54 protein-coding genes, 1 tRNA gene and 1 riboswitch (1 of these 56 running past the window's edge) are annotated in these 57,671 nt (G+C 69.9%); of the genes, 16 read left to right on the top strand and 39 right to left on the bottom strand.

The genetic code is table 11. The annotated features are described in order from the left end of the window. A protein-coding gene (locus RM1_RS01760) for an ABC transporter ATP-binding protein (RefSeq protein ID WP_072749735.1) crosses the window boundary here: on the top strand, positions 1 to 179 show its final stretch. 694 nt of this gene lie to the left of the window's left edge; 179 of the gene's 873 nt are visible here — the last part of the coding sequence; its start codon lies beyond the left edge, outside the window; it ends in the stop codon at positions 177 to 179. Positions 180 to 332: 153 nt separating this feature from the next. On the opposite strand, the gene RM1_RS01755 is transcribed toward RM1_RS01760, so the two are convergent. Continuing rightward, complete coding sequence (locus RM1_RS01755) at positions 333 to 2,927, bottom strand: bifunctional lysylphosphatidylglycerol flippase/synthetase MprF (RefSeq protein ID WP_083576482.1); 2,595 nt, start codon at positions 2,925 to 2,927, stop codon at positions 333 to 335. Further along, the gene (locus tag RM1_RS01750; protein ID WP_072749734.1) at positions 2,894 to 4,204 is read right to left on the bottom strand and encodes an alpha/beta hydrolase; all 1,311 of its coding nucleotides are present in this window, start codon (positions 4,202 to 4,204) and stop codon (positions 2,894 to 2,896) included. The genes RM1_RS01755 and RM1_RS01750 overlap by 34 nt, the downstream gene beginning before the upstream one ends. A 153-nt stretch (positions 4,205 to 4,357) precedes the next feature. On the opposite strand from RM1_RS01750, the gene RM1_RS01745 reads away from it, so the two are divergent. Together RM1_RS01745 and RM1_RS01740 are read left to right on the top strand one after the other, a co-directional pair. Further along, positions 4,358 to 4,780: a BlaI/MecI/CopY family transcriptional regulator gene (locus tag RM1_RS01745; protein ID WP_072749733.1), complete on the top strand. Its 423-nt coding sequence runs from the start codon at positions 4,358 to 4,360 to the stop codon at positions 4,778 to 4,780. A 27-nt stretch (positions 4,781 to 4,807) separates the two neighbouring features. Next, positions 4,808 to 5,752 (top strand): M56 family metallopeptidase, encoded by a 945-nt coding sequence (locus tag RM1_RS01740; RefSeq protein ID WP_072749732.1) that lies wholly within the window; start codon positions 4,808 to 4,810, stop codon positions 5,750 to 5,752. 27 nt (positions 5,753 to 5,779) lie between these two features. On the opposite strand, the gene RM1_RS01735 is transcribed toward RM1_RS01740, so the two are convergent. Then, positions 5,780 to 6,319, bottom strand: coding sequence for an OsmC family protein (locus RM1_RS01735; RefSeq protein ID WP_072749731.1), 540 nt, complete (start codon positions 6,317 to 6,319; stop codon positions 5,780 to 5,782). A 477-nt stretch (positions 6,320 to 6,796) separates the two neighbouring features. Between RM1_RS01735 and RM1_RS01730 the strand changes: the two genes are divergently transcribed. Both RM1_RS01730 and gnd read left to right on the top strand, forming a co-directional pair. Continuing rightward, positions 6,797 to 8,776 carry a DEAD/DEAH box helicase gene (locus RM1_RS01730; RefSeq protein ID WP_072749730.1) on the top strand — a complete coding sequence of 660 codons (1,980 nt, stop codon included), beginning with the start codon at positions 6,797 to 6,799 and terminating at the stop codon, positions 8,774 to 8,776. Between the two features lie 168 nt (positions 8,777 to 8,944). After that, complete coding sequence (gnd, locus tag RM1_RS01725) at positions 8,945 to 10,402, top strand: NADP-dependent phosphogluconate dehydrogenase (RefSeq protein ID WP_072749893.1); 1,458 nt, start codon at positions 8,945 to 8,947, stop codon at positions 10,400 to 10,402. Positions 10,403 to 10,495: 93 nt separating this feature from the next. On the opposite strand, the gene RM1_RS01720 is transcribed toward gnd, so the two are convergent. Then, entirely contained in the window at positions 10,496 to 11,068 is a 573-nt protein-coding gene (locus RM1_RS01720; RefSeq protein WP_072749729.1) for a TetR/AcrR family transcriptional regulator, read from the bottom strand. 69 nt (positions 11,069 to 11,137) lie between these two features. Then, positions 11,138 to 12,262, bottom strand: a complete 1,125-nt coding sequence (locus tag RM1_RS01715; protein ID WP_072749728.1) for an agmatine deiminase family protein — start codon at positions 12,260 to 12,262, stop codon at positions 11,138 to 11,140. 231 nt (positions 12,263 to 12,493) lie between these two features. Between RM1_RS01715 and RM1_RS01710 the strand changes: the two genes are divergently transcribed. The 6 genes from RM1_RS01710 (at position 12,494) to RM1_RS01685 (ending at position 19,801) form a co-directional block, all read left to right on the top strand. Next, positions 12,494 to 13,846, top strand: coding sequence for a DEAD/DEAH box helicase (locus RM1_RS01710; RefSeq protein WP_072749727.1), 1,353 nt, complete (start codon positions 12,494 to 12,496; stop codon positions 13,844 to 13,846). Between the two features lie 3 nt (positions 13,847 to 13,849). Next, the gene (locus RM1_RS01705) at positions 13,850 to 14,731 is read left to right on the top strand and encodes a DMT family transporter (RefSeq protein ID WP_072749726.1); all 882 of its coding nucleotides are present in this window, start codon (positions 13,850 to 13,852) and stop codon (positions 14,729 to 14,731) included. Positions 14,732 to 14,734: 3 nt separating this feature from the next. Further along, positions 14,735 to 16,171 carry a GMP reductase gene (gene guaB1, locus RM1_RS01700; RefSeq protein ID WP_072749725.1) on the top strand — a complete coding sequence of 479 codons (1,437 nt, stop codon included), beginning with the start codon at positions 14,735 to 14,737 and terminating at the stop codon, positions 16,169 to 16,171. Between the two features lie 288 nt (positions 16,172 to 16,459). Next, on the top strand, positions 16,460 to 17,833 hold the full coding sequence (locus tag RM1_RS01695; RefSeq protein ID WP_072749724.1) for a hemolysin family protein: 1,374 nt from the start codon (positions 16,460 to 16,462) through the stop codon (positions 17,831 to 17,833). Then, positions 17,826 to 18,914 (top strand): hemolysin family protein, encoded by a 1,089-nt coding sequence (locus RM1_RS01690; RefSeq protein ID WP_072749723.1) that lies wholly within the window; start codon positions 17,826 to 17,828, stop codon positions 18,912 to 18,914. Before RM1_RS01695 ends, RM1_RS01690 begins: the two co-directional genes overlap by 8 nt. Beyond that, positions 18,911 to 19,801, top strand: a complete 891-nt coding sequence (locus RM1_RS01685; protein WP_072749722.1) for a 3-methyladenine DNA glycosylase — start codon at positions 18,911 to 18,913, stop codon at positions 19,799 to 19,801. The genes RM1_RS01690 and RM1_RS01685 overlap by 4 nt, the downstream gene beginning before the upstream one ends. A 12-nt stretch (positions 19,802 to 19,813) precedes the next feature. Here the strand turns inward: RM1_RS01685 and RM1_RS01680 are convergent, their stop codons facing one another. Further along, the gene (locus RM1_RS01680) at positions 19,814 to 20,182 is read right to left on the bottom strand and encodes a SpoIIAA family protein (protein WP_072749721.1); all 369 of its coding nucleotides are present in this window, start codon (positions 20,180 to 20,182) and stop codon (positions 19,814 to 19,816) included. A gap of 103 nt (positions 20,183 to 20,285) precedes the next feature. Here RM1_RS01680 and RM1_RS01675 point away from each other — a divergent pair, with 103 nt between their 5' ends. From RM1_RS01675 to RM1_RS01660, 5 genes are all read left to right on the top strand, one after another. Continuing rightward, the gene (locus tag RM1_RS01675) at positions 20,286 to 20,900 is read left to right on the top strand and encodes a PaaI family thioesterase (protein WP_072749892.1); all 615 of its coding nucleotides are present in this window, start codon (positions 20,286 to 20,288) and stop codon (positions 20,898 to 20,900) included. A gap of 113 nt (positions 20,901 to 21,013) precedes the next feature. Then, complete coding sequence (locus tag RM1_RS01670; RefSeq protein WP_072749720.1) at positions 21,014 to 22,834, top strand: multicopper oxidase family protein; 1,821 nt, start codon at positions 21,014 to 21,016, stop codon at positions 22,832 to 22,834. Positions 22,835 to 22,901: 67 nt separating this feature from the next. Beyond that, positions 22,902 to 23,111 (top strand): DUF8730 family Cys-rich protein, encoded by a 210-nt coding sequence (locus RM1_RS27265; protein WP_501193742.1) that lies wholly within the window; start codon positions 22,902 to 22,904, stop codon positions 23,109 to 23,111. A gap of 221 nt (positions 23,112 to 23,332) precedes the next feature. Then, positions 23,333 to 25,516, top strand: coding sequence for a malate synthase G (locus RM1_RS01665; RefSeq protein WP_072749719.1), 2,184 nt, complete (start codon positions 23,333 to 23,335; stop codon positions 25,514 to 25,516). A 183-nt stretch (positions 25,517 to 25,699) separates the two neighbouring features. After that, the gene (locus tag RM1_RS01660; protein ID WP_072749718.1) at positions 25,700 to 27,451 is read left to right on the top strand and encodes a substrate-binding domain-containing protein; all 1,752 of its coding nucleotides are present in this window, start codon (positions 25,700 to 25,702) and stop codon (positions 27,449 to 27,451) included. Positions 27,452 to 27,487: 36 nt separating this feature from the next. On the opposite strand, the gene RM1_RS26300 is transcribed toward RM1_RS01660, so the two are convergent. The 33 genes from RM1_RS26300 to RM1_RS01500 form a co-directional block, all read right to left on the bottom strand. After that, positions 27,488 to 27,658: a hypothetical protein gene (locus RM1_RS26300; RefSeq protein ID WP_169922270.1), complete on the bottom strand. Its 171-nt coding sequence runs from the start codon at positions 27,656 to 27,658 to the stop codon at positions 27,488 to 27,490. A gap of 138 nt (positions 27,659 to 27,796) precedes the next feature. Continuing rightward, positions 27,797 to 30,649, bottom strand: a complete 2,853-nt coding sequence (gene gcvP / locus RM1_RS01655; protein ID WP_072749717.1) for an aminomethyl-transferring glycine dehydrogenase — start codon at positions 30,647 to 30,649, stop codon at positions 27,797 to 27,799. A gap of 183 nt (positions 30,650 to 30,832) precedes the next feature. Then, positions 30,833 to 30,928: riboswitch (glycine riboswitch) on the bottom strand. 102 nt (positions 30,929 to 31,030) lie between these two features. After that, positions 31,031 to 31,627, bottom strand: a complete 597-nt coding sequence (locus RM1_RS01650) for a MerR family transcriptional regulator (RefSeq protein ID WP_027503118.1) — start codon at positions 31,625 to 31,627, stop codon at positions 31,031 to 31,033. Between the two features lie 215 nt (positions 31,628 to 31,842). Continuing rightward, the gene (locus tag RM1_RS01645) at positions 31,843 to 32,316 is read right to left on the bottom strand and encodes a bifunctional nuclease family protein (RefSeq protein ID WP_072749716.1); all 474 of its coding nucleotides are present in this window, start codon (positions 32,314 to 32,316) and stop codon (positions 31,843 to 31,845) included. A gap of 147 nt (positions 32,317 to 32,463) precedes the next feature. Further along, entirely contained in the window at positions 32,464 to 33,201 is a 738-nt protein-coding gene (gene ftsR / locus RM1_RS01640; RefSeq protein WP_027503120.1) for a transcriptional regulator FtsR, read from the bottom strand. Beyond that, positions 33,201 to 33,680 (bottom strand): glycogen accumulation regulator GarA, encoded by a 480-nt coding sequence (gene garA / locus RM1_RS01635; protein WP_072749715.1) that lies wholly within the window; start codon positions 33,678 to 33,680, stop codon positions 33,201 to 33,203. The genes ftsR and garA overlap by 1 nt, the downstream gene beginning before the upstream one ends. Positions 33,681 to 33,848: 168 nt before the next feature. Beyond that, positions 33,849 to 34,253: a glycine cleavage system protein GcvH gene (gcvH, locus tag RM1_RS01630; RefSeq protein ID WP_072749714.1), complete on the bottom strand. Its 405-nt coding sequence runs from the start codon at positions 34,251 to 34,253 to the stop codon at positions 33,849 to 33,851. A 55-nt stretch (positions 34,254 to 34,308) separates the two neighbouring features. Further along, positions 34,309 to 35,058: a DUF881 domain-containing protein gene (locus tag RM1_RS01625; RefSeq protein ID WP_072749713.1), complete on the bottom strand. Its 750-nt coding sequence runs from the start codon at positions 35,056 to 35,058 to the stop codon at positions 34,309 to 34,311. A 6-nt stretch (positions 35,059 to 35,064) separates the two neighbouring features. Next, positions 35,065 to 35,433: a small basic family protein gene (locus tag RM1_RS01620; protein ID WP_072749712.1), complete on the bottom strand. Its 369-nt coding sequence runs from the start codon at positions 35,431 to 35,433 to the stop codon at positions 35,065 to 35,067. Beyond that, positions 35,430 to 36,236, bottom strand: a complete 807-nt coding sequence (locus RM1_RS01615; protein ID WP_072749891.1) for a DUF881 domain-containing protein — start codon at positions 36,234 to 36,236, stop codon at positions 35,430 to 35,432. The genes RM1_RS01620 and RM1_RS01615 overlap by 4 nt, the downstream gene beginning before the upstream one ends. 50 nt (positions 36,237 to 36,286) lie before the next feature. Continuing rightward, the gene (gene clsA, locus RM1_RS01610; protein WP_072749711.1) at positions 36,287 to 36,919 is read right to left on the bottom strand and encodes a cardiolipin synthase ClsA; all 633 of its coding nucleotides are present in this window, start codon (positions 36,917 to 36,919) and stop codon (positions 36,287 to 36,289) included. A gap of 43 nt (positions 36,920 to 36,962) precedes the next feature. After that, on the bottom strand, positions 36,963 to 38,006 hold the full coding sequence (locus RM1_RS01605; protein WP_072749710.1) for an SMP-30/gluconolactonase/LRE family protein: 1,044 nt from the start codon (positions 38,004 to 38,006) through the stop codon (positions 36,963 to 36,965). A gap of 69 nt (positions 38,007 to 38,075) precedes the next feature. Then, positions 38,076 to 38,696, bottom strand: coding sequence for an NUDIX hydrolase (locus tag RM1_RS01600; protein WP_072749709.1), 621 nt, complete (start codon positions 38,694 to 38,696; stop codon positions 38,076 to 38,078). Between the two features lie 69 nt (positions 38,697 to 38,765). Beyond that, positions 38,766 to 38,839, bottom strand: a tRNA-Pro gene (locus RM1_RS01595). A 160-nt stretch (positions 38,840 to 38,999) separates the two neighbouring features. Beyond that, positions 39,000 to 40,433, bottom strand: coding sequence for a ribosome biogenesis GTPase Der (gene der / locus RM1_RS01590; RefSeq protein WP_072749708.1), 1,434 nt, complete (start codon positions 40,431 to 40,433; stop codon positions 39,000 to 39,002). After that, positions 40,430 to 41,092, bottom strand: coding sequence for a (d)CMP kinase (gene cmk / locus RM1_RS01585; protein WP_174562898.1), 663 nt, complete (start codon positions 41,090 to 41,092; stop codon positions 40,430 to 40,432). Before cmk ends, der begins: the two co-directional genes overlap by 4 nt. Before the next feature lie 26 nt (positions 41,093 to 41,118). Further along, complete coding sequence (locus RM1_RS01580; RefSeq protein ID WP_072749706.1) at positions 41,119 to 42,342, bottom strand: pseudouridine synthase; 1,224 nt, start codon at positions 42,340 to 42,342, stop codon at positions 41,119 to 41,121. A 12-nt stretch (positions 42,343 to 42,354) separates the two neighbouring features. After that, positions 42,355 to 43,053, bottom strand: a complete 699-nt coding sequence (scpB, locus tag RM1_RS01575) for an SMC-Scp complex subunit ScpB (RefSeq protein ID WP_027503132.1) — start codon at positions 43,051 to 43,053, stop codon at positions 42,355 to 42,357. After that, positions 43,050 to 43,892 (bottom strand): segregation and condensation protein A, encoded by an 843-nt coding sequence (locus RM1_RS01570; RefSeq protein WP_072749890.1) that lies wholly within the window; start codon positions 43,890 to 43,892, stop codon positions 43,050 to 43,052. The genes scpB and RM1_RS01570 overlap by 4 nt, the downstream gene beginning before the upstream one ends. Positions 43,893 to 43,958: 66 nt before the next feature. Then, a complete protein-coding gene (locus tag RM1_RS01565; RefSeq protein WP_072749705.1) occupies positions 43,959 to 44,927 on the bottom strand; it encodes a ParA family protein in 969 nt (322 codons plus the stop codon). Positions 44,928 to 45,078: 151 nt separating this feature from the next. Continuing rightward, positions 45,079 to 45,534: an SRPBCC family protein gene (locus tag RM1_RS01560; RefSeq protein WP_072749704.1), complete on the bottom strand. Its 456-nt coding sequence runs from the start codon at positions 45,532 to 45,534 to the stop codon at positions 45,079 to 45,081. Next, complete coding sequence (locus RM1_RS01555) at positions 45,534 to 45,956, bottom strand: DUF1622 domain-containing protein (RefSeq protein ID WP_072749703.1); 423 nt, start codon at positions 45,954 to 45,956, stop codon at positions 45,534 to 45,536. Before RM1_RS01555 ends, RM1_RS01560 begins: the two co-directional genes overlap by 1 nt. A 13-nt stretch (positions 45,957 to 45,969) precedes the next feature. Then, positions 45,970 to 46,893: a site-specific tyrosine recombinase XerD gene (locus tag RM1_RS01550; protein WP_072749702.1), complete on the bottom strand. Its 924-nt coding sequence runs from the start codon at positions 46,891 to 46,893 to the stop codon at positions 45,970 to 45,972. A gap of 2 nt (positions 46,894 to 46,895) precedes the next feature. Then, the gene (locus RM1_RS01545) at positions 46,896 to 47,609 is read right to left on the bottom strand and encodes an NUDIX domain-containing protein (RefSeq protein WP_083576452.1); all 714 of its coding nucleotides are present in this window, start codon (positions 47,607 to 47,609) and stop codon (positions 46,896 to 46,898) included. 14 nt (positions 47,610 to 47,623) lie between these two features. Further along, entirely contained in the window at positions 47,624 to 49,372 is a 1,749-nt protein-coding gene (pyrG, locus tag RM1_RS01540; protein WP_072749701.1) for a CTP synthase, read from the bottom strand. Positions 49,373 to 49,529: 157 nt separating this feature from the next. Further along, positions 49,530 to 50,483, bottom strand: a complete 954-nt coding sequence (locus tag RM1_RS01535) for a copper transporter (RefSeq protein WP_143069416.1) — start codon at positions 50,481 to 50,483, stop codon at positions 49,530 to 49,532. After that, on the bottom strand, positions 50,480 to 51,664 hold the full coding sequence (gene steA / locus RM1_RS01530; protein ID WP_072749699.1) for a putative cytokinetic ring protein SteA: 1,185 nt from the start codon (positions 51,662 to 51,664) through the stop codon (positions 50,480 to 50,482). Before steA ends, RM1_RS01535 begins: the two co-directional genes overlap by 4 nt. A 113-nt stretch (positions 51,665 to 51,777) precedes the next feature. Continuing rightward, positions 51,778 to 53,553, bottom strand: a complete 1,776-nt coding sequence (gene recN / locus RM1_RS01525) for a DNA repair protein RecN (RefSeq protein ID WP_072749698.1) — start codon at positions 53,551 to 53,553, stop codon at positions 51,778 to 51,780. Next, entirely contained in the window at positions 53,543 to 54,526 is a 984-nt protein-coding gene (locus RM1_RS01520) for an NAD kinase (RefSeq protein ID WP_072749697.1), read from the bottom strand. The genes recN and RM1_RS01520 overlap by 11 nt, the downstream gene beginning before the upstream one ends. Next, positions 54,523 to 55,338 carry a TlyA family RNA methyltransferase gene (locus tag RM1_RS01515; RefSeq protein ID WP_072749696.1) on the bottom strand — a complete coding sequence of 272 codons (816 nt, stop codon included), beginning with the start codon at positions 55,336 to 55,338 and terminating at the stop codon, positions 54,523 to 54,525. The genes RM1_RS01520 and RM1_RS01515 overlap by 4 nt, the downstream gene beginning before the upstream one ends. Position 55,339: 1 nt before the next feature. Beyond that, positions 55,340 to 55,567 (bottom strand): hypothetical protein, encoded by a 228-nt coding sequence (locus tag RM1_RS01510; protein WP_072749695.1) that lies wholly within the window; start codon positions 55,565 to 55,567, stop codon positions 55,340 to 55,342. 82 nt (positions 55,568 to 55,649) lie between these two features. Continuing rightward, a complete protein-coding gene (locus tag RM1_RS01505) occupies positions 55,650 to 56,654 on the bottom strand; it encodes an HAD-IIA family hydrolase (RefSeq protein WP_083576451.1) in 1,005 nt (334 codons plus the stop codon). Further along, positions 56,651 to 57,589 carry a tetratricopeptide repeat protein gene (locus tag RM1_RS01500; protein ID WP_245815931.1) on the bottom strand — a complete coding sequence of 313 codons (939 nt, stop codon included), beginning with the start codon at positions 57,587 to 57,589 and terminating at the stop codon, positions 56,651 to 56,653. Before RM1_RS01500 ends, RM1_RS01505 begins: the two co-directional genes overlap by 4 nt. Positions 57,590 to 57,671 lie beyond the last annotated feature (82 nt).

Raw genomic sequence — 57,671 nt, 5'->3', positions numbered from 1 at the left:
CCCCGAGCGAGGTCATCTCGGAGGAGCTGCTGCTGAAGGTGTTCGGGCTCGAGGCCCGCGTCATCGAGGACCCCGTCTCGGACCGACCGCTGATCGTGCCCATCGGGACCAGGCACGTGTACGGGTCGATCGGTGGACCGACTCCCGCGTCCGATGCGGTGGGCGTCGGCTCGGCCTGAGTCAGGTTCGGTCACTTTCGAGCGACCTGCAAGCAGTCGCTAGCGGCAGGCACTTTCGAGCGACCTGCAAGCAGTCGCTAGCGGCAGGCACTTTCGAGCGACCTGCAAGCAGTCGCTAGCGGCAGGCACTTTCGAGCGACCTGCAAGCAGTCGCTAGCGGTCCCCACCGATCATGGTGCGCACCAGGCGAACTCCCTGGCCGATCGAGACCTCCGGCAGGTAGGCCCTGCCGATGGCGTTGCCGATGCTCGGCAGCGCCGCCGGATCGGCGAATGTCATGTGCATCGGGACGTACTCGGGCTGGAACTTCGACTTGAAGGCCAGCAGGGACCGGAACCCGTAGACCGGTTCCAGCGTCTTGCCGAGCACGTCGAGGAGACGGTCGAGCACCGTCGACAGGGTGGACCGCTCGAGGTCCTCCTCGGTGTCGGCAGCGGCCTCCGGCGAGGAGACCTTCGCCAGCGGCGCGCCGGACAGGCTGACGAACTCGGCGCCCTCCTCCTTGAGGAGCATCGCCGCGGACGCGATCAGGAACTCCATCGCGGGCCGGAAGCCCTCGGAGCGTCGACGCATGAAGTCGAGGGTCCAGCCGACCACCCGGCCGTCCCGGTAGACGGGCATCCACGAGGTGACCCCGTGCACGGTGCGCTCGGCATCCACGGCGACCAGGCACCGTACCTGCGGATCGTCGATCTCCTCGAGGCCGCCGAGCGTGAAACCCATCTCCGGCATGCCCTTGTCCGCCACCCACTCCTCCGAGATGGCGGTGATCTGATCGGTGATCGCCAGCGGGGCGTCGGGGAACGAGATCCACTCGGCGCCGATCCCGTCCTTCTTGGCCCGGTTCACCGCGGTGCGCACGTCCTGGAACTTCTTGCCGGTGAACGCGAGGTCGTCGAGCCGGAGCACCGTCTCCTCCGCGACCTGGATGCCCGACCACCCCATCGAGTCGGTCACCTCCCGCAGCCCGCCGGTCACCGAGTAGAAGCACGGCACCCACCCGCTGCCGGACGCGTATTCCGCGAAGTCGGTCACGGTGTCCCGCAACCGGTCCGGCGGACCGACCGGATCCCCCGTGGTCAGCGCGACGCCCCCGATCACCCGGTAGGCGACGTAGCTCGTCCCGTCCGGGCTGAACCAGTACTTGTTGCCGCGCCATGTCGTCATCCAGGACAGCGGGCTGCCGCCGGTGGCGCACAACAGCTTCCTGGCCCGTTCCGTGTCCTCGGTCTCGGCCCCGTAGGCCGGCTTGAGGAAGGTCGCGAGCACGGCCACGCAGGCGACCACCCAGAACACCACCCCGGTCCACTCGAACAGCAGGGTCGTGGCGGCGCTGTCGGGCAGCAGGCGCGGGTCGAGCCACTGCAGGTAGACCGGGGGGATCAGCCGTTGCGGGTAGTCGGCTAGCAACCCCGCGACACCCGGATCCCGGTCGAATCCGTTGCGCGCCAGCAGCCCGCCGAGGACATACACGAGGCCGAGCCCCGCGGCGACGGCCAGCAGGAGCAACCACATCCGGCGATAGGTCCCCCTCGGCGCGGCCACATCGAAGAACCGCCGGGTCAACAGCAACACCACGAGGATCACGAGCGGCGTCAGGAATGGCGTGATGGTCCGGTACAGGTTCGGCGAGTCGAGACCGTAGAAGAGCGATTCCTCACCGACCGACTCGACGAACCGGACGACGTAGTTCGCCACGGACAGCGCGAGGAGGATCGCGTGCACGACCACCGCCGCGATCCACGCGAACCGTCTGCCCCGGCGCAGGCCGTCCGCGAGCACCAACAGGAAGATCGAGGGCATCAGGCTCAGCAGCGTCGGCCCGACCCCGCCCAGTCGCAGCCCCAGCAGCCCGCGCCTGCACTCCTCGCCGTTCGACGAGGCAGCACAGATCGCCCGCACCTCGTCGGGCGTCCACGGCACCCCGCGGAACAGCTCGCGCAGCACGGCCAGCGGTCCGACCACGTTGGGCGAGAGGGCCGCCAGTGCCGGACCGAGCGCGCCCGCCGCGACCACGATCGCGACGAGCACCCCGCCCTCACGACGGGTCCCCGCGAGCCGCGCCCCGCGTGCCGACCGGCCGACGATCCAGGGGCCGAGGACGAGCCCGACCACAGCCGCGGCGAGCCGGATGATGTCCTCGAGGTGCCCGCCGAACAGCGCAAGGGTGATCAGCAGCGCGAACACCCCAACCCGGGTTCGCCGTCGCCACAGCGTGTCCATCCGCGAGCTCGCCACCATCGCCACGCCGACGATCCACGTCGTCGGGCCGACCGCGGTCCCGATGTGCAACCGGAAGCCCCAGCCCTCGTCGACCAGTTTCACCAGCGCGGCCACCCCGATCCCCAGGAGCGTGCCGAGCACCTGGGTGCTCGCCGCGGCCAGCGCGAAGCGGCCCGAGCCGATCCGGTGCTCGATCGGTGCGGCCACCAGCAGGACAAGCGCCGTCGCGACCAGATACCCCGCCAGGCCCGGCGCCCAGAGCCCGGCGGTGAACGCCGTCCAGACCCGGCCGTCCTCGAAGGCCCCGATCCCGGCCGCGAAATGGCGGTTCACGTACCGCGACGGGCCGGACAGCAGGCTGCCGGTTGCCGCGCCCATGACCCAGATCAGGACCAGCAGTCCGATGCTCACGGGCGCGCCGGTCACCCCGAACCCGGCCAGCTCGAGGAGCCTGCGGGTCTGCCTGGTGGCCGCAGTCGCCGTCACCTGAGTCACGAGATCAGCCCCATCCTCTTCGCCAACCATCCGAGCTCGTGTTCGAGCCCGGCCGACCACACCGCAAAGCTGTGTCCCCCCGGCAGTTCCAGGTACTGCACGTCCATCCCCGCGGCCTCGGCCGCCTGATACACCCGCTTGGCCCCTGGCCGATACTCGTGGTCGTCGCTGCCGATGACGAACACACCGGCCGTGCCCGGGTACCTGCGCGCGGCCATCAGGTCCATCGGGTTCACCGCCGCGAACTTCGCCGCATCGCCACCGAATGCCTCGTCGACCGTGCGGGTGCGATCCCCGAGCGTCGGCTCCTCCTGCCCGGACAGGTCGAGGAACGTGGGATACACGTCCGGATGGGTGGTGGCCATCTGCAGCGAGCAGGTACCGCCATAGGACAGCCCGCCGATTGCCCAGCTCCGCGGGTCCGGGTTCACCTCGAGATGGGACTTCACCCAGTCCGGCACGTCCACCGCGAGGTAGGTCGCCACGTTGCCGAGCTTCGAGTCGAGGCACAGGGGGTTGGCGAGCTGCGACCCGGTGCCGTCGGCTACGACGACCACCGGGGCCAGGCCGCCGTGCTGTGCGGCGAAGGCGTCCATCGTCTGGGCGAGCCGGCCCCCGTTGAACCAGTCGACAGGGGAACCCGGCTGCCCGGCGAGCAGGACGAGCACCGGCAGCGCGGGCCGCGGGTCGGCGAAGTAGGCGGGCGGGAGATAGATCTGTGCGTCGCGCGCCCCGAAGCCGGACGCGGTGCCCGGGATAGGCACCGTGGTCACCTTGCCCTCGGTTGGCAGGTCGGCGGGTGGCCGCCACACCGACTCGAGGGGGGTGCCCGAGATCGGGTCGGGCGTCGGCGGCGGCAGCTCACCGAAGGCGATCTCGTTGGGGTTCGCGATACCGAGGACGTCGCGCACCGTCGGGTAGGCGGCGAAGACCAGATTGATCTGCGCGCCTGCCGCCGCGACCACGGCCACGGCGGCGAGCACGGAGACCACCGCCCGCCACACGCGCCGGTCGAGCAGCAGCCTCGCCACCAGCAGCGCCACCGCGAGGATGCCGAGGCCGATCCAGACGTAGATCTCGGTCTCGATCGGATCCGGGAACGGCCGCCACCACTTCTCGACGACCACCCAGAGGGCCGCGGTGCACCCGAGCGCGACCGCCGCGGCGATCGGGATGGCCCGGCGCCGGAATCGACGCGGGTCCGTTGTCGGTGCCAGCAGCAGCCAGAGTCCGCCGACAGCTCCGAGGGCCGCGACGAACCACGGGAGCGGGCCAGAGGTCAGTGACCAGCGAAGCAGCCAATCCACGGGTACGCCTCTCGACGGGTGACAGCAGACTATTCCCTCCGGCGGCCCCTGGCCGGTTCCGCAACGAGCAGTTCCACACATAGCACGGATCCCGGAATTTCGTACTACGAGTAGTAGTACGCATGTGCGTCGGACAGTCCGTACACTGTTCTCATGGCAGGACTTGGGGAACTCGAGCGCGCAGTCATGGACCACCTCTGGTCCAGTTCCGAACCGCAGACCGTGCGTCAGGTGCACGAGGCTCTCGCCACGCGCCGGGAGCTGGCGTACACGACCGTGATGACGGTCCTCCAGCGTCTCGCCAAGAAGAACCTGGTGATCCAGCAGCGCGACGATCGCGCGCACCGCTACGTACCCGTGCACGGCCGCGACGAGCTCGTCGCGAGCCTGATGGTCGACGCGCTGCAGCAGGCCGACGAGTCCGACGGTCGGGTCGCCGCACTGGTGCACTTCGTCGGGCAGGTGGGCGCCGACGAGGCGGCCGCACTGCGTGAGGCGCTCGCCGCGCTCGAGGCCTCGGAGGCGGCCAAACCCACCCTCCGGAGCGTCGATCCGGGGACCGATCGCGCCAGCTGAACCCACAATGTGGATGATGGGTGGGCAATGAACCCCACCACCGCACTGGCCTTCGCGCTGCTCGCATTGCTGCTTGCAGGGCCGGTGCCAGCCCTCCTCTCCCGGGCGACCTGGCCATATCGGGCACCCCGGGCGGCATTGGTGTTGTGGCAGGCCATCGCGCTCGCTGCCGTGTTGTCGGCATTCAGTTCCGGACTCGCGATCGCGTCCGAGCTACTCGTACCCGGCCCAGACGGCAGGCCGACGACCGCGCCGACAGCCGAGATCGACGCGCTCGGGCTCCCGCTCTGGATCGCGTATGTGGTCGTGCTCACGCTCACCCTCCTGATCGGCGCGAAGCTGGTGTTCTCCATCGCCTCGGTCGGCGTCCGCACGCGCAGGCGCCGCGCCCGGCACCGGATGCTCGTCGATCTCCTCGATCAGCGCGACCCGCAGCGCGGGCGCAACTCGAACCTCCGGGTACTCAGCGCCGCCGAACCGATCGCGTACTGCCTGCCCGGCCTGCGGCAACGTGTGGTGCTCAGCGAGGGCACCCTGGCGAGCCTGCAGCGGGAGGAGGTCACGGCGATCCTCATGCACGAGCGCTCCCACCTGCGTGCCAGGCACGACCTGGTGCTGGAGGCCTTCACCGCGGTGAACGAGGCCTTCCCCCGGGTGGTCCGCAGCAAATCCGCCCTCGGCTGTGTGCAACTGCTCGTCGAGATGCTCGCCGACGACTCGGCCGTCAAGGTCACCGGCCCCACTCCCCTTGCCCGCGCGCTCGTCGCCTGCTCGGGGTCGAGCGCCCCCGTCGGCGCCATGGCGGCCGGCGGTCCACACACCCTGACCCGGATCAAGCGGCTCGGCGGCGAGGGCAACGACCTGCAGCTCGCGGCCGCCGCGTACCTCACGTCGGTGGCCATCCTCGTGGTCCCGACGATCGCCGTCGCGGTGCCCTGGCTGGTCGAGCTCAGCCGCCTGTTCCGGGGCTGAGCCCGACCCGTCGCCGCGTCAGGCGACCTAAAGCACGGTCCGCACCGGGGTCGGATTTCGCGTCAGGTCCAGCACGGGGCAGTGCTCGTCGACGACCGCCTGCAGTTCCGCGTACCGCTCGGCGCTCTCCGGTCCTGCGAGCGTGACGGTGACCCGCACCTCGCCGAAGCCGGGGCGAACCGACTCGTCGAGCCCGAAGAAGCCCTGCACGTCGAGGTCTCCCTCCGCCGTGGCGGAGATGTCCTCGATCTCCAGGCCCAACTTGTCGGCCCAGAATCGATAGGTCACCACCTGGCAGGACAGCAGCGCCGCCAGGTAGTACTCGACCGGGTTGGGCGCGGTGGATCCGCCGCCGAGCGCCGGCGGCTCGTCCACCTCGACGGAGTGCTTGCCGGCGCGGACGGTGCTGGCGACGGCGTCGTGCGCCGTCGCGGTCGCCGCGAACCGGACCTGTGCGTTGGCGCGATCCTTGTTGACGGCGTCGGTGGTCGCGCGGATGACGCCGCCCAGATGAGAGGTCCCGGCATCGGGGTCAAGGGTCGTTGGTGCAGCATTGATCGTGGACATAGAACAGTCTCCTTGCGCAGGATGTGGGTGAACGTCGCAGGATTCGACTCCGCGAGCGACGGTCGCGGTTCAGGTCGGATCAGCGGCCGCAACAAGCGGCGGCACACACCAGCGCAAGATCGATGTGCCGACGACGGACCAGGGCCATAGCCGCATCGGTCACGTGGGTGTCGGTCACGAGGCGATCCTAACCGGCGAATCCTGGTGGTGCACAGGGACTCCGCGTGCCCCCGACACCCTTCCCGGGGGCAGTTGCCCACGTCACAACCCCGCTGACGTGTGGTTTTCCAACGCCTCGCGTACACTGAACGACGGCCGCAATCGCGGTCCACCAATTGATTGTTCAGGCACCCAGCCCCGCCCCCGGCCGTATGTCACCGGGAACGGCCAGGCGACACTGTGCCCGGCTCGTCTCTTTGCGTGCTGCATGACAGCTCGCGCTCCGCGACGCGCCCGACGTCCGGAGAGGTAATCCGCGTGACCGACGCTGTCCACATGTCTTCTGCTGCCCCCGTTTCCCCCGAGGAAACGGCGACGCTCGAGTCCCCCTCGCCCGCCGAGGAGACCCCCACCATCACCTTCGCCGAGATCGGCCTGCCCGCCCCCGTGGTCGCCGCCCTCGGCAGGAACGGCATCACCGTGCCGTCACCGATCCAGGCGATGTCCGTGCCCGACGCGCTCGCGGGCAGGAACGTCCTCGGTCGGGCCCAGACCGGGTCCGGCAAGACCCTCGCCTTCGGCCTGCCGATGCTGGCCCGGCTCGCGCAGCACGAGGACCGTCCCGCCGCCAAGCGGCCGCGCGCCCTGGTCCTGGTGCCCACCCGCGAACTCGCGATCCAGGTCGTCGACTCGCTCTACCCGTACGCATCCTCGGTCGGCGTGAACGTGCGCGCGGCCGTCGGCGGCATGCCGTTCACCAAGCAGGTCGAGCAGCTCCGGCGTGGCGTCGATATCCTCGTCGCGACCCCCGGTCGCCTCGGTGACCACCTCCGCCAGGGCACGTGCGTGCTCGACGAGGTCGAGATCACCGCGCTCGACGAGGCGGACCAAATGGCCGACATGGGCTTCCTGCCCGAGGTCCGCTCCATCCTCGGCGAGACCAGGCCCGACGGTCAGCGACTGCTGTTCTCCGCGACCCTCGACCGCGAGGTGCAGTCGCTGGTCCGGCAGTTCCTGGCCGACCACGTGACGCACTCGACGGAGGACGGCAAGGCCAGCGTCGACACCATGGAGCACTACGTGCTCCTCGTCGATCGCGGCCAGAAGGACGTCGTGCTCGCCGAAATCGGCGCTCGCGAGGGCCGCACCATCATGTTCGCCAGGACCAAGCTCGGCTGCGAGGGCATCACCGATCGTCTTCGCGCGGTTGGCATCCCGGCCGAATCGCTGCACGGCGGCAAGGCGCAGAACCAGCGCACCCGCGTTCTCGAGCGCTTCAAGAGCGGCCGTACCCCGGTGCTGGTCGCCACCGACGTCGCGGCCCGCGGCATCCACGTCGACGGCATCGACCTCGTCGTGCACGTCGATCCGCCCGCCGATCACAAGGACTACCTGCACCGCGCAGGCCGGACCGCCCGCGCCGGCGAGAAGGGCACGGTCGTCGCGATCGTGCTGCCGAACCAGCGTCGTCTGGTCCGCAAGCTCACGGGGATGGCGGGAGTGGACGCCACCGCGGTGAACGTCGCGCCCGGATCCGAGGAGCTGGCCACCATCACCGGTGCAAAGGCGCCGAGCGGCGAGCCGGTGCGCGAACAGCACTTCAAGAGCGACCGCTTCGGCGACCGGCCCCGCCGCGAGGGTGGCTACCAGGGTGGCCGTCCCCGACGTGAGGGTGGCGGATACCAGGGCAGCCGGCCGCGCAGCGAGGGTGGCTACCAGGGCAACCGCTCCGAGGGCGGCTACCAGGGCGACCGCAAGTACAACGACCGCCCCCAGCGCAGCGATGGTGGCTACCAGGGCAACCGGCCCCAGCGCGACGGCGGCGGCTACCAGGGCAGCAGGCCGCGCAGCGAAGGCGGATACCAGGGCAACCGCTCCGAGGGCGGCTACCAGGGCAACCGGCCCCAGCGCAGCGAAGGCGGCTACCAGGGCAACCGGCCCCAGCGCGACGGCGGCGGCTACCAGGGCAGCAGGCCGCGCAGCGAAGGCGGATACCAGGGCAACCGCTCCGAGGGCGGCTACCAGGGCGACCGCAAGTACAACGACCGCCCCCAGCGCAGCGATGGTGGCTACCAGCGATCGCACGGCAGCCGTCCCTACGGCGACCGCCCGCAGGGTGACCGCCCGCAGCGGGACCGCCCGTACGGCGACCGCCAGAACCGCGACTCCGGCAACGGCGAGCGCAGCTACGGGGATCGCGCCCAGCGCAGCGGCGATTCCTCGCGTTCCGGCGGCTTCCGTAGCCGTACCGAGCGCCGCTCGTACGACGGATTCGACGGCCCGCGCGGCGATCGCTGATCGCTGAGCGCCGACGCGTTCGTCACAGACACCCAGACGCCACCGACCGCACCCGCGGTCGGTGGCGTCTCGGCTGTGCGGGCACACGACTGGTGGCTCCCGCCGCCGACGACAGATATTGGGACCCCGCACTTTTGTTCACGGGCCCAGCAAGGGAAGGTGTACGGCATGACCGAGAACAGCAGCACGACCGCCCGCGCGCAGATCGGCGTCACCGGACTTGCCGTGATGGGCTCCAACATCGCCAGGAACTTCGCCCGACACGGCCACACCGTCGCCCTGCACAACCGCAGCGTCGCGAAGACCGATGCCCTCATCGCCGAGCACGGCGGTGACGGAGACTTCGTCCGCACCGAGACCGTCGAAGAGTTCGTCGCGGCCCTGCAGAAGCCCCGCCGCGTCCTGATCATGGTGAAGGCCGGAGACGCCACCGATTCGGTGATCGAGGAGCTCGCCTCCGCGATGGAGCCGGGCGACATCATCATCGACGGCGGAAACGCGTTGTACACGGACACCATCCGGCGCGAGGCCTCCCTCCGCAACCGCGGTCTGCACTTCGTCGGCGCAGGCATCTCCGGTGGCGAGGAGGGCGCACTGAACGGCCCGTCCATCATGCCGGGCGGACCCAAGGAGTCCTACGAGTCGCTCGGACCGCTGCTCGAGTCCGTGGCCGCTCAGGTCGACGGGACCCCCTGCTGCACGCACATCGGCCCGGACGGCGCAGGCCATTTCGTGAAGATGGTGCACAACGGCATCGAGTACGCCGACATGCAGCTGATCGGCGAGGCCTATCACCTCTTCCGCGACGCGCTCGGCCTGGACGCCGGTCAGATCGCGGACGTGTTCGCCGAGTGGAACACCGGCACGCTCGAGTCCTACCTGATCGAGATCACCGCGGAGGTGCTGCGGCAGAAGGACGCCAAGACCGGTCAGGCCCTCGTGGACGTGATCGTCGATGCCGCCGAGCAGAAGGGCACCGGCCGCTGGACGGTCAAATCCGCGCTCGACCTCGGAGTCCCGGTCACCGGTATCGCCGAAGCCGTCTTCGCTCGCGCGCTGTCCGGTTCGCGGGCCCAGCGTGCGGCCGCCCAGGCGCAGGGCCTCGCGGCAGGAACCCTCGGCGACAAGCCGACCGACGCCGCACAGTTCACCGAGGACATCCGCGCGGCCCTGTACGCGTCGAAGATCGTCGCGTACGCGCAGGGCTTCGACCAGATCGCCGCGGGCAGCGCCGAGTACAACTGGGATCTCAAGCCCGCCGACCTGGCCACCATCTGGCGCGGCGGCTGCATCATCCGCGCGCAGTTCCTCAATCGGATCAAGGACGCGTACGAGGAGAACCCGGAGCTTCCGAGCCTGATCCTCGCCCCGTACTTCCGGGAATCGATCGAGGCAGGCATCGACAGCTGGCGCCGCGTCGTGGCCACCGCCACCATGCTCGGCATCCCGGTCCCCGGCTTCGCCTCCTCCCTGTCCTACTACGACGGACTGCGCGCCGAGCGCCTGCCCGCCGCGCTCACGCAGGGCCAGCGCGACTTCTTCGGCGCCCACACCTACGAGCGCACCGACCGCCCCGGCAAGTTCCACACGCTCTGGAGCGGCGACCGCACCGAGGTCGAGGCGTAACACCGCCGAGGTTCCCCGAGCCCGGCCTTCTCCACGCGCACCCGCTGGGTGTCCGCCGAGGGAAGGCCGGGCTCGTCTCGTCAGGCCCGGCGGCTAGACCGGGCCGAGCTCGACGGCGACCGCGCCAGCGAGGAGTTCTCGTGCCCGCTCGAGGGTCATCGAGCCGCTCAGCCAGCGTTCGCTCAGGCCCTCGACGAGTGCGGTGAAGCGCTCGCCCGCGTCGGCCGGGTCGACCGTCGGATTCGCCTGACCGGCGGCCTGCGCGTGCCGGATGAGGGTTGCGGCGTCGTTCGCCCACGCCTCCGTCGTGGTCCGTAGCGGCTCACGGAGGTCGTCGGAGAAGACCGCGCTCGCCCTTAGCTCACCCCACGCGATGCTGTTCTCCCGCACCTCGGGGGTGCCCTGGATCTCGAGCAGGAGCATCTGCTCGAGTTGCGTTCGGGGGTCGGAGGATTCGAATGCCTCGTCGGAGTAGCGCTGGGCCCGGTCGTTGATGTGGTCGAGGGCGCTGCGCAGCACCCCGGCCCGGTCCTGGAAGTGGTAATAGATCAGGGCGGTCGAGACACCCGCCTCGGCGGCGAGTTTCTCCACCCGCAGGCCGCGCACGCCGTCCTGGGCGATCACGCGGACCGCGGCTTCCATGATCTGTGTTCGACGCTCTGCCACGACACCTCACTCTACGGACGCGCTCGGGCCGCCCGACTCGGCGCGACTGCCTGCGATCGGTGAACCGTTTCAGCCAACGGGTTCCTGCTGAGTGGTGCAGTGGATTCCCCCGCCACCCGCGGCGATGGCGTCGATGTTGATCTGCACGACCCGGCGATCCGGGAACAGACGCTCGAGTTCCTGCCTGGCGGCCTGATCGCCTTCGGTGTCGCCGAATTCGGGGGCGATCACGGCACCGTTGCAGACGTAGAAATTGATGTAGCCGGCAGCGAAGTCGTCCGATTCGAACTCCGGCCTGACGGTGGCGGGCGCCTCGAGCACGACCACCTCGAGACTGCGCCCCTTCGCGTCGGTCGCGGACTCGAGGATCTCGAGATGGCGTTCGGTCACATCGTGATCGAACGATTCCGGGTCCGGGTCCAGCCCCGCGACCACGACGCCTGGGCGTGCGAAGCGCGCGTAGAAGTCGGTGTGGCCATCGGTGATGTCCTTGCCCTTGATGCCGGGCAGCCAGATGATCTTCTCGAGCCCGAGCAGCGGCCCCAGTTCGGCCTCGACGTCCGCCTTCGACCACCCGGGGTTGCGATTGTCGTTGAGGACGCAGCTCTCGGTGATGATGGCGGTTCCCTCGCCGTCGACCTCGATGCCACCGCCCTCGAGGATCAGGTCGGTGGGCAACAATTCGACCCCGGCACGGGCGGTGACGACGCCCGCCACCTTCGCGTCCCGGTCGTAGTCCTGCTTCTCGCCCCAGCCGTTGAAGTTGAAGTCGATTCCCGCCTTCGCCCCGTTCCCCTTCACGAACACCGGACCGGTGTCCCGCATCCAGAGGTCGTCGATCGGGGCGACGACGAGTTCGACGGAGGGACCGACGAGCCCGCGCGCCAGGTCGAGCTCATCCTCGCGGACCAGCATCGACACCGGTTCGAACTGCGCGATCGTCTGTGCGATCGTCGCCAGGTCCCGGCGAACCTGCGGCAGCAGCGCCGCACCCCAGATCTCCTCGCTTGCGCCGAATGCCATCCAGGTCCGCGCGTGGGGTTGCCCCTCCTCCGGCATCACCCACGTGCGCTGATCGTCCTCGTCACCACTGCTCCCCGACCCGAAGAAGGACGACGAGGAGTCGTCGCAGCCACCCAGCAGCAGGCCACCGAGCGCCACCGCGCTCGCCTGTATGAACCGACGTCTCTGCACCGTGTTGACTCCTTCTCCGCACTTCCAGCCTGCCACTCAGGCCACCCGAATCATATCCTGACTGAATTTTCAGTCAAGGGTGGTGGTCATCGGCACCGCGACAACGGAATGGCCGCACGCAGGACGAATGACGAAAACTGCCCGCGGGGGCGGTAATCTCACTGCACGCGCCGACGACGTTCCGTGAGATCGGGGGCGCCCCGCGGCCCAACACCCGGAGGCAACCGCGACATGTCCGACCCAGCCGCAGCAGGACCCGCACCCACCTTCGCGGGCCTCGGCCTTCCGCCGCTGCTGGTGCAGTCGCTGAACCGCGAGAAGATCACCGCCCCGTTCCCGATCCAGGCCGCCGCGATCCCCGACATCCTGGCCGGGCGGGACGTGCTCGGGCGCGGGCCGACCGGTTCCGGCAAGACGCTCGCCTTCGGGCTGCCGATGCTGGTCCGGCTCAAGGGCGCGCCGAGCGCACCGGGACGGCCCCGCGGCCTCGTGCTCGCGCCGACAAGGGAACTGGCCGCACAGATCGAGAAGGCCCTCGACGAGTCCGCCCTCTCGCTCGGACTGCGCCTGGCCTGCGTGGTCGGCGGACTGCCGATCAAGGCACAGGCGCAACGGCTCGCGCGCGGGGTGGACCTGCTGGTGGCGACGCCCGGCCGGATGGCCGACCTGATCGCACAGGGGTCCGCCTCGCTTGCCGATGTCCGCGTGACCACGATCGACGAGGCCGACCACATGGCGGAACTCGGGTTCCTGTCGCAGGTCACGACCCTGCTCGACCAGACGGCGAAAGACGGTCAGCGGCTGCTCTTCTCGGCGACCCTGGACGGCGGAGTGGACGACCTCGTCCGGGACTACCTCAAGGATCCCGTCACCCATGCGACCGCGCCGGTGGCCGCATCGGTGGCCACGATGGAGCACCACCTGCTCCACGTCCGCAAGGCCGACAAGTGGGCCGTGCTCGCCCAGATCGCCTCGCGCAGCGGCAAGACCCTGCTCTTCGTTCGCACCAAGCACGGCGTGGACCGAGTGGCCGAGGAGCTGCGGGCGGCAGGGGTCGTCGCGGGCGCGCTGCACGGTGACAAGACGCAGAGCAACCGCACCCGCACCCTCGCGGCGTTCGCCGACGGCGACACCCCGGTCCTCGTCGCCACCGATGTCGCGGCGCGCGGCATCCACGTGGACGGCATCGACCTCGTCGTCCACGTGGATCCTCCCGCCGAGGCGAAGGACTACCTGCACCGCGCCGGACGGACCGCTCGCGCAGGCGAATCCGGGACCGTGGTGACCCTGGTGACCGACGACCAACGCGCCGAGGTCGCCGCGCTCACCTCGAAGGCAGGCGTGAGCGTCGTCGGCGTCGAGGTGCGCCCCGGCTCCGCCGAACTCGTCGCACTGACCGGCGCCCGCGAGCCAACCGGCATCCCGGTGCCCCCGCCCTCCGCCCCGGCGCCGACGGCACCGAAGGAGCGGGCCGCCGGACCGGGTACCCGCGGCAGGCGGCCTGGCTCGACCACGGTCCGCGCCGGCGGGCGGCGCGGCAGCGGCGCGGGGACGCACGGCCACCGCAACCGAGGAGGACGCTGAGCGATGTCTGGAACCCCGCTGCTGGCGGTCGCCTTCGCGCTGATCGGTGCGCTGCTGTTCGCCTGCGGCTCCGTAGCGCAGCAGAGCGCGGCGGCCGGGGTCGCCGAGGACGAAGCCCTGCTCGCCGAGCTCGTCCGCAGCAAGCGATGGTGGGCGGGCCTGCTCGGCGACGGCGGCGGATACGTGTTCCAGGCGATCGCGCTCGGCGTCGGGTCGGTGCTCGTGGTGCAGCCACTGATCGTGGCCTCGCTGCTGTTCGCGCTCCCCCTCTCCGCCCGGTTCAGCGGCGCCAGGATGACCGCACGCACCTGGGCGATGGCCTTGGCGCTGGCAGGTGCGCTCGTCGTGTTCCTGATCGTCGGGAATCCGACCGAGGGCCACAACTCGGCGGCGATCGCCGACTGGCTCATCCCACTCGCGGGCGTCCTCGGACTCGTTGCCGCGGCGGTCGCGACCGCGATGACCCGGATCGGCCCCGGCCCGCGAGCCCTGCTGCTCGGGTTCGCCAGCGGCGCGCTGTACGGGGTCGCGGTAGCGCTGACCAAGTCCGTCATCGACCTGCTGCACCTGGGACCGGCGGCCGTGCTCGGCAACTGGACCACCTGGGCCCTTGTCGCCGCCGGCCTCACCGGGTTCTACCTCCAACAGCGCGCGTTCCACGCGGGTCCGCTCTCGGCATCACTGCCTGCCATCACCATCGCCGAGCCGCTGGTGGCCGCCTTCCTCGGGTTCGCGGTGCTCGGTGAGCGGCTACGGGTGCAGGGTCCCGGTATCGCCCTGATCGCCGTCGCGGTGCTGGTCATGGTGGTCACCACGGTCGGGCTGTCCCGGTCCCAGGCCGATGTGACCACCCACGCCCAGTCGTCGCAGCCGGTACTCTCGTAAGACGTGCGCTTCCTCGACGGCCAGCAGCCGCCCTATGACCTGACCTACGACGACGTCTTCATGGTGCCGAATCGGACCGACGTCACCTCGCGCTTCGACGTGGATCTGTCCACGCTCGACGGATCGGGCACCACCATCCCGATCGTCGTCGCCAACATGACCGCTGTCGCAGGACGCCGGATGGCCGAGACCGTCGCACGACGCGGCGGGATCGTGGTCATCCCCCAGGACATCCCGGCGTCCGCGGTCGCCGAGACCGTCGCGTTCGTCAAGAGCCGCCACCTGGTGGCCGACACCCCGGTCACCCTCGGCCCCGAGGACTCCGTCTCCGACGCGATCGCGCTGCTGCCCAAGCGTGCGCACGGCGCGCTGGTCGTCGTCGAGAACGACCGGCCGATCGGCGTCGTCACCGAGGCCGCGTGCGCGGACGTCGACCGCTTCGCCCGGCTCCGCTCCGTCGCCATCACCGACTTCGTCACCGCGCCCGTGACGGCCTCCCCACGCGAGGTCTTCGAGCTGCTCGAGACCAAGCACGACCCGATCGCGGTCATCGTCGACGAGGACGGCACCCTGGCCGGCGTGCTCACCCGCACCGGCGCGATCCGGGCAGGCATCTACGAACCGGCCCTCGACGCGGACGGCAGGCTGCGGGTCGCCGCGGCCGTCGGCATCAACGGCGACGTGGCCGCGAAGGCGAAGGAACTGGTCGCGGCAGGCGCGGACGTTCTCGTGATGGACACCGCACACGGGCACCAGCAGAAGATGCTCGACGCGCTCGGCGCCGTCGCGTCGCTCGACCTCGGCGTGCCGCTGGCCGCAGGCAACGTCGTGTCCGCGGCGGGCACGAGGGACCTCATCGCCGCGGGCGCGAACATCGTCAAGGTCGGCGTCGGCCCCGGCGCGATGTGCACGACCAGGATGATGACCGGAGTCGGCAGGCCCCAGTTCTCCGCGGTGGCCGAGTGCGCCGCGGCCGCACGGGAACTCGGCGCCCACGTGTGGGCGGACGGCGGCGTCCGGCACCCCCGTGACGTGGCACTTGCCCTCGCCGCAGGCGCATCGAACGTGATGATCGGCTCCTGGTTCGCGGGCACCTACGAATCGCCGGGCGATCTGCGGATGGACCAGGCGGGCAACGCCTACAAGGTGAGCTTCGGCATGGCGTCCAAGCGCGCCGTCGCGGCCAGGACGGCCACCGACAGCGCCTTCGATCGCGCCCGCAAGGGTCTCTTCGAGGAGGGCATCTCGAGCTCCCGCATGCGCCTGGACCCGGACCGCCCCGGCGTCGAGGACCTCATCGACCACATCTGCTCCGGGGTGCGCAGCACCTGCACCTACGCAGGAGCCCGCACTGTCGAGGAACTGCACGAGAAGGCGCTGCTCGGAGTCCAGTCCGCGGCCGGGTTCGCCGAGGGCCGCCCGCTGCCCGCCGGCTGGTAGCCGCCGGACACACCGGCTGGTAGCCGTCCCGACACACCGGCGCACCACCTCGACTACCGGGCACGGTCACCCGTGCCCGGTAGAATCGTGGTCTGCACGCGCCCACGCGCAGGGAAGCCTGCGCACAAAAGGAAGGAACAAGGTGCCTGAGGCACCCATACCGACCGTCGCCGACTCGACCGAGTCCGGCGGCGAGAGCACCTCTACGGAGGGCTCCTCTACCGAGCCGGGCGACAAACCCGGCGCACACCCCCCACTGTTCGGACCCACGCTCGGCGGCGATAGCTGATGGAGATCGCACTCACCGTCTTGAGCCTCATCGGGTTCGCGGCTCTGACCGCAGGCACCGCCTTGTTCGTGGCCGCGGAATTCTCGCTCACCGCGCTCGAGCGCAGCACCGTCGACGCCCACGCGCGCGACGGCGACCGGCGCTCGCGCCAGGTACAGCACGCACACCGCACCCTCTCGTTCCAGCTCTCCGGCGCCCAGCTCGGTATCACGATCACCACGCTGATCACCGGCTATCTCGCGGAACCGGTGCTGGCCAAGCTGATCGCGCCGCTGTTGACCGCCGTCAACATCAGCGAATCCGTTGCGAGCGGCATCTCGCTGACGCTCGCCCTGGTGCTGGCGACCTCGTTGTCGATGGTGTTCGGCGAGCTGGTGCCGAAGAACCTGGCCATCGCCCGCCCGCTGCAGACCGCACGCGCCACCGCGGGCCTGCAGGCCGGGTTCTCGGCGGTGTTCAAGTGGGCGATCAACGGGCTCAACGGATCCGCCAACTGGGTGGTCCGACGGCTCGGCATCGAACCAGCAGAGGAACTGCGCTCGGCACGCTCCCCCCAGGAACTGGGGTCACTGGTGCGCACCAGCGCACGCCGCGGCGCACTCGACGCCGGGACCGCGCTGCTCGTCGATCGCTCACTGAGGTTCGGCGAGCTCACCGCGGAGGAACTGATGACCCCGCGGGTGAAGGTCGAGACCCTCGAACTCCGGGACACCGTCGCCGATCTGATCGAGGCCGCGTCCAGGACCGGCTTCTCGCGGTTCCCGATCGTCGACGGCGACCTGGACGACACGGTCGGCGTCGTGCACATCAAGCACGCGTTCACGGTGCCTGCCGCGGGCCGCGCCACCACGCCCCTGATCACGCTCGCGCAGAAGGTCCCCGTGGTGCCGTCGAGCCTCGACGGCGACGAGCTGATGGAGCGCGTGCGCGCCGACGGCATGCAGGTCGCGCTCGTGGTCGACGAGTACGGCGGCACCGCGGGCATGGTGACCATGGAGGACCTGATCGAGGAGATCGTCGGCGACGTCCGCGACGAGCACGACGAACCCGAGATCGAGGTGCAGCGCAGCGGCGACAGCTGGATCTGTTCCGGCCTGCTCCGGATCGACGAGGTCACCCAGACCACCGGTTACTCGGCACCCGAGGGCGAGTACGACACCCTCGGCGGCCTCGTCCTCGCCCACCTGGGCCGGATCCCGGAGGTCGGCGACCAGGTGGCGCTCCCCCATCCGGACGACGACGGCCGGTCGGCGGGCGGCTGGATAGCCCGGGTCGCGGCGATGGACGGCCGCCGGATCGACCGGGTGGTGCTCACCCCGGTCGCCGATCTGGCCGACCACTCGACGGAGACGAAGGAGCGCGGCGATGAGTGACCTGTTCGCGGTCGCACTGACCGTCCTCCTGCTGGCGGGCAACGCGTTCTTCGTGGCCGCCGAATTCGCGCTGATCTCCGCCAGACGCGACCGGCTCGAGGCGCTGGAGGCTCAGGGCAAGAAGCGGGCCCGCACGGTGATCCGGGCAGGCGAGAACCTCTCGCTGATGCTTGCGGGCGCACAGCTCGGCATCACGATCTGCTCGATCCTGCTCGGCCGCGTCGGCGAGCCCGCGATCGCGCACCTGATCGAGATGCCGCTGGACGCGCTCGGCGTGCCCGCCGGGCTCCTGCATCCGATCGCGTTCACGGTCGCGCTCTCGCTGGTGGTGGTTCTGCACATCCTCCTCGGCGAGATGGTGCCGAAGAACATCGCCATCGCAGGCCCGGAACGCAGCGCGATGCTGCTGGTTCCCGCACACCTGGCGTTCATCCGACTGGTGCGCCCGCTCATCTCGTTCTACAACCTCTGCGCGAACGCGACGCTGCGGCTGATGCGGGTGCAGCCGAAGAACGAGCTGGACACCACGGTGTCGGCGCTGGAACTCGCCGAGATGATCGGCGAGTCCCGGTCCGAGGGGCTGATCGACGAGGAGGAGCACCGACGGCTGACGCTGGCGCTGCACACCGCCGACCGGACCGTCGCGGACGTGCTGATCCCGCTCGACAAGGTGCGCAGCGTTCCGCTGACCGCGAACGGGACCACGCTCGGCGCCGTCGAGGAGGCCGTGATCGAGACCGGGTACTCGCGCTATCCCGCGCGGCTGGCCGACGGAACGCTGGCCGGGTACCTGCACCTCAAGGACGTCCTCGACGAGGTCGGTGACGTCCACGCGGGCCCGGACACGGTGATCCCGCGTTCGGACGTGCGACCGCTGCCACAGGTGAGGGTGCAGACCACGCTCGACGAGGCGCTCGGGACGCTGCGGCGCGCGAGCAGCCACCTGGGGTCGGTGGTCGACGAGACCGGGCAGACGATCGGCATCGTCGCACTGGAGGACCTGGTGGAGGAGTTCATCGGTACCGTGCGCGACGGCACCCACCGGATCGACGACGCGGTGCCGGGACAGCGGACGCCGTGACACAGCCGGACCTCTCGAGCGGTCCACTCGCCCTCGCCCAGGACGAGTGGACCGCCCGCCGCGACGCGCACAGGGAGCGGGTGGACACGCTGATCGGGGCACACCTGTCCCGGCAGACGCGGGGCGAGAAGCACCCGGTGATCGACTTCCTGTTCACCTACTACAGCCTGCGGCCCGCGCAGCTGCGACGCTGGCATCCCGGCCTCGGCGTGCGACTGACCGGGCCTGCGGCGCGCGAATACTGGGACTACTCGGGTTACCACCGGTGCGGCGAGGACGCCGAGGCCGACCCCCGGCTGCTGACCCAACGCCGCTCGATGCTCGAGTTCACCGAGCGCCTGCTCGCGGGCACCGCCGCGCGGCCCGCACAGCTCGGCTGCTTCGGCCTGCACGAGTGGGCGATGGTTTACCGCGGCGGCGAGGAAGCGGTCCGGCATTCGGGCACCCCGCTTCGGCTCGGGCCGGACGGCACCGACGCGGTGGTGGAGTCGATGAACCTGCGCTGCACGCACTACGACGCGTTCCGGTTCTTCACCCCGGACGCGGTGGGCCGCAACGAGACCGCGCTGCGGCGCGAGGACCAGGCGGCGCGGGAACAGCCGGGCTGCCTGCACGCGGGCATGGATCTCTACAAGTGGAGCTACAAGTTGGCGCCGCTGGTCGACTCCGACCTGTTGCTGCGGTGCTTCGAACTGGCGATGGCCGCGCGAGAACTCGACATGCGGGCGAGCCCGTACGACCTGAGTGCGCTCGGCTACGAGCCGGTCACCATCGAGACTCCGCAGGGCCGAGCGGACTACGTTCGAGAGCAGTCGGCGCTCGCCGAGCGCGCGGCGCCGCTGCGCGCGGAGTTGCTGGCCCAGTGCCGGGCACTGCTGAACCGGTGACTCCCCCGGCGCTCACGCCCCCTGCGAGGCCCACTCGATCGCGGCCTGCTCCTCGGCGAGCGCGAAGGACCGCACCTCGCAGGGGATCAGGAAACTGATCAGGTGAATCGCCTTGTCGATCCACTCGTGATCGGTGACCAGCGCGATGCGACCCCAGCTGTGCCGTGGACGGGTCTCGAGCTCGGCGTCCTGCCACAGCGCACCCGCCGTGTAGCGGCTCAGGTCGTCGCCGAGCACATAGACGATGTTGACCTTCTCGTGCTCGGCGATCTTCGCGTCGATGGCCGGGTCGAGGACGTCCTTGTAGTCCTGCGCGGTCACCGTGCCGCTCGCGCGGAAACCCAGGGTGCCTGCGGGCAGGTTCTCCATGGTCTCGATCACGGATCCATGGTTTCACAGGTCGAGACCCCGTGGGGCGCAACGCGAAAGTGTCGAGCGACCTGATTCGCTCGCGTCCCTCGGACGAGTGCGCCAGGATCACACCGTGAAGTTCACCCGAGAAGACATCGACACCGAGGAACTCGACCGGCGCCGGGCGCTCTACGGCCCGCTCACCGCTGCGGTCCGCGACCTCGTCGACGCCACCATTCGCACCGAGGTCGACGAGGCGGTGATCCGCGAGGTGGAGGCCACGGTCGTCGCCGCAACCGCGAAGCTGCGCGCCCGGCAGATCGACGGCGGGTTCGGGATGCGATTCACCGCCGACGGCGAGTCGATCGCCTGGGGCAATGCGGGGATCGGCCTGCGGAACGCGATCGCTCCGCCGCTGGTCATCGAGTCCGACGACGCCGGCCTGCACTGGACGGAGGTCACCCTCGGCGCCGCCTACGAGGGCCCGCCCGGTTTGGTGCACGGCGGCATCTGCGCGCTGGTGATGGATCACCTGCTCGGCACCACCGCCAGTTCGATCGAGCCGCGGTTCACCGGCACCCTCACGCTGAGGTACCGCCGCGGCACCCCGCTCGGACCACTGCGCGCCGAGGCCCGCATCGACCGCAACGAGGGACGCAAGACCATCGTCGTCGGCACCCTCTCGGACGACCTCGGCGTCACCGTCGAGGCCGAGGGGATCTTCATCGGCCCGGCCACGCAGAACTGAGGTCGCACCCTCGATCCGGTGGTGATCAATAGCGGCGTGTCATGTCCGCGCCTCCGGTAGCGTCCGCACCAGTTGCATCCCAGGAGGGCATCACGCAACGAAGGAGTTCGACAATGGAACTCTCACGACGTGGATTCTTCGGTATGGCAGGCTCCGTCGCCGCGCTCGGCTGGCTGGGAGCACGGGCGGCCTCGGCCCAACCGGGAGCGCCGGTGCCACCGCCGCCGCTCCCGATCCCGGATCTGCCGCCGCCGACCGCCCCGAGTCCGCTGAACTTCTCGTCGTCGCCGCCGCTACGACGGTTCGTCACCGACCTGCCGCGCCTCCCGACGGCCCCGGCGTCGGGAACGCTCACCGCGCAGTCCAACACCCACACGTACCACCCCGATCTGCCGGCATCGACGGTCCTCGGCTACCACGCCGGCATCCTCGGCCCCACTCTCGAGGCCCGTCGCGGCGCGCCGACAACGGTGTCGTTCGTCAATTCGATCGACGTCAATCCACTCGCCGACGCCGTCGACCTGACAATGCACGGTGCCACCGAGGAGGATCGGACGAATCCGCGCACGACGGTGCACCTGCACGGTGCGCCGAGCCGTCCCGACTCGGACGGGCATCCGTTGATCGCGTGGCGGCGTGGCGGGGTGCAGACCAACCACTACGCCAACGGTCAAGAGGCCGCGACTCTCTGGTACCACGACCATGTGATGGCGAACACCCGCCTGAACGTGCAGGCCGGACTCGCCGGGTTCCATCTGCTGCGCGACGAGTTCGACACCGGCCGCGCCGGCAATCCGCTCGGGCTGCCCGCCGGGGAGTTCGAGGTGCCGATCGTGGTGCAGGACCGTACCTTCAACGCAGACGGAACGCTGCAGCCGCGGCTGGCCCGCTACCAGCCGAGCGGCTACGGCCAGGGCGGCCAGTTCGGGGACGTCGCCGTCGTCAACGGAGTCGCGTGGCCACGGATGCCGGTGCGGCGCACGCTGTATCGGCTGCGGCTGCTGCAGGGCTCGAACTCACGCACCTACCGGTTCGCGTTCTCGAACGGGATGCGGTTCACGGTGATCGGCGGAGACCAGGGCCTGCTCGACGAGTCCGTCGACACCGACCACATCGTCATGACCTCCGGGGAGCGCGCCGACCTGCTGGTGGACTTCGCGGAGCTCGCGCCTGGCGAGTCGGTGACGCTCGTCAACACCGCCCTCAACGCATTCGCCAACGCCGCGCTCGCGGTCCCCGCACTGCCCGAGATCATGCGGTTCGACGCGGATCAGGCTCCGGCCGAACCGGTCCGGGCGCCTGCGCGACTGCGGGGCGGGCCGGGACTCCCACCGGCGATCGCCCCCGCCACAACCGACGGTGTCGTCCGCACGCGGGTCATGACGTTCCTCGGGCGCTTCGACCTGAACCGGACGGCCGCCGTGCTGCCGTTGATGGGGTCGATCAACAATCTGCCGTTCCTCACCGGCGACATCGACGTCGCCCGGGCCGGAACGACGGAGATCTGGCACATCGTCAACGTGTTCCCGCTCGAGCATCCGGTCCACCTGCACCTGGCCCGCTTCCGGATCCTCGGCAGGCAGAAGCTGTGGTCGGCCGGCTACATGGCCGCCTCACCCCCGCCGCTCGAGAACGGCATCCGCTGGGCGCCGGACCCGTCGCCGTTCCTCATCGGGGAACGCGCGGCGCCTGCACCCTGGGAGGCGGGCTGGAAGGACACCACCCTCGTCGAGTCCGACGCGGTGCTCACCCTCCTCGTGCACTGGCCTTCGGTCGACGACCTCGGCTTCGACCCGGACGCGCCGATCCCGGTCCCGCACGACGCAGCGGGTGACCATGGCAGCCACCAGGAGGTCCGCGGGTACACGTGGCACTGTCACAACCTCGAACACCAGGACCACGACATGATGCAGCAGATCCAGGTGCGCGGGTAGGCATCGGCAACCCGATCGCGAGCTCACCTCGCGCCGTCATGCCGGCAGCCCCGGGACAGATACCCCTATGGGTATATTAGAGGTGCCGCATCCATCCCGAGGAGGACCCATGTGTTACCCCGTCAACTGTTCGACCTGCAAGAAGACAACCTGGGGAGGCTGCGGGGCACACGTCGGAGATGTCATGAAGGCGGTCCCCGCCTCTGAACGCTGCGTCTGCGAGGAGAAGTCTGCCCCGGCAGGAAAGTCAGGATTCTTCAGCCGCCTCTTCGGCTGACCGGACAGCACCACCGGGACCTGCCGGTACCGGTCGGGACTTCCTCGCAGGCGGATTCGAGCACAGATGACGCGGCGTGACGCCCGCCCGCGCCGCCCCTGGAATACGCCCCCAACCAGTACGGTTGGACTGTTAGCCCACCAGGACAAACAGCTAGACGATTACCCCCGAGTAACATCAGTGTGTCTACATGAGGCATTCCCAGAGAAGTGAGGCATTTCATGACTGAGCGCGTGCAGGTCGGTGGTCTTCAGGTCGCCAAGGTTCTCCACGATTTCGTGGGCACCGAGGCTCTCCCGGGCACCGGCGTAGACGCCGACGCTTTCTGGGCCGGTGCCGTCAAGGTCATCGAGGACCTCGCCCCGAAGAACAAGGCGCTGCTGGCCAAGCGCGACGACCTGCAGGCGCAGATCGACGCCTGGCACCGAGACCACTCCGGCCCGGCCTTCGACGCCGCGGAGTACAAGGCGTTCCTGCAGGAGATCGGCTACCTGCTGCCGACGCCGGCCCCGTTCAGCATCGAGACCGAGAACGTCGACGCGGAGATCGCGACGACCGCGGGCCCGCAGCTCGTGGTGCCGGTGCTCAACGCCCGGTTCGCGCTCAACGCCTCGAACGCCCGCTGGGGCTCGCTGTACGACGCGCTCTACGGCACGGACGCCATCTCCGAGGCGGACGGCGCCGAAAAGGGCAAGGGCTACAACAAGGTCCGCGGCGACAAGGTGATCGCCTGGGCCCGTGAGTTCCTCGACACCGCGGCGCCCCTCGCGGCGGGCAGCCACGCCGACTCCAAGCGCTACTGGATCGATGGCGCCGAGCTCAAGGTCGAGCTGACCGACGGCACCGTCACCACGCTCGCGCAGCCGGAGAAGTTCGTCGGCTACCTCGGCGAGAAGGACGCGCCCACCTCGGTCCTGCTGCGCAACAACGGACTGCACGCGGAGATCCAGATCGACGCGAGCTCCCCCATCGGCCAGACCGATGCGGCCGGGGTCAAGGACGTCGTCCTCGAGTCCGCGCTCACCACGATCATGGACTTCGAGGACTCCGTCGCGGCCGTGGATGCGGACGACAAGGTCGTCGGCTACCGCAACTGGCTGGGCCTGAACCGCGGCGACCTCGCCGAGGAGATCAGCAAGGGCGGCAAGTCCTTCACCCGCACCCTCAACGGTGACCGCACCTACACCGCGGCCGACGGCGGCGAGCTGACCCTGCACGGCCGTTCGCTGCTGTTCGTGCGCAACGTCGGCCACCTGATGACCAACCCCGCGATCCTCGACGCCGACGGCAACGAGGTCCCCGAGGGCATCCTCGACGCGCTGATCACCAGCCTCTGCGCGATCCACGGCCTGAGCATCAGTGAGGCCAACGGACCGCGCAACAACAGCCGCACCGGCTCGGTCTACATCGTGAAGCCGAAGCAGCACGGTCCCGAAGAGGTCGCCTTCACCACCGAGCTGTTCGGTCGCGTCGAGCAGGTGCTCGGCCTGCCCGCGAACACGCTCAAGGTCGGCATCATGGACGAGGAGCGCCGCACCACGGTCAACCTGTCCGCGTGCATCAAGGAGGCCAGCGAGCGCGTGGTCTTCATCAACACCGGCTTCCTCGACCGCACGGGCGACGAGATCCACACCTCCATGGAGGCGGGCGCGATGGTGCGCAAGGCCGAGATGAAGAAGCAGAAGTGGATCGGCGCCTACGAGGACTGGAACGTCGACACCGGACTGGCCGCGGGCCTGCAGGGCAAGGCGCAGATCGGTAAGGGCATGTGGGCCATGACCGATCTGATGGCTGACATGCTCGAGCAGAAGATCGGTCACCCCCGCTCGGGCGCCAACACCGCGTGGGTCCCCTCGCCCACCGGCGCCACCCTGCACGCGACGCACTACCACCGCGTCGACGTGTTCGCCGTCCAGGACCAGCTCAAGGGCAAGCCGCGGGCGACCGTGGACGACATCCTGACCATTCCGCTCGCCCCGAGCACCGACTGGTCGGACGCGGAGAAGAAGGAGGAGCTGGACAACAACTGCCAGTCCATCCTCGGCTACGTGGTCCGCTGGATCGACGCGGGCGTCGGCTGCTCCAAGGTGCCGGACATCCACGACGTCGCACTCATGGAAGACCGTGCCACCCTTCGCATCTCGAGCCAGCTGCTCGCGAACTGGCTGCGGCACGGCATCGTCACCGAGGCCGACATCGTGGCCAGCCTCGAGCGGATGGCCCCGGTCGTCGACCGTCAGAACGAGGGTGACGCCACCTACGTCCCGATGGCGCCGGACTTCGACACCAACATCGCCTGGCAGGCCGCCAAGGAGTTGATCCTCGAGGGCGCGTCGCAGCCGAGCGGTTACACCGAGCCGATCCTGCATCGCCGTCGGCGGGAGTACAAGGCCGCCAACGCCTGACCCGCAGCGACACCGCGAAGCCGCCACCAGACCGATCCGGTCCGGTGGCGGCTTCGCCGCTTTCACGGTGCCGCCGTCCGTAGACTGCGGGGGAACCGATGAGGCGGACCTGCGTGCCGTCACCGATCGACGACAAGGCGGGCACAGGTGGGGCAGCATCGCGGCACACGGGGCACGAGGGGTGTGAGCAAGGGCCCGGTGATCGCGGTGGGAGCCGTCATCGCCGTCGTGCTCGCCGCGGTCGGCTGGTTCCAGCTCAGGGACCGGATCTCGGATCAGGGCACCCAGGCGGCGCAGATGTGCGTCGAGGGTTCCGCCGTCCTCGACGTCACAGCGGACCCCGACATCGCCCCGCAGATCCAGACCCTCGCCGACCGCTACACGCAGACCACCCCGGTCGTGCGCGACCACTGCATCACCGTGGCCGTCACCGCTGCCGCCTCACAGACCGTCGTCGACGCGATGGCGGCGAGCGCCGGTCAGAACTGGTCCGGGCCAGGACCGGCGCCGGCGCTGTGGATTCCGCAGAGCACCCAGTCCATCGCGCGGCTCGGCGGGCAGACCGGCCTGATCGACGGCCAGCCGAAGTCGCTCGTCACCTCACCGGTGCTGCTGGCGGCCCCCGTCACGCTGGCCGAGGCCCTCAGCGGATCGAAGATCGGCTGGCAGGACCTCGCGCGCCTGCAGTCCGACCCGAACGCGCTGCAGGGGCTCGGGCTCCCCGGATGGGGCTCGCTGCGGCTGGCCCTGCCGACCGGCCCCGGCTCGGATCCCTCCACCCTGGCCGCCGAGGCCGTCGCCGCGGCGGTGTCGGGTGCGGGCGCAGGACCGGTCACCGAGGCGCAGGCCGCGTCCCCACCGGTCATCTCGGCACTCTCCACGCTCGCGGTCGGCTCCGCGGCCGCGTTCCCGACCGCTCCCGACAAGCCCGCCGTGACAGCGGATGCGCTCGCGGCGCTCGGCGCGCAGCACGACCCACGGACCGGCACACTGCACGCGGTGGCGGTCACCGAGCAGCAGCTCTACGCCGCCGAGCCGGACGCGAACGCGCTCACCGCCTTCCTGCCTGCCGGGGCCACCCCGATGGCCGATCACCCCGCCGCGATCGTCTCCGCCGGCTGGGTGGACGAGGCGCGTGGACGCGCGGCATCGGAGTTCGCGGACTACCTCCGCCGTCCCGAGCAGGCCTCGGTGCTGCGCGACGCCGGGTTCCGAGTCGACGGCAAGTCCCCCTCTGCGGTGGGGGCGGTCCCCTTCGCGCCCATCGACACGCCGCTGCAACCGGCCGACGGGGCCGCGGTCGACACGCTGACCCGAACGCTCACCAATTCGGCGGTGCCCCGCAGATCGACCCTCCTGCTGGACGTCTCGGGGTCGATGAGCAACGTCGAGGGCGACGGGACGCGGCTGACGAACACGACCGCGGCCCTGACCGAGCAACTGAACCGGACACCGGACGCCACCGAGCTCGGGCTGTGGATCTACTCCAGGAACCTGGACGGCACCAAGCCATACCGAATCGCCGTCCCGACGGGCCCGCTCACCGACACCGTCGGCACCGGAACGCGGAGGCAGGCGATCGACACCGCGCTCGACGCCCTGACCCCGGCCACCGCGACGTCCACCTACGCGGCCGTCGAGGCCGCCTACGCGGACGCGGTGCAGGGCTTCGGCGCGGACCGCCCGAACTCGGTGCTGCTGATCACCGACGGCCCGAACGACGACACGTCGATCACCGCCCGGCAGCTGCTGGCGTCGATCCGGGCGGCCACCGTGGACGGCAAGCCGGTCCGCATCGACGTCATCACGATCGGCGAGAACTCCGATGCGGACACCCTGCGGGCCCTCGCCGAGCAGACCGGGGGTTCGCTGACCGCCGTCGGCTCCTCGCAGGGACCCGAGCTGGGCGCCGCGATCGGACAGGCGCTCGGCTGACGCCGGGCCGGTGCGCCTACGCCGGTCATGCCTTTGTCAGAGGCACCATTCGATGTCGGCGGATCCGGGCAGCGGGACGACGAAGCAGAATTGCAGCGACCCTCCCCCGATGATGCGCCGCTCGGCGGATGCCGACGGGGCGGCGAGTGCTCCGACGGACAGGACGATGGCGGTCACGGCAACGGCTCGAGCGATGGTGGTGAACATATGCCTGCACCTTTGATTCGACGAGGGCCGACCGACGGGGGCCGCCCCATTGCCCACATCATCGTCCTCCGGGCAGGCCGCGGCGCACAAGGACCGTTTGGTTTCCTCACGAGCGCACGCGGCCTCCGCGGAGCGTGATCAGCCGCTGAATGCCTCGATCGGCGGGCACGAGCACACCAGGTTCCGGTCACCCGCCGCACCGTCGATCCGGCGCACCGAGGGCCACACCTTTGCCCTGGCCTTGCCGAGCGGGAACACCGCGAGCTCGCGCGAGTACGGGTGGTCCCAGTCCGCCGCCAGGCAGCCCGCGGTGTGCGGCGCGCCGCGCAGCGGGTTGTCCTCCACCGGCCACTCGCCCGCGCCGACCCGGTCGATCTCGCCGCGGATGGCGATCATCGCGTCGCAGAACTGGTCGATCTCGTCCAGGTTCTCGCTCTCGGTCGGCTCGACCATCAACGTGCCCGCCACCGGGAAACTCATCGTCGGCGCGTGGAAGCCGTAGTCCGCCAGTCGCTTGGCGACGTCGTCGACCGTTACACCGGTTTCCTTGGTGAGCGGACGAAGGTCGAGGATGCACTCGTGGGCGACCATGCCGTTCTCGCCGGTGTAGAGCACGGGGAAGTACTCGTCCAGGCGGCGGGCGATGTAGTTCGCCGAGGCGATCGCGGTGAGCGAGGCCCGCCGCAGCCCGGCCGCGCCCATCATCCGGATGTACGCCCAGGTGATCGGCAGGATCGACGCGCTGCCGTACGGTGCGGCCGAGACCGGACCCGATCCGCCCAGCTCCGGCGCCATCGGGTGCCCGGGCAGGAACGGGGTCAGGTGCGAACGCACACCGATCGGGCCGACGCCGGGGCCGCCACCGCCGTGCGGGATGCAGAAGGTCTTGTGCAGGTTCAGGTGGCTGACGTCGCCGCCGAATCGCCCGGGCCGGGCCAGGCCGACGAGCGCGTTGAGGTTCGCCCCGTCGACGTACACCTGTCCCCCGGCGTCGTGCACGGCCGCGCAGATGTCCGCGACCTCGTGCTCGTACACGCCGTGCGTGGACGGGTAGGTGATCATGATGGCCGCGAGCCGCTCGGCGTGGTCCGCGATCTTCGCCCTGAGGTCCGCCAGGTCGACGTCGCCGTTGGGGCGGCAGGCCACCACCTCGACACGCATGCCGACCATCACGGCCGACGCCGCGTTGGTGCCGTGCGCACTGGACGGGATCAGGCAGGTGTCGCGGTGATCGTCGCCGCGGCTGAGGTGGTAGTTCCTGATGGCCAGCAGGCCGGCGTACTCGCCCTGGCTGCCTGCGTTCGGCTGCAGGCTCACCGCGTCGTAGCCGGTGATCGCCGCCAGCCAGCCCTCGAGGTCGTGGATGATCTGCAGCATGCCCGGCGCGTCCGCGGTCGGCCCGAACGGGTGCAGGCCCGAGAACTCCGGCCAGGTGATGGGCTCCATCTCCGCGGTGGCGTTGAGCTTCATCGTGCAGGAACCGAGCGGGATCATGCTCCGGTCGAGGGCGATGTCCTTGTCCGAGAGCATCCGCAGGTAGCGCAGCATCGCGGTCTCGGTGCGGTGCTTGATGAACGCGGGGTGGGTCAGGTAGTCCGAGGTGCGCACCATCTCGGCGGGCAGAGAGGAGGTCGACGCGGCCGCCGGGGTGTCGGGCCGGACGCCGAAGGCAGCGAAGACCGACGCGATGTGGGCCTCCGTGGTCGCCTCGTCGCAGGAGATGCCGACGTGGTCGGCGTCCACCAGACGAAGGTTGATGTTCCAACCCTTCGCCGTCTCGACGATCTCAGCCGCCCGTCCCTGAACGCGGGCGAGCACGGTGTCGAAGAACGACTCGTGCACGATCTCGACGCCCTTCGACCGCAGGCCGGTCGCGAGGGCCACGGCGTGCCCGTTCACGCGCTCGGCGATCGCCTTGAGCCCGTCGGCACCGTGGTAGCTGGCGTACATAGCGGCGACGATGGCCAACAGCACCTGTGCGGTGCAGATGTTCGAGGTGGCCTTCTCCCGGCGGATGTGCTGCTCACGGGTCTGCAGCGCGAGCCGGTACGCGGGATCCCCGTCGGCGTCGACGGACACGCCGACGAGGCGGCCGGGCAGCTGACGGGCGTGCTTGGAGTGCACCGCCAGGTATCCGGCGTGCGGTCCGCCGAAGCCCATCGGGACACCGAACCGCTGCGTGGTGCCGAAACAGGCATCCGCGCCGAGCTCACCGGGCGGGGTGAGCAGGGTCAGCGCCAGGAGGTCGGCGCCGACCGCGACCAGTGCGCCACGCTCGTGGGCGGCCGCGATGAGGTCCGTGTGGTCGACGACGCGACCGGAGGCGCCTGGCAGCTGGGCGAGCACGCCGAAGAACTCGCCCTCGGGTAGGCCCTGGCTCAGGTCGGCCTCCACCAGCTCGATACCGAGCGGGGTCGCGCGGGTCTCGATCACGGCCCTGGTCTGCGGGAACAGGTCGGTATCGATGACGAAGCGCGGGGAACGGCTCTTGTTGGCCCGGCGCAGGAGCGTCATCGCCTCGGCGGCAGCGGTGCCCTCGTCGAGCATCGACGAGTTCGCGACCTCCATGCCGGTCAGGTCGGAGACCATGGTCTGGAAGTTGAGCAGCGCCTCGAGCCTGCCCTGGCTGATCTCCGGCTGGTACGGGGTGTACGCGGTGTACCAGGCGGGATTCTCGAGCAGGTTCCGCACGAGCACGGGCGGGGTCAGGGTGCCGTAGTAGCCGAGACCGATCATCGAGGTCGCGACGGTGTTCCTGGCGGCGAGCGCGGAGAGCTCGGCCAGCGCCTCGTGCTCGGTGAGCGCGCCGGGCAGCACGCTCAGGCCGTCACTGATCCCGTCGGTCACGCTGTCGAGGATGCTCGCGGGAACGGCCTTCCCGGCCATCTCGTCGAGGCTACCGACACCGACCACGCGCAGAATCCGCTCGAGTTCGGCGGAATCGGGGCCGACGTGGCGGTCGACAAATGAACGAGTTCTGGCGTCTGACAAGGCAACTCCCGCGGCTGAAGGATCGTAGGCGCATTCGGCTCGACCCTGTCGGGCCGGGCTGAACGTTCCTCCCCCTCTGTCGCCTGCTCGTCGCCGCGAGCGCCTGAGAGATTGAGGGCCGCCTTCGTGTGGGCCCCTTTCCCCGTGGGCGGGTGGGTGCTCCCACCGCTTTCCAGAGACGTCGTAGCCCGCACGGTCCTCGGTGCCTGAGAGATTGACGGGGAGGTATTGCTCCTTCGGCGTCCGGATCGTGCTCCGGAACTCTCCCATGCGGCGGCGACGTACCCCGAATTCTAGGCTACGTTCGACCCCTTGCGCTCCCACGGGCCCGGCCGCGGGATGTGCCGCGCGCCACGTCGACCACGCAGGCGCCGAATCGGGCTATCCGGCGCGGCTGGCCCGGTTCTTGCGTCGCGACGCGAGCTCGTCCTCCGGGCTCGGTTCGCTCTCGCCGCCGTCGGCCCGCTCGGCCGGGAAGTCCGCGATCGTGCCGGTCAGCTCGCGCATCGCGCCACTGACCGCGATCCCGAACACACCCTGACCACCCTGCAGGAGGTCGACGACCTCTTCGGCGGAGGTGCACTCGTAGACGGTGGTGCCGTCGGAGAACAACGTGATCTTGGCCAGGTCACCGACGCCGCGCTGACGCAGGTGGTCGACGGCCACCCGGATGTTCTGCAGCGAGATGCCGGTGTCCAGCAATCGCTTCACGATCTTGAGGACCAGGATGTCCTTGAACGAGTACAGGCGCTGACTGCCGGATCCGGCGGCGCCACGGATCGACGGCACGACCAACGAGGTGCGCGCCCAGTAGTCGAGCTGGCGATAGGTGATGCCCGCGATCTGACACGCACTCGGCACCCGGTAGCCCACCAGGTCGTCCGGCACCGAGTCATCGGGAAAGAGGCCCGGCTGAAGATCCTCGACACCCTCGGACGGGGCGAGGCCGCGCTGAGGCTCTTGCGGATGATCTCCCACTGACTGCTCCCTCTCGCATGGAATTCCATACCGTGGATTCGACTCAGAGTACGCCTCGGGGTGAATCACATGGTGTGCGTTCGATGGATCAAAGCTATTGCGACGATTGACCAGGGTCAATGCAACACGCCGAAGTCTAAACCTCAACTTGAGGGTGAGACCTTTTCGTTGCCCAGGCCATGAACTCGACACCGTCTCTCGACAGCGGGATCACACTAACCGTCAGTTGCCTTGAAATCGTCCGGCGACACGGATTCGAGGAACTCTTTGAATTTCTCGACCTCGTCCTCGCGCTCATCGGGCATCACCAGCCCGGCCTCCGCCAGCACCGCTTCGTCCGCATAGATCGGCACGCCGGCCCGCAGCGCGATGGCAACCGAATCGGACGGCCGCGCCGAGATCCTCAGGTCGTCGGCGAAAACCAGGTCGGCATAGAAGGTGCCCTCCTGCAGATCGACGATCCGGATCTCGCGCAGCGCGTTGCCGAGCGCCGTGATGAGCGTGACGATCAGGTCGTGGGTGAGCGGCCGCGCCGGCTCCACGCCCTGCTGCTCCAGCGCGATCGCGGCGGCCTCGGTCTGGCCGATCCAGATCGGCAGGTACCGATCCCCGTCGGCCTCCCGGAGCAGCAGTACGGGCTGATTCTGTGGCTGCTCGACACGAATCCCGATCACACGCATCTCGCTCATCGCGTCTGCCTCCCGTCTGCTCGGCCTCACCGGCATCGACCGCATTTTCATCGCGTGAAGCCGTACCCAAATTCTAAGCGAACCCGGCGACCCATTCGACTCTCGCCGAACAGCTGCAGGTCGTCACATGTCCGGACTGGGCGATCGTCAGCGGTCGAGCGCGCCGCGCACGGCCGCCTTGACCAGACAGGTGTGCAGGGTGAGCGACAGCGCGGCGAGTTCACGCACCATCTCCTCGGCGCGATCACGCGCGCCCGCATCCCTGCCCTTCGCGACCGGACCGGCGATCTGGGCGACCAGACCGGCCTCCCTGTCGGCCGCGAGCTTGAACGCGCGCAGGTGCCGCACCTCGAGTCCGAACTCGGACATCGCCTTTGCGGCCCGCGCCAAGGTGACCGCATCCTCGTCGAAGAAGCCTGCGACGCCGGGCACGATCAGCCCGCTGCGCAACAGTTCCGCCAGGAACGCCTCGTCCGCGCCGGATCGGGCGATCAGGTCGGTGCGGCTGATACGGACCTCGCGATTGGCCCGGAACTCCTCGGGCGAGACCTCGCCAGGGGCGATGGCAAGGGCCCGCGGCCGCCGCGGGGCCGACTCGGTCGAGCCGACCACCGCGACGCCGCTGTCGATCGCCTCGAGCTGTTCCTTGATCACCTTCAACGGCAGGTACTGGTCGCGCTGCGCGGTGAGGACGAACCGCAACCGCTCACAGTCGGACAGCGAGAAGCGTCGGTAACCCGACGGGGTCCGCTCCGGGCTGATCAGCCCCTCCGCCTCGAGGAATCGAATCTTCGAGATGGTGATGTCGGGGAAATCGGGACGTAGCCGATCCAGGACGGAGCCGATCGACATCCCGCCCTCGGTCCGCTGCCCGACCGCCGTCATCAGCTACCCGCACCCGCAGCGGAACTACCGGCGCCGCGGGGGCCGGTGAGGTACACGAGTCGGAACTTTCCGATCTGTACCTCGTCACCGTTGACGAGGGTGGCCGAGTCCACCGGCTCACGGTTGACGTAGGTGCCGTTGAGGCTTCCGACGTCGACCACCTGGAACTCGTTCTGATCCTGCCGGAACTCGGCGTGCCGACGGCTGACCGTGACGTCGTCGAGGAAGATGTCACTGTCCGGGTGGCGGCCCGCCGAGGTGGTCGGCTGGTCGAGCAGGAATCGGGAGCCCGCGTTCGGGCCACGCTTGACGACGAGGAGCGCCGAACCGGCGGGCAGGCCCTCCACACCGGAGACCTGCTCAGCGGCCTGCGGAGCAGCGGTCGTGCTGTCCAACTCGTTGAGGAAATCCGCCCGGAAAACCGACGTTGTCTCAGCCGGCGATTCTCCAAAAACCGCGTCGCTGTCGTTCTCGCTCACCGTTTCTCCTCCTGAAGTCCGATCGGTCCGGGACCTCCCGGACAAATCTTCTCGACACAATCACATTCCGATACGGACCTACGCCCCGACAAGGCGGATGTGCTCCCTATCGACCGTACCCTGCGAATGCCTCCCACGTGGGCACTCGCAGGTCGATCCACGCGTGTCCTAGCCGCCCGCGATGTCCTGGTAGCCCGGCGCGTCCAGCATCGCGTCCAGCGCGGCGTCCAGCGTCGCCTCATCGGCCACCTCGAGATCGACCAGCCAGCCGTTTCCGTACGGCTCAGAGTTGACCAGCTCGGGGCTGGACTCCAAATCCGCGTTGGCCACAATGACTTTCGCGTTCAACGGAGCGTAGATGTCCGACACGCTCTTCGTCGACTCGACCTCACCGAGCGACTCGCCTGCGACCACGGCCTCGCCGACCGCGGGCAGCTGCACGAAGACGACGTCACCGAGCTGCGACTGCGCGAAATCGGTGATCCCGATCCGCACGGTCGTCGGCCCGGTCCGCTGCACCCATTCGTGCTCCGCCGTGTAACGGAATTCGGCCGGGATGTTGGTTTCGCTCAAGGTGAGTAGTCCTTTCGATCGCACCGGCGCGCGACAATACCGCGCGGTACCGGATTCAGTTTCCGGGCTGAGCGTATTGACGAGGCTTCGTCTCCCGCAAGGCGGTGATCGTGACCTGCTGAGATTGGTCCACTGTCAGCCGTCCACCGCTGCGGCCGACGGTGTCGATCACCCCGCCGGGAATGTTCAGAGCGGCCGCAAGGGTCGGCGGATCGCCGATCGCGCGGACCTCGTACGGCGCCCCCATGGCGGTACCGTCCACCTTGATCTGACCGGCGGCGCCGGTCACCCAGGAATCGACGCCGATCCGGACCGGTTCGCCCCCCTCGCCACGTATGGAGATCGCCTCGGCGCCCGCAGCCCGCAACTCCTGGATGAGGTCCAAGATCACCTCGGAACCGACATTCGTGCCCGGGTCCGCAACCGTCAACACCACCCCGGGGCCGGCCGCGGGCACTGCTCCCACCTGGATCGACAGCGCGGTCAGGCGCGCCCTGGCCTCGTCCAACGCAGCCTGGGAGCCGCCACCGCTGCGCTGGAGGGTTGCGAGCGTCTCCTCGAGTCCGGCGATCTCCTGCCGCAACGAGGCCTCTCGCTGGCCCAGGTTGTCGAGCAGCACCAGCAGGTCCGCAGGGCGCGCCGAGTCCAGGGTGTCGCCCGAACCGGTGTTCCGCACCTGGGTGGCGATGGCGACCCCGAGTGCGGCCAGCAGCAGCACGGCCAACAGCCCGAAGACGACCCTGGAGCGGCGCGCCGAGGCGGACAGCTCGGTGTGCCACTCGTGCTTGCCCTCATGCCCGTTCACCGCCGATCACGCACCGAACAGCCGGCGCCGCAGCGCGGCGGCGTTTCCGAAGATCCGGATGCCGAGCACCACCACGATCGCGGTCGAGAGCTGCGTACCCACACCCAACTGGTCACCGAGCCACACGATCAGCGCCGCGACCAGCACGTTGAACACGAAGGACACGACGAAGACCTTCGCGTCGAAGATCTCGTCCAGGTAGGCGCGCAGCCCGCCGAACACGGCATCCAGCGCCGCGACCACGGCGATCGGCAGGTACGGCTGGATCGCGTCCGGGACCTGCGGACGGAACACCACGCCCGCGACGATCCCCGCGATGAGCGCGAGCACCCCGTAGACGGCGTATCCGTTCTTGACTGCCTTGACCGGCTTCACTGGCCACCCACCTCGTGTGCGGTTCTGATCTCCCTGGCATTCGCGGCAGGGAGGTTGACATCTTCTTCTTCGGCGACGGTGAAGCCCACCCCGTACAGCTGCGCGACGCCCGACATCCGCAGGTACGCGTCGCTCACCACGAACCCGGTCTGCAACCGGTCCGCGGGCCCGATCGCCGAGATCGCATACGGCGAGAACACCGGCTGGTTGTCGACGAGCATCGCCCCGCCCGCCTGGCGGATGGTGGCCGAGGGACCGACGCGGACCCCGCCGACCGCGACCGCCTCGGCCCCGCTCGACCACAACGCGTTGACCACGGACTGGATGTCCCGGTCGAGGACCACCGCCTTGGCCGGTCCCGCGCCCGGCCTACCGCGGTCGGACAGGTCGGGACGGGCGGCCGGGTCGGTCAGCGTGACGGTCAGCCCCTCGCCGTGCACGGCGTCCAGCCCGGCGGCCTGTTCCATCGCGTGCAGCCGGGCCAGCACGTCGGAACCCTGGGCGTCACCCGCGAGCACCCTCGAGCGCAGTGCCTCGGTCTGTGCCGCCAGCTCGTCCCTTGTGCCCGCGAGGCCACCACCGCGTTCCTGGGCGGCGTGGACCTTGCCGAGGATCTCGCTGCGCACCTGATCGGTGCCCGGCTCCCGGTCGTCGGCCTGTGCGTAGGCGATCCCGAAGATCAGCCCGAGAGCGATGCCCCCGGCCACGCACCAGCTCCCGGAATGCAGCGGACGGTGCAGGGAATGCCCCCTCGCCCGGTCCTCCGCCGCGGCGGCGTAGCCGGGGTCGAGATGGTCGTTCATCAGGGACCGGAGCAGCGAGGGCACCGGATTGCGGCGGACCTCGCCGTCGGTCACCGCGCCAGGTCCGATCGTGGGACCTCCCGCGCGATGTTCCGCGCGGCGAGCAGGTACAGGATCGCGGTCCACACGTAGAGCCCGGTCCCCCACACGAGCAGCGCATAACCCCAGGCCCTGGCGATCGGCGCGAACGCCCAGTCGCCCTGAGCGGCGAGTATCAGCGGCAGCGCGAACATGAGCGCGAAGGTCGCGGCCTTGCCGAGGTAGAGCACCGCGGGCGGCGGCAGACCGCGCCTGCGGTAGATCGGCAGGGTGAGCGCGAGGATCACGTCCCGACCGATCAGCACCGCCGCCACCCACCACGGGATGATCCCGCGGATCGCGAACGCGACCAGGGTGGAGACCACGTACAACCGGTCCACCAGCGGGTCCAGCAGCGCGCCGAGCCGCGAACTCTGGTTCAGCAGACGCGCGAGCTTGCCGTCCGCCCAGTCGGTGAACCCGCTGAGCATCAGGATCGCGAGCGCCCACCCGTCGGCGTGCGGGCCGAGCAACAGGTAGACGAACAGCGGGACACCGACGAGCCGGACCACACTGAGCAGATTCGGCACGGTGACGATCCGGTCGGACATGATCGGCACGGTCGCGACGTCCGCCACCTCGCGTGGCCGGTCTCCGCTGCCCATTCGTCCCCCGTGTCGTCGTCCGCCAACTGCCTCGAACAGCTTTTCACACGGCGGACCGGGGTGCCGGGACCCGGGCGACCGCATCGGCGGTCAGGCTGCCCAGGTAGAGCCAGCCGTCGGCCTCGCGGACCCCGGTGATCGGCGCATAACTGCCGGCGCCGCCCTGCAGGCTGTGCACTACGGCACCCGAGGCATCGAGCCCGAGCACCCAGCCGCGGTGGTCGGGCTCGGGCTGCGCCCACCGCGGCAGGTTCGCGGCGACGACCCGGAGCGCCGGATGCGGGGCCAACAGGTCCAGCAGGCGCATCCGGGGGCTGTACAGCGCCACCCAGAACACCCCGCCTGCCGTCTGCGAGGTCAGGTTGTCGGGGAGACCGGGCAGGTTCTCGGCCCAGATCGACACCCGCCCCGTCTCGGGGCCTGCGAGCTCGACCCGGCGGATCTGATAGGCCCCGGTCTCGGCGACCACCACGAAGGACTCGTCAGCGGACAGCCCGACCCCGTTGGCGAACTGCAGCCCGTCCGCAAGCAGGTCGGTCTCCCCCGTCGCCGGGTCGAAGCGGATCAGCCTGCCGGTGCCACCGTGCTCGAGCACGTCGGTGCGATGCTCGGCAACGGAGAACTTCGACGAGGAGTCGGTGAAGTAGATGGTGCCGTCCCGCCCGACGGCGGAGTTGTTGCACGCCACCAGCGGTCGTCCGAGCGCGGTGTCGGTGAGGGTCTCGATCCGACCGGACTCGTCGACACGGAGCACGCCGCGCTCGCAGTCACAGATCAGGTACCGGCCGTCGTCGAGGATCTCGACGCCGAGGGGTCTGCCGCCCGTGTCGGCGATCAGCGTCGCGCGGCCTGCCGCGTCGAAACGCCACACCTTGCCGTCGTCGGTGCCGGTGATCAGCCGCCCCTGGTGATCGACCGCGACGTCCTCGGGTCCCTTGCTCCCCGGCGTCGCCCAGCGCTCCGCGCCGTCGAGCTCGGCGCTGGGGGCGAGCGGACCCGTGAGCGGTGGCGGGGTCGGCGGGTGCCACGCCACGGGATCGATTCCGGTCCGGTCGAGTCCGCGCAGGGCCGAGAGCAGGATTCCCATGGCGGCCACGGTAGACGTCACCCGGGCAGCCCGCAGTGGCTTCCGGCGCCTTCCGCGGCGCAGGCAGAGCTACCTGGACGCGAAGTCCGGCTGACCGAGGTCGTCGACCCTCGTCGCCCGCCCGTGCAGGGCCACCTCGCGGAACTGGTAGATGATCGCCGCGGTCGGCGCGAAGATCCGCGCGCCGCGGAACGGCCACTCGATCAGCGGCGCCGCGGCCCCCTCGAGCGACAGGAACTGCGGTTCGTGATCGAGTTCGGCCATGCTCACCTGGAAGACGTACTCCACCTCGTCGGGGTTCGGCCGAATCGGCTCGCCGGGCTCGCCCACCCAGATCACCACCGGGGTGATGACGTAGCCGGACCTGGTCACGAAGTCGTCGAGCCGGCCGAGCACGGCCGACGGCGGCGCCTGCACCCCCAGTTCCTCCGCCAGTTCCCGCAGCGCCGCGTCCTCCGGCGACTCCCCCGGGTCGATGCCACCGCCCGGCAACGCGAACTGGCCGGGATGAGCCCTCATGGTGCCGGGCCGCACGGTGAGCAGCAGCGCTGGCACCCCGTCGGTGGTGACCACCGCCAGCGCGACCGCCGCGCAGCGATGCCCTGCGCGGTCGACGGCGCGCGCGTCGAACGCCGCGAGCGCGGCGGCGCAGGTGTCACGAGTGAGGGTGGGCTCCCGGTCTGCGTCCATCCGACGACCCTAGCCCGCCCCGGGAACGAGAAAGGCGGCCCCGGATTACTCCGGAGCCGCCTTCTTCTGTCGGGCTGACAGGATTTGAACCTGCGACCACTTGACCCCCAGTCAAGTGCGCTACCAAGCTGCGCCACAGCCCGTCCACTCCCTTGCGGGCGCTCGATGAGATTACATCAGTGACAGTCGACAGAGCGAATCGGCTGCTCGTGGCGGGTTTCGCCGTCGGAGACCACCCTCGAACGACACTGGCAAGCCCCCAGTTTCGGGGACTTGCCAGTGTCGGGTCGGTCTCTGCAGGCGTCAGCGCTTGCTGCGATCGCGCTTCTCGCGCACGCGCACCGAGATGCGCACCGGGCTGCCGTCGAAGTTGAACTCCTCACGCAACCGGCGCTCCAGGAACCGGCGGTAACCGGCCTCGAGGAACCCGGTGGTGAACAGCACGAACGTCGGCGGGCGGGTGCCGGCCTGGGTGGCGAACATGATCCTCGGCAGGCGACCGCCGCGCATCGGCGGCGGCGTCGCGGCCACGACCTCCTTGAGCCAGGTGTTCAAGCGGCCCGTGGGGATCCGCTTGTCCCATGACTCCAGCGCGGTCTCCAGCGCGGGAACGAGCTTCTGCACGGCGCGGCCGGTGTGCGCCGAGATGTTGACGCGCTGCGCCCACGGCACCCGGACCAGCTCCCGGTCGATCTCCTTCTCGAGCATGTACCGGCGGTCCTCGTCGACGAGATCCCACTTGTTGAACGCGAGCACCAGCGCGCGGCCGGCGTCGGCCACCATGCTCAGCACCCGCAGGTCCTGCTCGGTGATCGGCTGCGAGGCGTCGATCAGCAGGATCGACACCTCCGATGCCTCGATCGCGCTCTTGGTACGCAGCGACGCGTAGAACTCGTGGCCGCTCGCGTGGCTGACCTTCTTGCGCAGGCCCGCGGTGTCCACGAAGCGCCACACCTTGCCGCCGAGCTCGACCAGCGAGTCGACCGGGTCGACGGTGGTGCCCGCGACGTCGTGCACGACGGACCGCTCGGTGCCGGAGAGCTTGTTGATCAGGCTGGACTTGCCAACGTTCGGCTTTCCGACCAGCGACACCCGACGCGGTCCCTGACCACCGGTGCCCTCGCGAGGCGTCTCGGGCAGCACCTCGAGGATCTCGTCGAGCAGGTCGCCGGTGCCGCGGCCGTGGATGGAGCTGACCGAATAGGGCTGGCCGAGGCCGAGCGACCACAGCGCCGCGACCTCGGACTCGGTCCGCTCGTCGTCGACCTTGTTGGCCACCAACAGGACCGGGGTCTTCGAGCGCCGCAACACCTTGGCCACGGCCTCATCCGTCGCGGTGGCGCCGACCACCGCGTCCACCACGAGCACGATCGCGTCGGCGGTCTGCATCGCGAGCTCCGCCTGGCGGGCCACGGACTGCTGCAGCCCCTTGGCGTCGGGCTCCCAGCCGCCGGTGTCCTGCACCATGAATCGGCGACCGGCCCAGTTCGCCTCGTAGGAGACGCGGTCCCTGGTGACCCCGGGGATGTCCTGCACGACGGCCTCACGGCGGCCGATGATGCGGTTCACGAGCGTGGACTTGCCGACGTTCGGACGTCCGACGATGGCGAGAGTCGGGACGGCGACGTGGCCCTCGCCCTCTTCGCCCTCCTCGAAATCGACTAGCTCCCAGTCGGATTCCTCACTCCAGGTGCCGTCGCCGGCGATCGGGCCGCCGATGTCAAAGCTGTCGGTCACTGCACTGCTCCAGTTCTGTCACGTACCACCAGCAGCAACCTGCCGATCACGTCATCGATTCCGAGTTCGCTGGTGTCCACGATCACCGAGTCCTCGGCGGGCCGGAGCGGGGACACCGCTCGGGTGGAGTCCAGATGATCGCGGCGCTCGACGTCGGCGAGCACCGCCTTGTAGTCATCGCCCCTGCCCTCGGCGATGTTCTGCGTGTTCCTGCGCTCGGCCCTGGCCGCAGCAGAGGCGGTCAGGTACACCTTCACGTCCGCATCGGGCATCACGACGGTGCCGATGTCGCGCCCCTCGACCACGATCCGCTCGGTGCGCGCGATGAACTCGCGCTGCTTGTCGACCAGGATCGTGCGCACCTCGGGCACCGCCGAGACCGCGGACACGGCCTGGGTGACCGCGCCGCCGCGGATCTCGTCGGTGACATCCTCACCGGCGAGCAGCACCCGGTCCGAGGCCGGATCGGTGCCGATGGTCAGCTCGAGCGCCTTCGTGGCCGCGGCCACCGCCGCCGGGTCGCTCGGGTCGACGCCGGAGCGCAGCACGTGCAGCGTCGCGATCCGGTACATGGCACCGGTGTCGAGATACTGCGCGGCGAGTCCGGTCGCGAGGCGCCTTGCGACGGTCGATTTCCCGGTACCGGACGGCCCGTCCATGGCCACCACCAGGCGGCCTGCCTCGCTCACAGTCCGACCGCCTTGTACAGCGCGCCGACCTCGCCGGGGCCGATGACCCGCAGGGTGCCCGGACGTCCGTCGCCGAGCGCGACCGGTCCGATGTCGGTGCGCACCAGCCGGACCACCGGATGCCCGACGGCCTCGAGCAGGCGACGCACGATGTGCTTGCGGCCCTCGTGCAGCACGACCTTGACCAGCGACTTGCCCTGGTTCACGTCGAGCAGTGCGTACGAGTCGACCTTGGCAGGGCCGTCCTCGAGCTCGACGCCCGCCTTGAGCGTCTTGCCGAGGTTGCGGTCGACCACGCCGGACACCGTCGCGAGGTAGGTCTTGGGCACCTCGAAGGACGGGTGCATCAGCCGGTGCGCGAGATCGCCGTCGTTGGTCAGCAGGATCAGGCCCTCGGTGTCGGCGTCGAGGCGCCCGACGTGGAAGAGCCGCTGGCCTGCGGAGACCCGCTCGGAGACGATGTCGCCGATGCAGGGCCTGCCGAGGTCGTCGGACATGGTGGACTGCCAGCCGCGCGGCTTGTTGAGCGCGATGTGGACGAGATCCTTCTTGACGACGACGCGGACGCCGTCGACCCGGACCACCGCGTTCTCGGGGTCCACCCGCAGGCCCTGCTCGACCACGATGCGGCCGTCGACCTCGACGCGGCCCTGCTCGATCAGTTCCTCGGCGGCGCGGCGCGAGGCCACACCTGCCTGGGCGAGCACCTTCTGCAACCGCATGCCCTCGCCCGCGGGCAGCTTCGCGGGACCCTGGCCCTCGGCGTACTGGTGGCGGGCCGGCTTGGCGTTGCTGATGGTCGGCGCGACGGACTGCGCGCGCTGCGGCTTCGGCGCCTTGGGCTTGCCCCGCTTGGACAGCTGCGGTGCAGGTCCTCCGCGGGGGTAGCCGCCGGTCTTGCGCGGTGCCGCGCCGCGCTCGGTGCGGTCCTGGGCGCCGCGCGGTGCGCCACCGCGCTGGGAGCGGTCCTGCGAGCCGCGGGATTCGCCGCTCCGCGGTGCCGCGCCACGCTCGGTGCGGCCGGAGGAGCCACGGGGGGCGCCACCGCGCTCGGTGCGATCGTAGGAGCCGCGGGATTCGCCGCCACGGGCGGAATCGCGGGGTGCCGAGCCCCTCGACCCCGACCCCTTCTGGGGCGAGTCCCTGCGGCTCGAGCTCTTGTGGGCGGGATTGCTCCTGCCCCGGTCCGGTGTGCCATCACGGCGAGCGGAATTGTTCACTTGGGTGTCCTGTCACTCTTCACTATCTATGCCGGGATCCAATACGGGTTCGGATCCCGCCCTGCCGGCTCCCAATTTGGTGAACCGAGGGTCTGACTCCATGTCGTCACTGATGTCGTCGATGACGTCGACGTCGGGCAGCAGCGGCGCCAGCGCGGGCAGGTCCGCCAGCGAGGCGAGTCCGAGCCGCTCGAGGAAAAGCTCCGTCGTCGAGTACGTCGTCGCGTTGGTCTCGGAGTCCACACCGGCCTCCGAGATCAGTCCGCGGGCGAGCAGGGTTCGCATGACGCCGTCCACGTTGACGCCACGAACCGCACTCACCCGAGCACGGGTCAAAGGTTGACGGTACGCAATAACTGCCAATGTTTCCAAGGCCGCGCGTGTGAGCTTCGACCTAGCGCCGTCGAGAAGCAGCCGCTCGACGTAAGGCGCGTACTCGTTCCTGGTGTAGAAACGCCACCCGTCGCCTGCGTACCTGAGGTCGATCCCGCTGCGTCGGGCGGTCAGCGCCGCGGACATCCGGCGCAGCGTCGCGTCGACCCGGCCGGCCGAGTCCCCGACCGCCGACGCGAGGGCCTCGTTGCTCGCGGGCGAGTCCACGACCAGCAGCACCGACTCCAGTGCCGCCTCCAACTCGTCGTCCTCGAGCCGGTCGTCGAGGTCGAGAGCACCCTCGTCGTCGAGCTCCGGCGCCTGATCGAGCTCGCTCATCCGTAATCCTCCGCACTCACCAGCGTCTGCCCGTCCGCGTCGACGTCACCGGTCCAGCTGACCATCAGTTCGCCGAGCGGCTCCGGCTGCTCGAACGCGACCGCCTTCTCGCGGTAGAGCTCGAGCAACGCCAGAAATCTTGCCACGATCTGCACCGTCAGGTCGCAGCCCGCGACGAGGTCGCCGAACGACGCCCAGTTCCCCTCGCCGCGCTGTTTGAGCAGCTCGAGCACCATCGAGGCCTGCTCGGGCACCGAGACCGTCGGGACGTGCAGGTGATCGAGACCGACGGTCGGCACCGGTCGCGGCGCGAAGGCGGACGCCGCGATCTCCGCGAACCTTTGCGGGTCGACGCCGAGCAGGACCTCGGGCAGCAGTCCGGCGAACTGGTCCTCCAACGACACCGAGCGTGGGTAGCGGCGCAGTGCCGCCGACTCGAGCTCCGCGAACAGCATCGCGACCTGCTTGTAGGCCCGGTACTGCAGGAGCCGCGCGAACAGCAGGTCCCTGGCCTCCAGCAGCGCCAGGTCCTCGGCGTCCTCGACCTCGCCTGAGGGCAACAGCCGGGCGGCCTTGAGGTCGAGCAGGGTGGCGGCGACCACGAGGAACTCGGTCGTCTGGTCGAGGCTCATCTCGCTGCCCAGCGACCTGGTGTACGCGATGAACTCGTCGGTGACCTGGTGCAGCGCCACCTCGGTGACGTCGAGCTTTCGCTGGTTGATCAGCGTCAGGAGCAGGTCGAACGGCCCCTCGAAGTTACGCAGCTTCAGCCGGAAGCCCGGTTCGTCCGCGGTCGACTCGGCGGTCGACGGCAGTTCCTCGATCAGCGTGTCGTCCATTGTCCCCGCGGCGTGTGGTTCCCCTGACGGAACCTCGGCCACTCGCTCGGCCTCGTCGGTGTCCATCTACCGTCCGGACCGGTGGATCACCTCACGGGCAAGAGCCCGATAGGCCTCCGCGCCGCCGGACTTCGGTGCCCACGTGGTGATGGGTTCGCCCGCGACGCTGGTCTCGGGGAATCTCACCGTCCGGTTCACCACCGTGTCGTAGACCAGATCGCCGAACACCTCGACGAGCCTGGCCATGACCTCACGCGAGTGCAGCGTCCTGGCATCGAACATCGTCACCACGATGCCGGAGAGCGACAGCTTGGGGTTCAGGCGCTCGTGCACCTTCTCCACCGTGTCGTTGAGCAGCGCCAGCCCGCGAAGGCTGAAGTACTCGCACTCCATCGGGATGATCACGCCCTCGGCGCAGGCGAGCGCGTTGACGGTGAGCAGCCCGAGCGAGGGCTGGCAGTCGATGAGGATGTAGTCGTAGCGGTCGAGCACCGGGTACAGCACCCGCCCGAGCGTCTGCTCGCGGCCCACCTCGGTGACGAGCTGGATCTCGGCGGCGGACAGGTCGATGTTGCTGGGCAACAGGTCCAGGTTCTCCACCCGGGTGCGCATCAGCACTTCGTCGATGGAGACCCTCGGCTCGACGAGCAGGTTGTGCACCGTCAGTTCGAGGTCGTGGTGCGCGACGCCGAGGCCGGCGGACAGCGCCCCCTGTGGGTCGAGATCGACGAGCAGCACCCGGCGGCCGTACTCGGCAAGCGCGGCGCCCAGGTTGATCGTGGAGGTCGTCTTGCCGACGCCACCCTTCTGGTTGCACATCGCGATGATCTGCGCCGGGCCGTGAGTGGTCACCGGTGTCGGGTCGGGTACCTCGCGAAGCGGTCGGCCGGTCGGACCGAGCGACGACTCTGCGGGTGCGGCACCGTTTCCCTCGGTGCGGTCGGTTTGTGGACGGGTAGGCGGTTCCGGCTTCCGGGTGTAGAAGTAGGCACCCGAACGCTCGGACTCCGCCGCTGGCGGCTGCGGTGTCACCACGGTCTGCTGCTCCCCTGTCTGTCGTCCCTGATGGACAAACGCTACCGCCTGGCGGGCGGCGTTCGGCCAACGGACACGCGGGGCACGGCTATGGGCTCGATCATGCACGGCGCTGAGCAGCCGCGATGTGCCGTTGCCATCGCGGCCGGGCTCATCGTTCTTCGCCCGCGGACTCGAGAATCCCCCGGAGGCGCGCCAGGTCCTTCGTGTTGGCCCGGCGCATCGCCGCGGCCACGACCGGAGCCGCGATCCTTCCGAAGCCGGACGGCTCCCCGCGGTTGCGCAGGGCCATTCTGGTGCGACCCTCCCCCGCGTCGGACCAGGCGTATGTCGTCTCCATGGGAAATGGTCCCTCATCGGTGCGCATCACGAAGAGTTCGTCGGGCACCAACTCAGTGACCCGGTACGTGTAGCTCAGACGCCTGCCGAGAAACGTGGCGACAAACGCGATTCGAGATCCGACCTCTGCGGGCTTCGCCGACTTCCACTCAACTGCCGCGATGTTCGCATACCAGGCGATTGCCGTGTCGGGATCAGAGGCGTATGCGGCGACGACATGCCGCGGTCGCGCGATCACGATCTCAGTGTTGACATCGACGACCGACATCACGGCGCCTCCTCGGGCGCGTGGGGCTCCGGCGACGCAGATCGGCGCGCGGCACCGGCGAGCACCTGCGGGCCGGTGACAAACGCCCTCCGCCACGGCGCGACACCGTCGATCTCGATTTCGATGGACAGACTCAGGACGGTCCGGATCAGCACGATCATCCCGAGCACGGCGACGTCGGTCAACGAGGGCACGGACGTGACGGTCTTGACGATGTCCGCCGCGACCAGCAATTCGAGCCCGAGCAGGATCGCCCCACCCAGCGACTCCCGCAAGCTCTTGAACGCCCGTCCGCCGTCGCCGGTCCGCTTCCACGTTCGCGCGGCGAGAACGAACGCGAAGGCGAACCCCACCACCATCGACAGGACACCGAGAACCTCGAACAATGCCGTCACCAGTTCGAAGAATCGGACCGTGTCCATGCCCTCACCCCCTTCACAACGCCCGCGGATGCGCGCCGGCCCAGACCTCGCGCAGGGCACCAACCGTCACGAGGGTGTAGATCTGCGTCGTCGTCACCGATGCGTGCCCGAGCAGCTCCTGCACCACCCGGATGTCGGCGCCGCCGTCGAGCAGGTGGGTCGCGAACGAGTGCCGCAGCGTGTGCGGCGACACCCCCTCGGCGATCCCGATCCGATCGGCCGCGCTCCGCAGCACCTGCCATGCGCTCTGTCTGGAGAGTCGTCCGCCCCGGATGTTCAGGAACACCGCGGGTCCGCCACGGACAGCGTGCGCAGCGCGCCCACGAACCAGGTACGCCTCCAGGGCGGCGATCGCGGGCCTGCCGATCGGCACCACCCGTTCCTTGCCGCCCTTGCCGCGCAGCAGCACGGCGCGGTCGACCGCGTCGATGTCGTCGATGTCCAGCCCGACCGCCTCCGAGATGCGGGCGCCCGTCGAGTAGAGGAGCTCGAGCAGTGCCCGATCGCGCAGGGCCCGCGGCTGATCGGCCGCGTCGGGGCCGCCGGTGGCCTCGAGCAACGCCAGCACCTGATCGACCGGCAGCGACTTCGGCAGCTGCTGGCCGGGCGCGTGCGGCTTGACCTCGCGCGCGACGTCAACGGCGGTGATGCCCTCGGCGGTCGCGAACTTGTGCAGCCCGCGTACCGCGATCAGTGCCCGGGCCGTTGAGCTCGGGGCCAGCGGCGGGAGCTCCGCCGCTGGATCGCCCTTGCGCAACGCGACGACGAAGCCGCTGATCTCCCGTTCCCGCACCGCGGCCAGGTCATCGATCCCGCGCTCCCCCAGGTACCGCTGATAGCGGATCAGGTCACGCCGATAGGAGCTGAGGGTGTTCGCCGCCACCCCGCGTTCGACCGCGAGATGGTCGAGGTACGTCTCCACCTGGTCGGCGAGCACGCCTACGCCCCGTCGATGTTCGCTCCGCGGGCTCCGCTCGAGCCGTCGATGTTCGCTCCGCGGGCTCCGCTCAGGCCGTCGTGCCTGCGCCGCGCCATCGCCATCGGACGATCGACCCAGTCCGAATCCGCAGGCCTGCCGGTCACATCCGGACGGCTGTCGCGGGCCCTGGCGGCGGCGAGCGCGAGGATCCCGGACAGCGCCGTCGCGTTCACGATCTCCCCCGACAGAGCCCGGCCGACGGCCTCGTCGACCGGGACCCGATCGACCTCGAGGTCGGCCTCCTCGTCGGTCGGGGTCGGCTGGTGCACGTCGGTGAGGCCGGTCGCGAGGAACACCCGCACCACCTCGTCGGTGAAGCCCGGCGAGACAGCGACGTCCACCAGCACCGACCACCGCTCGGCGGCGAGGCCCGTCTCCTCGGCCAGCTCGCGCCGCGCCGCGTCGACGGGATCCTCGTCCGCCTCGTCGAGCAGTCCGGCGGGCAGCTCCCAGACACGCCTGCCGAGCGGGTGCCGATACTGGTTGATGAGAATCAGCCGGTCCCGTTCGTCGACGGCCACGACGGCGACCGCGCCGTAGTGCTCGACCACCTCGCGATCCGCTGCGCGGCCGCCGGGCATGGCCACCCGGTCGACCCGCAACGTGATGATGCCGCCCTCGTACACGGTTCTTGTGTCGAGGGTGTCGAACTCGTGCTCTCCCGGCCTGCTCATCGTGTACCGGTTGGTCAGCGCACGATCGGCGCGTCGACCGACTCGACGTCGTCCTCCGCGGACTCGGCGTCCTCCGGGTGCACGTCCACCTCGAGCCGCTCGGCGGCCTTGTACTTCAGCGCCGCGCCGATGAAGGCCGCGAACAGCGGGTGCGGCCGGGTCGGACGGCTCTTGAGCTCCGGATGCGCCTGCGTCGCAACGAAGAACGGGTGCTTGTCCGCGGGCAGTTCGACGAACTCGACGAGGTGGCCGTCCGGCGAGGTGCCGCTGAACTTCAAGCCGCTCTTCGCGATCCGGTCCCGGTACGCGTTGTTGACCTCGTAGCGGTGGCGGTGGCGCTCGGAGACGTTCTCGGAGCCGTATGCCCGCGCGACGACCGAGCCCTTCTCCAGGACCGCGGGGTAGGCACCGAGGCGCATGGTTCCGCCGAGGTCGGCCTCACCCGCGACGATCTCCTCCTGATCGGCCATCGTGGAGATAACGGGATGCTTGGTGTCCGGCTCGAACTCCGCGGAGTTCGCGTCGTCGAGGCCAACCGAACGAGCGGCCTCGATGACCACGGCCTGCAGTCCGAGGCACAGGCCGAGCAGCGGGATCCCGCGGGTGCGGGCGAACCGGATCGCGCCGAGCTTGCCCTCGATGCCACGGATACCGAATCCACCGGGGATCAGCACGGCGTCGACCTCGCCGAGCTTCTCCTGTGCCCCTGCCTCCGTCTCGCAGGCGTCGGAGGGCACCCAGTCGATCTCGACCTTGGCGCGGTGGGCGAACCCGCCCGCCCGCAGTGCCTCGGTCACCGAGAGGTACGCGTCCGGCAGGTCGACGTACTTGCCGACCAGCGCGATCCGAACCGATTCGCGCGGCTCGTGCACGCGCTTGAGCAGCGCACCCCACACGGTCCAGTCGACGTCCCGGAACGGCAGTCCCAGCTTGCGCACGACATAGGCGTCGAGTCCCTCGCGGTGCAGCACCTTCGGGATGTCGTAGATGGACGGGGCGTCGGGCGTCGAGATGCAGGCGTCGACGTCGACGTCGCACATCAGCGCGATCTTCGACTTCAGCGGCTGCGGCACATCGCGGTCGCAGCGCAGGATCAGCGCGTCCGGCTGGATACCGATGTTCCGCAGCGCCGCGACCGAGTGCTGGGTCGGCTTGGTCTTGAGCTCGCCGGAGGGGCCGAGGTACGGCACCAGCGAGACGTGCAGGAAGAAGACGTTGTCCCTGCCGATGTCGTGCCGGACCTGTCGGGCCGCCTCGAGGAAGGGCTGCGACTCGATGTCGCCGACGGTGCCACCGATCTCGGTGATCACCACGTCCGGGCTCTGGCCCTCCGCGTCCGGACCGCTCATGGCGAGGATCCGGCTCTTGATCTCGTCGGTGATGTGCGGGATCACCTGGACCGTGTCGCCCAGGTACTCACCGCGCCGCTCCTTGGCGATGACAGACGAATAGACCTGGCCGGTGGTGACATTGGCGATCCCGGACAGATCCCGGTCCAGGAAGCGCTCGTAGTGCCCGACGTCCAGATCGGTCTCCGCGCCGTCCTCGGTGACGAACACCTCGCCGTGCTGGAACGGGTTCATGGTGCCCGGATCGACGTTGAGATACGGGTCCAGTTTCTGCATGGTCACCCGCAACCCGCGCGCGGTGAGCAGCTGCCCGAGGCTCGACGCCGTCAGACCCTTGCCGAGCGACGAGGCAACGCCCCCGCTGACGAAGATGTGCTTGGTGGCGGTACGCGATTGACTGCGTGAAAGTGGCAAAAGAGCTCCCGTGACGACCTTGCAGGGCTTGGCTAATGGTAGAGCTGGGGCCTGCCGACCCACGGGACTTCACGGTAACACCAACGCGCCGGTTTCTCCGCATGGCACGCCGCGAACCGCTGGTCATGGCCCCGTGGGTCGCACATTCGCTGTGATCTCAGCCGACCGGAGCGCCGACTGTGATCGCCGTCGCGTTCGGGCCGGTGCCGTACCGGCCCGCTTGCCCCGCGAGCTGTTCCTGCAGACCGAGGGCGGTGGTGATCCGACCCGCTTCCCTGTCCACGTTGTCGATGGTGGTCACGCCCGACGACAGAGCCGTGTCGGACCGGACAACGGCGATCGGACCGTTGCCTGCGGCCGCGCCCGGCCTGCCCGCCAGCACGGTGCCCGCGCCGCGGGAGTCCATCGCGCCTGCGAAACGCGCGATGATCGCACCCCGGTTGCCGCCCTCGGACCCGTCCGGCGCCTTACCGGAACCGGTGAGCACCACCGCGAGCTGGGCGGGCTTGACCGTGCCGTTGTCGTAGGCGATGAACCCGCCGGATCGGAGCGTCTCCAGCGCGAGCGCCAGTTCCTCGGGCGTGCTCTGCGGCTGCGCGCTCTGGGCGTTGAGCAGTAGCACCGAACCGAGCAGATCGCCCGCCAGGCTGCCCTGGTCGACCGCACCGGTCCTGAGCTGGACCCCGGCCGGGATCACGTTGGTGATCGTGGTGCGTAGCTGATCGCCGTTCGCGGCGTCGACGAACGAATCGGTCAGAGAGACCCGGCCGGTCACGGTCCCGCCCGCCGCGCCGATCATCCTGGTGACGCCCTCGAGATCGCCTGGGTCGGCGTCCGGCGAGGTGACCAGGATCACCGTGCGCTGGGAGAGGGCGTCGTGCACCACCCGGCCGGACACGGCCGCGTCGAACCCGTCCGCGGAGTTGAGCTGCTGTTCGAGCTGGTTGTTCGTTTCCTGCAGGGCGTTGACCTGGCCCTGCAGCTCCGACTTGTCGTCTCGGAGCCCGGACAACAGACCACCGGAGAGGGTGCCCGAACCGAGCACCACCCCGACGGCCAACGCCAGGAAGATCGCCGCTATCGAGATAGCGTGTTGACGCATAGAAATCACTTGAGCAGTCCCTGCACCCACGTCGCGAAGCTGTTCCAGGTCGCGATGGCCCAATCGAGGGCCTCACCGCCGATGTTCGAGACGACCAGCGCGACGATCACCGCCGTCAGCGCGGCCAGCACGAGCAGCGCGATGGCGCCGCCCGAGACCCGGCTGCGGTACAGCGTCGCGACCGCCTTCGCGTCGACCAGCTTGGGTCCGACCTTGAGCCTGGTCATGAAGGCCGCCGGGTTGCTCTCCCGCCGGCCACGGTCGAAGAACTCGTCCAGCGAGACGGTGCTCCCGACGGTGACGATCAGCGAGGCGCCGTGATGGTCCGCGAGCAGCAGGGCCAGGTCCGCGGGCGCGCCGGAGGCAGGGAACGTCATCGCCCCGATCCCGAGGTCCTGGATCCGCTCGAGGCCCTTCGCGTGCCCGTCCGGGTCCGCGGGGAGCACGACCTCGGCACCGGACTTGAGGGTGGCGCTGCTGATGTCCTCGGGGTCGCCGACGATCAGGTCGGGGCGGTAGCCGGCATCGGCCAACGCGTCCGCGCCGGCTCCGACCCCGATGAGGATCGGCGAGTACTCCTTGATGAACGGCTTGAGGTTCTTCAGATCGGCGACGTGGTCGGCTCCATCGGCCACCACGACCACGTGCCGGTCCTGCAGGTCGACGTCGATGTCGGGGACCCCGACCCCGTCGATGAGCAGCGGACTCTCGGTCCTGATGAACTCGATGGTGTTGCCGGAGAAGGCCTCCAGGTGATCGACCAGACCGGTCTTCGCCTCGATCATGAGATCGGAGATCTCGGCCTCGCTCTGCTCGACGCCCTTGGCGAGCCTGCGTTCACCGGCGTAGACGCCGCCCTCGTTGAGGCGGACCTTGGCCCCGTCCTTGACCTTCTTGAAGACCTCGTCGCCGACGGAGTCGATCAGGGTGATCCCGTTCGCGACGATGACTTCTGGTCCGAGGTTGGGGTAGCGGCCGGAGATGGACGGTGACACGTTGACGACCGCGAGCACCCCGGCCGCGACCAGCGCGTCGGCGGTGATCCGGTCCAGATCCAGTTCGTCGAGGACCACGATGTCGCCTGGGCCGACGCGACGCAACAGCTTCGTCGTGTCTCGGTCGACCCGGGCGATGCCGCTGATCCCCGGCAACGATTCGGTGTTTCGTGACAACAGGGACGGCATCTTCATGCCATCGATGATGACCCCGACGGGGCCCGGACCAGCGGAGGCGCGCCGACCCGAGCTGACAGGAGGCGAATCGGGGCCGCGGCCGACCGAAGGCGCCGGGACGGACCCCGTGCCTATTCGCTGCGCGCGGCCTTCGCCGTTGCCAACAGCTCCTCGGCGTGCGCGCGACCGGTCTGCGTGTTGTCGAGACCCGCCAGCATCCGGGCCAGCTCCACCACCCGCTCGTCGTCCGTCAGGGTGCGCACCCCGCTGTCGGCACCCTTGCGGCCGTCCACCTTGTCCACGACCAGATGGGTGTCGGCAAAGGCGGCCACCTGCGGCAGGTGCGTCACCACGATCACCTGGTGGGTACGCGCCAGGCGCGCAAGGCGCCTGCCGATCTCCACCGCGGCGCGACCGCCGACGCCCGCGTCGACCTCGTCGAACACCATCGTCGCGCTGCTCTCGGCGCCCGCGAGCACTACCTCGAGGGCGAGCATCACCCGAGACAGCTCACCGCCCGAGGCGCTCTTGCTGATCGGGAGGGCCTGCGCCCCGCTGTGCGCGGCTAGTCGGAACTCCACCTCGTCGACCCCCGCCGACCCGGCATGCAGCTCACGACCGTCCACCGTCAGCGGCGCGGAGTCCTGGGCACCAGCCACGAGCGGCTGCACGGTGACCTCGAGCCGGGCCTTGCCCATCGCGAGACCGCCGAGTTCGGTGGTCACCGCCTTGCCGAGCTTGACCGCGTACTTCGTCCTGGCCTGGCTCAGCGCACCGGCGGCGACGGCGACGGCGGCCGCGCAGTCGTCCACCCGGGCCGCCAGCGCCGCCAGCGCCTCGGCGGAGACGTCGATCTTGGACAGCCGCTCGCGGGCCTGCTCGGCCCAGGCCAGCACCCCGTCGACGTCGGCCGCGTACTTCCTGGTCAGCGTCTTGAGCTCGGCCTGCCGGTTCAGCAGGGTGTCCAGCGCACCCGGATCCGACGGCAGGTCCGCGAGATAGCCGGTGAGATCGGACGAGACGTCCGTGACCACCGCGATGGCCTCGGCGAGACGCGGGCCGAGCGCGGTCAGTGTCGGGTCGTCCGACGACTCGATCCGGGCGCGCGCATCCCCGAGCAGGTCGAGCGCGCCGACGCCGTCGGAGCTGTCGTCGGCACCGTCGGCAGCCCCGCCGAGCAGGGCGGCCTGCGCCTCGGCCGCAGCCGACCGCAGCGAGTCGAGGTCGCTCAGGCGCCGGACGTCGGCGACGATCGCCAGGTCCTCGCCCGGCTGGGGGGCCACCGCGTCGATCTCGTTGAGCCCGAACTCGAGCCGGTCGACCTCCTGCGCCAGCTCCCTGCTGCTGCGGGTACGTTCGGCGAGCTCGTCGCGGGCCTCGATCCACTCCGCACGCAGGGACCGGTACTTGTCGAGGAGGGACCCGATCGGCGCGCCGCCGAACTCGTCGAGGGCCTGGCGCTGCTGATCGGGGCGCTGCAACCGGAGTTGGTCGTTCTGGCCGTGCACCGTCAGGAGGGGGCCGGTCAGCTCGGAGAGGGCTCCCGCGGGCACGCTTCGTCCGCCCAGGTGGGCGCGAGAGCGTCCGTCGGTGCCTACGGTGCGCAGCGCGATGATCGTGCCGTCCTCGTCCCGCTCGGCGCCGGTCGACTCGAGCAACCGGTCGACCTCGGAGGCCACCCTGGCAGACGCATTGGCGGTGGAGAACCTGCCCTCTACGACGGCCCGGTCGGCGCCGAGCCGCACCCGGCCGGCGTCGGCGCGGGCGCCGCTGAGCAGGTGCAGGCTGGTGACGACCATCGTCTTGCCTGCGCCGGTCTCACCGGTGAGCACCGTCAGCCCCTCGTGGAACTGGGCCGCCGCCTTCGAGATGACACCGAGGCCGTCGATCCGGATTTCAGCGAGCACTGGTGTTGCTCCCTTCCCCGTCGGCCCTTCGTCCCCGCCAACCCTTGACCGGGAGCTCGAACTTGCGCACCATCCGGTCCGCGAACGGTGCGGAGTCGAGCCGGATCCACTTCACCGGCTCCCGACCCCTGACCACCTCCACCCGGCCGCCCGCGGGGAGGTTCATCGTGCGGCTGCCGTCACAGAAGACCAGTCCGTTGTGGCCCCCGGCGAAGGTCTCGACCGCGATGAGCGATTCGGGGCTCGTCACCAGCGGTCGCGCGAACAACGCGTGCGCATTGCTCGGGATCACCAACAGGGCCTCGAGTTCGGGCCACACCACGGGGCCGCCGGCGGAGAACGCGTACGCGGTCGATCCGGTCGGTGTCGCGACCAGTACGCCGTCGCAGCCGAACGACGAGACGGGACGGCCGTCCACCTCGAGGACCACCTCGAGCACGCCGAGCCTGGACACGTTCTCGATGCTGGCCTCGTTCAGCGCCCACCCGCGGTCGATGATCTCGTCCTCCACCCGGATGATCACGTCGAGCGTCATCCGGTGCTCGACGCGATACTCGCGCCGCACCACCATCGCGAGGGCCTCCTCGAGATGCTCCGCCTCGGTCTCGGCGAGGAACCCGATCCGCCCGAGGTTGATGCCGAGCACCGGAATCGATGCGGCCCTTGCCAGTTCGGCCCCCCGTAGGAACGTACCGTCGCCGCCGAGAACCAGTACCAACTCGCATCCGACCGCGGCCGACAGACCCGGCTCGACGACCCGCAGCGCGAGATCGGGCAGGCGGAAGGAGTCGTGGTCGTGCGCTGCGGTCGGGTCCGTCCGGTCGGCCTCGGTCGCCAGCACCCGCAATCCGATGCCTGCCTTCTCGAAGATCTTGGCCACCCGCAACGTGGTGGCGGTGATCTCGGCCCTCCCGGTGTGGGCGACGACCAGGATCTCGCGGCCGGGCGAAGGCGTCCCCACTTCCGAGCTCACTGGGGCCCCTCCTGTACCGCTCGCTCGATGACCTCGCGGACCGAATCCACCCCTGGTTCGGCCTGTTTCCTCAGCCACAGGAAGTATTCGACGTTGCCCGACGGTCCTGGCAGCGGGCTGGCCACCGCCCCGAGGGTCCTGAGCCCGAGCGCGTCCGCGGCCTCGGCCACCTCGACGACGGCCTCGATCCGGAGCGCGGGATCGCGCACGACGCCGCCGGATCCGACCCGGTCCTTGCCGACCTCGAACTGCGGTTTCACCATCGGCACCAGGTCGGCGCCGTCGGCGGTGCACCGGACGAACGCGGGCAGTACGAGCTTGAGCGAGATGAACGACAGGTCCGCGACCACCACCTCGACCGGTCCCCCGGTCTGCTCGGGCTCCAGCGAACGAACGTTGGTCCGGTCCACCACGGTGACGCGGTCATCGGACTGCAGGCGCCACACCAACTGTCCGTACCCGACGTCGACCGCGACCACCTCGCGGGCGCCGCGACTGAGCAGGACATCGGTGAACCCGCCGGTGGAGGCGCCTGCATCAAGGCACCGCTTGCCGTCGACGGAGAGCCCGGACGGCTCGAAGGCCTCGAGCGCGCCGAGGATCTTGTGTGCGCCGCGCGACGCCCACGAGACCTCGTCGACCTCCTCGGTCACCAACAGCGGGGTGCCCGCCTCGACCGCGGTCGCCGGCTTGACCGCGACGGTTCCCGCGATCAGGACCCGACCCGCCCCGATCAGCTGGGCTGCGTGTTCTCTTGATCGGGCCAATCCCCGCCGAACCAGCTCGGCGTCGACCCGTGCGCGCCGAGCCACCTCAGATCTTGTCCACTGTGGCCAGCGCGTGCACCAGGACCTCGTGCGCTCGCTCGAGGATCTGGGCCTGCCCCGGGATCCGGCCGTGTCCGGTCGTATCGTCGTCCGCCGGACCCACCGAGTCCAGGCGCGCCAGCAGTCCGTCGACCTCGGCGTGGATTCGGTCGGGGTCGACGGTGATCGGCGGTCCGGGAAGGTGCTGCCCGGGGCGTGGCATTGGCGTACTCATCGGGGCCAACGCTAGCCGATTCGAGGCCCGCACGCCCACACCGCGACACGGCGCGAATCCACCCGCGGCGACGGTTCCGCGATCAACCGACGAGGTCGGCAACGGCCGCCGCGGCGACCGGGTCCTCGGCGCGCAAGCCCTCGAACCCGGGTCCGGCCCAGGCCGCGTCCAGCACCGATCGGACGACATCGAGACGATCAGGGGTCGACGCTCGATCGCAAGACACGACAAGGTCGGAGTCCTCTCGCCGCACGCTCACCCCCGGATGCGGTCGGATACTCAACCGCTCGGCAGGCAGATCCAGTTCGGCCAGCCGGGAGGCCAGGTAGGTGGGCCGGTACGACTCGGGCGCGCGCAGCAGGTCCGCGACGGAACTGACACCGCTGAGCACCAGCAGCGAGTCGACACCCACCGCGTTCGCACCCGCGATGTCCGTGTCGATCCGGTCGCCGACGACCAGTGGCCGCTCGGAACCGCTGCGCTGGAGGGCGTCGTCCATCAACGGACGCGCCGGCTTGCCCGCGACCAGCGGCTCCCGGCCGGTCGCGGCCCGCACCGCCGCAACCATCGCGCCGTTGCCAGGACAGAGCCCGCGTTCGGTTGGCAGCGTGGTGTCGACGTTCGAGGCCACCCAGAGCGCTCCCGCCCGGATCGCCAGCGTGGCCTCCGCGAGGATCGCCCAGCCGGTCTCCGTGGAATGCCCCTGAACGACGGCCACGGGGTTCTCGTCGAACCGCCGTACGGGCCGGAGCCCGACCAGACGAACCTCCTCGGCGAGGGCCTCGGTGCCGATGACCAGGACGGATGACCCCTGATCGAGGCCCTCCGCCAGCAACCGTGCGGCGGATTGCGAACTCGTCACCACCTCCGACTCGGCGGTGGGGAAACCGAGCTCGCGCAGGTGCAGCGCGACCGCGAGCGGGCTTCGGCTCGCATTGTTCGTGACGTAGAACAGCCGCGCGGACCCGCCGACGAGCGCCTCGCGGGCCCCGGGGATCGCGTGTGCACCCTGGTACACGGTTCCGTCGAGGTCCAGCAGCAGCACATCGTGCAGGTCACGCAGTGACGGCGGGGTCCCCACCGTCACTGGTCGCCGGAGAGTTCGGCCACCCGATCCTCTGCGTCCGTGTCGCCGTCGTGATCGGCGGCCGCGGAGTTGAGGAACCACTTGAGACCGTCCTCCACGCGACCGGCCGCCACCAGGGCGTCGGCGTACGCGTAGAACAGGCGGGCCGCGGTCGGACCCTCCTTCGCCGCGTCGAGTTCCGGTGTCTGCAGGGTCACCACGGCCTGATCGAACTGGCCGAGATCCATCCGGGCGCCCGCGACCACGATGCGGAGCTCCGTCGCCTCGTCACCGGAGAGGGTCCTGGCCTCGTCGCTGCGCCCGAGCTCGATCGCCCGCTCGGGCCTGCCGAGGCCGCGTTCGCAATCGGCCATGACGGCGAGCAGTCCTGGTCCACCCGCCATCCGCCGTGCGGCACGCAGCTCGGAGAGGGCCTCGGCCCACTCGCCCGCGTGATATGCGGTGATGCCTGCGGTCTCCCTGACCACGGCGACACGGCCGGCCCGCTGCCTGGCGGCACGCGCATGGGCCAGCGCAAGACGCGGGTCGTCGTCGATCAGCTTGCTCGCCATCACCAGGTGGCGGGCCACCGCATTGGCGTTCGACTTGTCGAGGCTGAGCAGGTCCCGACGAACGGCCGGGTCCAGTTCGCCCGCCTGAACGTCCTCGGGCAGATCCGGTTCATCCGGACGCGGGGCACGCCGCTCGGCGTGCGCTCCACCGTCGCGCGGGGGCGGACCGAAGCTGCCCTCACCGCCACGACGCCTCGGCGGGCCGTCGCCTCGCCGATCCGGACGGCCTCCGCCGCCGCGAGCTCCGCCGCCGGTGTTACCGCGGGGGCCATCGCCTCTCCCGCCGCGGGGGCCGCCGGCGCCTGCGCCACGGTTGTCCCCCGACCGACTGCGGTCAGAACCGCCGCTCCCATACGAACGACGGCCGTCGTTGTTGTCCGACACAGCATCTCCTTTCAGACAACACACGCTATGCATAGAAAACACGAAAGGGGACCCAGTATATTGGGTCCCCTTTCGGTAACGG

This window comes from Rhodococcus maanshanensis NBRC 100610 (assembly GCF_001894865.1).
GTDB classification, from domain to species: domain Bacteria; phylum Actinomycetota; class Actinomycetes; order Mycobacteriales; family Mycobacteriaceae; genus Rhodococcus_G; species Rhodococcus_G maanshanensis.
The sequence above is the reverse complement of the archived record's forward strand: the minus strand, read 5'-3'. Positions and strand labels throughout refer to the sequence as shown.

Coding starts and splice junctions, on each gene's coding strand:
- RM1_RS01570 (WP_072749890.1), bottom strand. CDS start 43,892: ATGGACGACACGCTGATCGAGGAACTGCCGTCGACCGCCGAGTCGACC.
- RM1_RS01690 (WP_072749723.1), top strand. CDS start 17,826: ATGAGTGACCTGTTCGCGGTCGCACTGACCGTCCTCCTGCTGGCGGGC.
- RM1_RS27265 (WP_501193742.1), top strand. CDS start 22,902: ATGGGTATATTAGAGGTGCCGCATCCATCCCGAGGAGGACCCATGTGT.
- ftsR (WP_027503120.1), bottom strand. CDS start 33,201: ATGACGGCGGTCGGGCAGCGGACCGAGGGCGGGATGTCGATCGGCTCC.
- scpB (WP_027503132.1), bottom strand. CDS start 43,053: ATGAGCGAGCTCGATCAGGCGCCGGAGCTCGACGACGAGGGTGCTCTC.
- RM1_RS01710 (WP_072749727.1), top strand. CDS start 12,494: ATGTCCGACCCAGCCGCAGCAGGACCCGCACCCACCTTCGCGGGCCTC.
- RM1_RS01545 (WP_083576452.1), bottom strand. CDS start 47,609: ATGAGCAGGCCGGGAGAGCACGAGTTCGACACCCTCGACACAAGAACC.
- steA (WP_072749699.1), bottom strand. CDS start 51,664: ATGAAGATGCCGTCCCTGTTGTCACGAAACACCGAATCGTTGCCGGGG.
- RM1_RS26300 (WP_169922270.1), bottom strand. CDS start 27,658: ATGTTCACCACCATCGCTCGAGCCGTTGCCGTGACCGCCATCGTCCTG.
- RM1_RS01745 (WP_072749733.1), top strand. CDS start 4,358: ATGGCAGGACTTGGGGAACTCGAGCGCGCAGTCATGGACCACCTCTGG.
- RM1_RS01755 (WP_083576482.1), bottom strand. CDS start 2,927: ATGGTTGGCGAAGAGGATGGGGCTGATCTCGTGACTCAGGTGACGGCG.
- RM1_RS01605 (WP_072749710.1), bottom strand. CDS start 38,006: ATGGGAATCCTGCTCTCGGCCCTGCGCGGACTCGACCGGACCGGAATC.
- RM1_RS01615 (WP_072749891.1), bottom strand. CDS start 36,236: ATGAACGACCATCTCGACCCCGGCTACGCCGCCGCGGCGGAGGACCGG.
- gnd (WP_072749893.1), top strand. CDS start 8,945: ATGACCGAGAACAGCAGCACGACCGCCCGCGCGCAGATCGGCGTCACC.
- RM1_RS01510 (WP_072749695.1), bottom strand. CDS start 55,567: ATGAGTACGCCAATGCCACGCCCCGGGCAGCACCTTCCCGGACCGCCG.
- RM1_RS01705 (WP_072749726.1), top strand. CDS start 13,850: ATGTCTGGAACCCCGCTGCTGGCGGTCGCCTTCGCGCTGATCGGTGCG.
- RM1_RS01645 (WP_072749716.1), bottom strand. CDS start 32,316: ATGAGCGAGATGCGTGTGATCGGGATTCGTGTCGAGCAGCCACAGAAT.
- RM1_RS01735 (WP_072749731.1), bottom strand. CDS start 6,319: ATGTCCACGATCAATGCTGCACCAACGACCCTTGACCCCGATGCCGGG.
- RM1_RS01740 (WP_072749732.1), top strand. CDS start 4,808: ATGAACCCCACCACCGCACTGGCCTTCGCGCTGCTCGCATTGCTGCTT.
- cmk (WP_174562898.1), bottom strand. CDS start 41,092: ATGGACGGGCCGTCCGGTACCGGGAAATCGACCGTCGCAAGGCGCCTC.
- RM1_RS01695 (WP_072749724.1), top strand. CDS start 16,460: ATGGAGATCGCACTCACCGTCTTGAGCCTCATCGGGTTCGCGGCTCTG.
- RM1_RS01600 (WP_072749709.1), bottom strand. CDS start 38,696: ATGGACGCAGACCGGGAGCCCACCCTCACTCGTGACACCTGCGCCGCC.
- RM1_RS01670 (WP_072749720.1), top strand. CDS start 21,014: ATGGAACTCTCACGACGTGGATTCTTCGGTATGGCAGGCTCCGTCGCC.
- RM1_RS01665 (WP_072749719.1), top strand. CDS start 23,333: ATGACTGAGCGCGTGCAGGTCGGTGGTCTTCAGGTCGCCAAGGTTCTC.
- RM1_RS01555 (WP_072749703.1), bottom strand. CDS start 45,956: ATGGACACGGTCCGATTCTTCGAACTGGTGACGGCATTGTTCGAGGTT.
- clsA (WP_072749711.1), bottom strand. CDS start 36,919: ATGGGCAGCGGAGACCGGCCACGCGAGGTGGCGGACGTCGCGACCGTG.
- RM1_RS01560 (WP_072749704.1), bottom strand. CDS start 45,534: ATGTCGGTCGTCGATGTCAACACTGAGATCGTGATCGCGCGACCGCGG.